Source organism: Pedobacter duraquae (genome assembly GCF_004362245.1).
GTDB classification, from domain to species: domain Bacteria; phylum Bacteroidota; class Bacteroidia; order Sphingobacteriales; family Sphingobacteriaceae; genus Pedobacter; species Pedobacter duraquae.
Window position 1 is genome coordinate 173,015 of sequence record NZ_SNWM01000005.1, and the last position, 57,671, is coordinate 230,685.

59 protein-coding genes (2 of these 59 running past the window's edge) are annotated in these 57,671 nt (G+C 42.0%); 38 read left to right on the forward strand and 21 right to left on the reverse strand.

All coding sequences use genetic code 11. The features are described 5' to 3' along the window. The 15 genes in view from nuoF to CLV32_RS18715 are tightly spaced (at most 47 nt apart) and all read left to right on the forward strand, a layout consistent with a single transcriptional unit that may run on beyond the window. A protein-coding gene (nuoF, locus tag CLV32_RS18645; protein ID WP_133558377.1) for an NADH-quinone oxidoreductase subunit NuoF crosses the window boundary here: on the forward strand, positions 1–845 show its 3' portion. The gene continues 514 nt to the left of window position 1, outside the view; 845 of the gene's 1,359 nt are visible here — the last part of the coding sequence; its start codon lies beyond the left edge, outside the window; its stop codon occupies positions 843–845. A gap of 27 nt (positions 846–872) precedes the next feature. Next, positions 873–1,877: a 2Fe-2S iron-sulfur cluster-binding protein gene (locus CLV32_RS18650; protein WP_133558379.1), complete on the forward strand. Its 1,005-nt coding sequence runs from the start codon at positions 873–875 to the stop codon at positions 1,875–1,877. Then, positions 1,877–2,914 carry an NADH-quinone oxidoreductase subunit NuoH gene (gene nuoH / locus CLV32_RS18655; RefSeq protein WP_133558381.1) on the forward strand — a complete coding sequence of 346 codons (1,038 nt, stop codon included), beginning with the start codon at positions 1,877–1,879 and terminating at the stop codon, positions 2,912–2,914. Before CLV32_RS18650 ends, nuoH begins: the two co-directional genes overlap by 1 nt. 33 nt (positions 2,915–2,947) lie before the next feature. After that, the gene (locus CLV32_RS18660; protein ID WP_133558383.1) at positions 2,948–3,448 is read left to right on the forward strand and encodes a NuoI/complex I 23 kDa subunit family protein; all 501 of its coding nucleotides are present in this window, start codon (positions 2,948–2,950) and stop codon (positions 3,446–3,448) included. A gap of 47 nt (positions 3,449–3,495) precedes the next feature. Continuing rightward, entirely contained in the window at positions 3,496–3,993 is a 498-nt protein-coding gene (locus CLV32_RS18665) for an NADH-quinone oxidoreductase subunit J family protein (RefSeq protein WP_133558385.1), read from the forward strand. Positions 3,994–4,001: 8 nt separating this feature from the next. Continuing rightward, positions 4,002–4,322 (forward strand): NADH-quinone oxidoreductase subunit NuoK, encoded by a 321-nt coding sequence (nuoK, locus tag CLV32_RS18670; protein WP_394346179.1) that lies wholly within the window; start codon positions 4,002–4,004, stop codon positions 4,320–4,322. A gap of 22 nt (positions 4,323–4,344) precedes the next feature. Continuing rightward, on the forward strand, positions 4,345–6,237 hold the full coding sequence (gene nuoL, locus CLV32_RS18675; RefSeq protein WP_133558693.1) for an NADH-quinone oxidoreductase subunit L: 1,893 nt from the start codon (positions 4,345–4,347) through the stop codon (positions 6,235–6,237). A gap of 20 nt (positions 6,238–6,257) precedes the next feature. Continuing rightward, positions 6,258–7,724 carry a complex I subunit 4 family protein gene (locus tag CLV32_RS18680; RefSeq protein ID WP_133558389.1) on the forward strand — a complete coding sequence of 489 codons (1,467 nt, stop codon included), beginning with the start codon at positions 6,258–6,260 and terminating at the stop codon, positions 7,722–7,724. A 4-nt stretch (positions 7,725–7,728) separates the two neighbouring features. After that, a complete protein-coding gene (locus tag CLV32_RS18685; protein WP_133558391.1) occupies positions 7,729–9,102 on the forward strand; it encodes an NADH-quinone oxidoreductase subunit N in 1,374 nt (457 codons plus the stop codon). Positions 9,103–9,147: 45 nt separating this feature from the next. After that, positions 9,148–9,819, forward strand: coding sequence for a DedA family protein (locus tag CLV32_RS18690; protein ID WP_133558393.1), 672 nt, complete (start codon positions 9,148–9,150; stop codon positions 9,817–9,819). Continuing rightward, positions 9,812–10,363 (forward strand): inorganic diphosphatase, encoded by a 552-nt coding sequence (locus CLV32_RS18695; protein WP_133558395.1) that lies wholly within the window; start codon positions 9,812–9,814, stop codon positions 10,361–10,363. The genes CLV32_RS18690 and CLV32_RS18695 overlap by 8 nt, the downstream gene beginning before the upstream one ends. Beyond that, positions 10,364–11,689: a hemolysin family protein gene (locus tag CLV32_RS18700; protein ID WP_133558397.1), complete on the forward strand. Its 1,326-nt coding sequence runs from the start codon at positions 10,364–10,366 to the stop codon at positions 11,687–11,689. An 11-nt stretch (positions 11,690–11,700) separates the two neighbouring features. Then, complete coding sequence (locus CLV32_RS18705) at positions 11,701–12,411, forward strand: 16S rRNA (uracil(1498)-N(3))-methyltransferase (RefSeq protein WP_133558399.1); 711 nt, start codon at positions 11,701–11,703, stop codon at positions 12,409–12,411. Next, positions 12,408–13,067, forward strand: a complete 660-nt coding sequence (locus tag CLV32_RS18710) for a DUF4159 domain-containing protein (protein WP_208111054.1) — start codon at positions 12,408–12,410, stop codon at positions 13,065–13,067. Before CLV32_RS18705 ends, CLV32_RS18710 begins: the two co-directional genes overlap by 4 nt. Before the next feature lie 2 nt (positions 13,068–13,069). Continuing rightward, positions 13,070–13,570, forward strand: a complete 501-nt coding sequence (locus CLV32_RS18715; protein ID WP_133558402.1) for a biotin/lipoyl-containing protein — start codon at positions 13,070–13,072, stop codon at positions 13,568–13,570. Positions 13,571–13,619: 49 nt separating this feature from the next. On the opposite strand, the gene CLV32_RS18720 is transcribed toward CLV32_RS18715, so the two are convergent. Further along, positions 13,620–15,227, reverse strand: a complete 1,608-nt coding sequence (locus CLV32_RS18720; RefSeq protein ID WP_133558404.1) for an SUMF1/EgtB/PvdO family nonheme iron enzyme — start codon at positions 15,225–15,227, stop codon at positions 13,620–13,622. A gap of 166 nt (positions 15,228–15,393) precedes the next feature. Between CLV32_RS18720 and porV the strand changes: the two genes are divergently transcribed. The 3 genes from porV to CLV32_RS18735 are packed head-to-tail and all read left to right on the forward strand — an operon-like array spanning position 15,394 to position 17,317. Then, complete coding sequence (gene porV, locus CLV32_RS18725; RefSeq protein ID WP_133558406.1) at positions 15,394–16,563, forward strand: type IX secretion system outer membrane channel protein PorV; 1,170 nt, start codon at positions 15,394–15,396, stop codon at positions 16,561–16,563. 10 nt (positions 16,564–16,573) lie between these two features. After that, positions 16,574–17,056 (forward strand): 2-C-methyl-D-erythritol 2,4-cyclodiphosphate synthase, encoded by a 483-nt coding sequence (ispF, locus tag CLV32_RS18730; RefSeq protein WP_133558408.1) that lies wholly within the window; start codon positions 16,574–16,576, stop codon positions 17,054–17,056. Positions 17,057–17,098: 42 nt separating this feature from the next. Further along, a complete protein-coding gene (locus CLV32_RS18735; protein WP_133558410.1) occupies positions 17,099–17,317 on the forward strand; it encodes a hypothetical protein in 219 nt (72 codons plus the stop codon). Between the two features lie 84 nt (positions 17,318–17,401). On the opposite strand, the gene CLV32_RS18740 is transcribed toward CLV32_RS18735, so the two are convergent. The 8 genes from CLV32_RS18740 to CLV32_RS18775 form a co-directional block, all read right to left on the reverse strand. Further along, positions 17,402–17,932: a YceI family protein gene (locus tag CLV32_RS18740; protein WP_133558412.1), complete on the reverse strand. Its 531-nt coding sequence runs from the start codon at positions 17,930–17,932 to the stop codon at positions 17,402–17,404. Between the two features lie 86 nt (positions 17,933–18,018). Next, positions 18,019–18,603, reverse strand: coding sequence for a Crp/Fnr family transcriptional regulator (locus tag CLV32_RS18745; RefSeq protein WP_133558414.1), 585 nt, complete (start codon positions 18,601–18,603; stop codon positions 18,019–18,021). A gap of 15 nt (positions 18,604–18,618) precedes the next feature. Continuing rightward, positions 18,619–18,777, reverse strand: coding sequence for a FeoB-associated Cys-rich membrane protein (locus tag CLV32_RS18750; RefSeq protein WP_133558416.1), 159 nt, complete (start codon positions 18,775–18,777; stop codon positions 18,619–18,621). Between the two features lie 49 nt (positions 18,778–18,826). Next, on the reverse strand, positions 18,827–20,014 hold the full coding sequence (locus CLV32_RS18755) for a hypothetical protein (RefSeq protein WP_133558418.1): 1,188 nt from the start codon (positions 20,012–20,014) through the stop codon (positions 18,827–18,829). Further along, positions 19,986–20,837 (reverse strand): type 1 glutamine amidotransferase, encoded by an 852-nt coding sequence (locus CLV32_RS18760; RefSeq protein ID WP_133558419.1) that lies wholly within the window; start codon positions 20,835–20,837, stop codon positions 19,986–19,988. Before CLV32_RS18760 ends, CLV32_RS18755 begins: the two co-directional genes overlap by 29 nt. 6 nt (positions 20,838–20,843) lie before the next feature. Then, the gene (locus CLV32_RS18765; RefSeq protein ID WP_133558422.1) at positions 20,844–21,947 is read right to left on the reverse strand and encodes a carboxylate-amine ligase; all 1,104 of its coding nucleotides are present in this window, start codon (positions 21,945–21,947) and stop codon (positions 20,844–20,846) included. Between the two features lie 18 nt (positions 21,948–21,965). Then, complete coding sequence (locus tag CLV32_RS18770; protein ID WP_133558423.1) at positions 21,966–23,069, reverse strand: ATP-grasp domain-containing protein; 1,104 nt, start codon at positions 23,067–23,069, stop codon at positions 21,966–21,968. A gap of 25 nt (positions 23,070–23,094) precedes the next feature. Next, positions 23,095–23,799: an esterase family protein gene (locus tag CLV32_RS18775; protein ID WP_133558425.1), complete on the reverse strand. Its 705-nt coding sequence runs from the start codon at positions 23,797–23,799 to the stop codon at positions 23,095–23,097. A 168-nt stretch (positions 23,800–23,967) separates the two neighbouring features. On the opposite strand from CLV32_RS18775, the gene CLV32_RS18780 reads away from it, so the two are divergent. The 3 genes from CLV32_RS18780 (at position 23,968) to CLV32_RS18790 (ending at position 27,668) form a co-directional block, all read left to right on the forward strand. After that, positions 23,968–24,789, forward strand: coding sequence for an alpha/beta hydrolase (locus tag CLV32_RS18780; protein WP_133558427.1), 822 nt, complete (start codon positions 23,968–23,970; stop codon positions 24,787–24,789). Positions 24,790–24,876: 87 nt separating this feature from the next. Next, complete coding sequence (typA, locus tag CLV32_RS18785) at positions 24,877–26,682, forward strand: translational GTPase TypA (RefSeq protein WP_133558429.1); 1,806 nt, start codon at positions 24,877–24,879, stop codon at positions 26,680–26,682. A 269-nt stretch (positions 26,683–26,951) separates the two neighbouring features. After that, a complete protein-coding gene (locus CLV32_RS18790) occupies positions 26,952–27,668 on the forward strand; it encodes a 3-ketoacyl-ACP reductase (protein WP_133558431.1) in 717 nt (238 codons plus the stop codon). A gap of 33 nt (positions 27,669–27,701) precedes the next feature. On the opposite strand, the gene CLV32_RS18795 is transcribed toward CLV32_RS18790, so the two are convergent. The 3 genes from CLV32_RS18795 to CLV32_RS18805 all read right to left on the reverse strand — a co-directional run bounded on the left by CLV32_RS18795 (position 27,702) and on the right by CLV32_RS18805 (position 30,423). After that, on the reverse strand, positions 27,702–28,265 hold the full coding sequence (locus tag CLV32_RS18795) for a type 1 glutamine amidotransferase domain-containing protein (protein ID WP_133558433.1): 564 nt from the start codon (positions 28,263–28,265) through the stop codon (positions 27,702–27,704). Between the two features lie 129 nt (positions 28,266–28,394). After that, entirely contained in the window at positions 28,395–29,144 is a 750-nt protein-coding gene (locus tag CLV32_RS18800) for a glycosyltransferase family 2 protein (protein WP_133558435.1), read from the reverse strand. Between the two features lie 7 nt (positions 29,145–29,151). Next, positions 29,152–30,423, reverse strand: a complete 1,272-nt coding sequence (locus CLV32_RS18805; RefSeq protein WP_133558437.1) for a glycosyltransferase — start codon at positions 30,421–30,423, stop codon at positions 29,152–29,154. 111 nt (positions 30,424–30,534) lie between these two features. Here CLV32_RS18805 and CLV32_RS18810 point away from each other — a divergent pair, with 111 nt between their 5' ends. Together CLV32_RS18810 and CLV32_RS18815 are read left to right on the forward strand one after the other, a co-directional pair. Further along, complete coding sequence (locus CLV32_RS18810) at positions 30,535–31,284, forward strand: class I SAM-dependent methyltransferase (RefSeq protein ID WP_133558439.1); 750 nt, start codon at positions 30,535–30,537, stop codon at positions 31,282–31,284. 1 nt (position 31,285) lies between these two features. After that, positions 31,286–32,824, forward strand: coding sequence for a rhomboid family intramembrane serine protease (locus CLV32_RS18815; protein WP_133558441.1), 1,539 nt, complete (start codon positions 31,286–31,288; stop codon positions 32,822–32,824). Here the strand turns inward: CLV32_RS18815 and CLV32_RS18820 are convergent, their stop codons facing one another. The 8 genes from CLV32_RS18820 to CLV32_RS18855 all read right to left on the reverse strand — a co-directional run bounded on the left by CLV32_RS18820 (position 32,825) and on the right by CLV32_RS18855 (position 39,552). Next, a complete protein-coding gene (locus CLV32_RS18820) occupies positions 32,825–33,724 on the reverse strand; it encodes a glycosyltransferase (RefSeq protein ID WP_133558443.1) in 900 nt (299 codons plus the stop codon). 2 nt (positions 33,725–33,726) lie between these two features. Further along, positions 33,727–34,488, reverse strand: a complete 762-nt coding sequence (locus CLV32_RS18825) for a class I SAM-dependent methyltransferase (RefSeq protein ID WP_133558445.1) — start codon at positions 34,486–34,488, stop codon at positions 33,727–33,729. Between the two features lie 9 nt (positions 34,489–34,497). Continuing rightward, positions 34,498–35,145, reverse strand: a complete 648-nt coding sequence (locus tag CLV32_RS18830) for an FkbM family methyltransferase (RefSeq protein ID WP_133558447.1) — start codon at positions 35,143–35,145, stop codon at positions 34,498–34,500. Next, positions 35,142–36,461: a flippase gene (locus CLV32_RS18835; protein ID WP_133558449.1), complete on the reverse strand. Its 1,320-nt coding sequence runs from the start codon at positions 36,459–36,461 to the stop codon at positions 35,142–35,144. The genes CLV32_RS18830 and CLV32_RS18835 overlap by 4 nt, the downstream gene beginning before the upstream one ends. Positions 36,462–36,540: 79 nt before the next feature. Beyond that, positions 36,541–37,053, reverse strand: coding sequence for a DinB family protein (locus CLV32_RS18840; protein WP_133558451.1), 513 nt, complete (start codon positions 37,051–37,053; stop codon positions 36,541–36,543). A 55-nt stretch (positions 37,054–37,108) separates the two neighbouring features. Beyond that, on the reverse strand, positions 37,109–37,798 hold the full coding sequence (locus CLV32_RS18845) for a YjjG family noncanonical pyrimidine nucleotidase (protein ID WP_133558453.1): 690 nt from the start codon (positions 37,796–37,798) through the stop codon (positions 37,109–37,111). 1 nt (position 37,799) lies between these two features. Further along, positions 37,800–38,444, reverse strand: a complete 645-nt coding sequence (gene upp / locus CLV32_RS18850) for a uracil phosphoribosyltransferase (RefSeq protein ID WP_133558455.1) — start codon at positions 38,442–38,444, stop codon at positions 37,800–37,802. Further along, positions 38,425–39,552 (reverse strand): DUF7033 domain-containing protein, encoded by a 1,128-nt coding sequence (locus tag CLV32_RS18855; RefSeq protein ID WP_133558458.1) that lies wholly within the window; start codon positions 39,550–39,552, stop codon positions 38,425–38,427. Before CLV32_RS18855 ends, upp begins: the two co-directional genes overlap by 20 nt. 100 nt (positions 39,553–39,652) lie before the next feature. On the opposite strand from CLV32_RS18855, the gene uvrB reads away from it, so the two are divergent. From uvrB to rfbA, 15 genes are all read left to right on the forward strand, one after another. Beyond that, on the forward strand, positions 39,653–41,689 hold the full coding sequence (gene uvrB / locus CLV32_RS18860; protein ID WP_133558460.1) for an excinuclease ABC subunit UvrB: 2,037 nt from the start codon (positions 39,653–39,655) through the stop codon (positions 41,687–41,689). Beyond that, a complete protein-coding gene (locus CLV32_RS18865; protein WP_133558462.1) occupies positions 41,689–41,886 on the forward strand; it encodes a YwbE family protein in 198 nt (65 codons plus the stop codon). The genes uvrB and CLV32_RS18865 overlap by 1 nt, the downstream gene beginning before the upstream one ends. A 66-nt stretch (positions 41,887–41,952) precedes the next feature. Beyond that, positions 41,953–42,207 carry a DUF4834 family protein gene (locus CLV32_RS18870; protein ID WP_133558464.1) on the forward strand — a complete coding sequence of 85 codons (255 nt, stop codon included), beginning with the start codon at positions 41,953–41,955 and terminating at the stop codon, positions 42,205–42,207. 82 nt (positions 42,208–42,289) lie between these two features. Further along, positions 42,290–44,770, forward strand: coding sequence for a hypothetical protein (locus tag CLV32_RS18875; RefSeq protein WP_133558466.1), 2,481 nt, complete (start codon positions 42,290–42,292; stop codon positions 44,768–44,770). A 208-nt stretch (positions 44,771–44,978) separates the two neighbouring features. Next, positions 44,979–45,836: a UDP-2,3-diacylglucosamine diphosphatase gene (locus CLV32_RS18880; protein ID WP_133558468.1), complete on the forward strand. Its 858-nt coding sequence runs from the start codon at positions 44,979–44,981 to the stop codon at positions 45,834–45,836. 29 nt (positions 45,837–45,865) lie between these two features. Continuing rightward, a complete protein-coding gene (locus CLV32_RS18885; protein ID WP_133558470.1) occupies positions 45,866–46,852 on the forward strand; it encodes a glycosyltransferase family protein in 987 nt (328 codons plus the stop codon). Positions 46,853–46,882: 30 nt separating this feature from the next. Continuing rightward, positions 46,883–47,863, forward strand: coding sequence for a DUF6427 family protein (locus CLV32_RS18890; RefSeq protein ID WP_133558472.1), 981 nt, complete (start codon positions 46,883–46,885; stop codon positions 47,861–47,863). A 55-nt stretch (positions 47,864–47,918) separates the two neighbouring features. Then, positions 47,919–48,671 (forward strand): type III pantothenate kinase, encoded by a 753-nt coding sequence (locus tag CLV32_RS18895; RefSeq protein WP_133558474.1) that lies wholly within the window; start codon positions 47,919–47,921, stop codon positions 48,669–48,671. Next, positions 48,643–49,980 (forward strand): porin family protein, encoded by a 1,338-nt coding sequence (locus CLV32_RS18900; protein WP_243732356.1) that lies wholly within the window; start codon positions 48,643–48,645, stop codon positions 49,978–49,980. The genes CLV32_RS18895 and CLV32_RS18900 overlap by 29 nt, the downstream gene beginning before the upstream one ends. After that, on the forward strand, positions 49,980–50,552 hold the full coding sequence (gene lptC, locus CLV32_RS18905) for an LPS export ABC transporter periplasmic protein LptC (protein WP_133558476.1): 573 nt from the start codon (positions 49,980–49,982) through the stop codon (positions 50,550–50,552). The genes CLV32_RS18900 and lptC overlap by 1 nt, the downstream gene beginning before the upstream one ends. 125 nt (positions 50,553–50,677) lie before the next feature. Next, positions 50,678–52,774 carry a peptidylprolyl isomerase gene (locus CLV32_RS18910; RefSeq protein WP_133558478.1) on the forward strand — a complete coding sequence of 699 codons (2,097 nt, stop codon included), beginning with the start codon at positions 50,678–50,680 and terminating at the stop codon, positions 52,772–52,774. A gap of 63 nt (positions 52,775–52,837) precedes the next feature. Next, positions 52,838–53,353: a DUF2480 family protein gene (locus CLV32_RS18915; RefSeq protein ID WP_133558480.1), complete on the forward strand. Its 516-nt coding sequence runs from the start codon at positions 52,838–52,840 to the stop codon at positions 53,351–53,353. Between the two features lie 31 nt (positions 53,354–53,384). Next, entirely contained in the window at positions 53,385–54,161 is a 777-nt protein-coding gene (locus CLV32_RS18920; RefSeq protein WP_133558482.1) for a DUF3108 domain-containing protein, read from the forward strand. Between the two features lies 1 nt (position 54,162). Next, a complete protein-coding gene (locus tag CLV32_RS18925; protein ID WP_133558484.1) occupies positions 54,163–54,750 on the forward strand; it encodes a DUF3109 family protein in 588 nt (195 codons plus the stop codon). 20 nt (positions 54,751–54,770) lie between these two features. Beyond that, the gene (rfbA, locus tag CLV32_RS18930) at positions 54,771–55,631 is read left to right on the forward strand and encodes a glucose-1-phosphate thymidylyltransferase RfbA (RefSeq protein ID WP_133558486.1); all 861 of its coding nucleotides are present in this window, start codon (positions 54,771–54,773) and stop codon (positions 55,629–55,631) included. A 66-nt stretch (positions 55,632–55,697) separates the two neighbouring features. On the opposite strand, the gene CLV32_RS18935 is transcribed toward rfbA, so the two are convergent. Continuing rightward, positions 55,698–57,671, reverse strand: the 3' portion of a protein-coding gene (locus CLV32_RS18935) for a M1 family metallopeptidase (RefSeq protein WP_133558488.1). Its footprint extends 396 nt past the window's final position; 1,974 of the gene's 2,370 nt are visible here — the last part of the coding sequence; its start codon lies off the right edge, out of view; it ends in the stop codon at positions 55,698–55,700.

A 57,671-nucleotide genomic window follows, 5' to 3' on the forward strand; every position in this document is an offset into this window, starting at 1 on the left:
AAGAAACAGCATTGCTGGAGTCTCTGGAAGGTAAACGTGGAAACCCAAGAATTAAACCACCATTCCCGGCGATCGCTGGATTATATGGTTGTCCAACAGTAGTAAACAATGTAGAATCTATAGCTGCCACTGTACCTATCATCAACGATGGGGGAGATGAGTATGCGAAAATCGGAATCGGCAGAAGTACTGGGACCAAACTGATTTCTGCTTCAGGAAATCTTGTAAAACCCGGAGTGTATGAAATTGAATTGGGACTTTCTGTAGAGGAATTCCTGTACTCTGATGAGTATTGTGGTGGAATTGCTAACGGAAAACGACTGAAGGCTACAGTAGCTGGTGGATCTTCTGTTCCTGTATTACCTGCAAATCTTTCATTGAAACTGGCCAATGGTGAGCCGAGATTGATGAGCTACGAATCGCTCTCTGAAGGTGGATTCGCTACTGGCACCATGATGGGCTCGGGTGGTTTTATCGCCTTCGATGAAGATCAATGTATCGTTAGGAACACCTGGAACTTCTCAAGATTCTATCACCACGAAAGTTGCGGACAGTGTTCTCCGTGCCGCGAAGGTACTGGATGGATGGAAAAGGTACTGCACAGACTAGAATATGGACATGGTAAAATGAGTGATATTGACCTGCTGGTTGATGTTTCTAAAAAAATAGAGGGTAACACCATTTGTCCTTTAGGAGATGCTGCTGCATGGCCTGTTGCCAGTGCAATCAGACATTTCAGGGATGAGTTTGAATGGCATGTAAAAGAGCCGGTTAAAGCACTGGAAACAAATTATGGCCTGGCAAATTATGCCGAGCCAATTAAAAAAGTAGAAGTTACTTCATAAATAAAACGGGAAAGGATATCATCAACAATGAGTGATAAAGTTAAGGTAACCATAGACGGGATTAGCATCGAAGTAGCACCCGGAACATCCATACTAAATGCTGCAAGGCAAATTGGGGGCGATATTGTCCCTCCTGCCATGTGTTATTATTCCAAGCTCGAAGGCAGTGGCGGTAAATGCCGTACCTGTATCGTAAAGGTTAGCAAAGGGTCTGAAAAGGATCCCAGACCTATGCCTAAACTGGTAGCATCCTGCCGTACAACAGTTATGGACGGGATGGAAGTGCAAAACATTACTTCTCCTGAAGTAATTGAAGCGCGTAGCGGTGTTGTCGAAATATTATTAATCAATCACCCACTAGATTGCCCGGTATGTGATCAAGCCGGTGAATGTGATTTGCAGAACCTGGGTTATGAACACGGATTGCAGAAAACAAGATATGAGTTTGAGCGTCGGACCTTTGAAAGGATCGACATCGGGGATAAGATTCAGCTGCACATGAACCGTTGTATTTTGTGTTACCGTTGTGTATTTACTGCAGATCAGATCACGAATAAACGCGTCCACGGTATCTTAAATCGTGGTGACCATTCGGAGATCTCTACTTACATTCAAACGGCTGTCGACAATGATTTCTCCGGAAACGTAATCGATGTGTGTCCGGTTGGTGCATTGACAGATAAAACTTTCAGGTTCAGAAACAGGGTTTGGTTTACTAAGCCTGTAGATGCACACAGAGATTGCCCTACCTGTTCTGGTAAAGTAACATTATGGTATAAAGGTGCGGATGTATTGCGTGTAACAGCCCGTAAGGATATATATGGTGAGGTAGAGGAGTTTATCTGCAATACCTGCCGTTTTGATAAGAAAAAAACAGAAGACTGGGTAATTGAGCACCCAACGCATATCAGTGATGCTTCAGTAATCTCTTCTAACCACTACGAAACAATGAAGCCGCTTCCAGTAATTCAGAACAATCCGAAATTACAGGCAGCGAATAAAGTAGAACTTGAAAAAACCAGTAAATTCTAATGGATATAACTTTTGTTTTAGAAAAATTTATACTCGTAGCAATCATCTTTGGCATAAGCCTGGTGATTGCGATGTACTCTACCTACGCCGAGCGTAAGGTTGCTGCGTTTTTGCAGGATAGGTTAGGTCCTGACAGAGCTGGCCCCGCAGGGATGTTCCAGCCTTTGGCAGATGGACTAAAGATGTTTATGAAGGAAGAGATTATTCCTACGAACTCAAATAAGTGGTTGTTTATGGTAGGCCCCGGACTGGCAATGCTTACGGCATGTATTGGCACCGCGGTTATTCCATGGGGTAGCCCAATTGTATTCGATGGCAGGATTATTCCTTTACAGGTAACTGATATCAACGTTGGTATCCTGTATATTTTTGGTGTTGTATCGCTGGGTGTATATGGCGTAATGATTGGTGGTTGGGCTTCCAATAACAAATATTCGTTATTGAGTGCAATCCGTGCAGCGTCACAGAATATCAGTTATGAGATTGCAATGGGATTATCTATTATCGCGCTGTTGCTTGTTACTGGTACCATGAGTTTAAAAGAAGTAGTTGAACAGCAACACGGCTGGCATTGGAATGTGTTATACCAGCCACTGGGTTTCATTATTTTTATTGTTTGCTCTTTTGCGGAAACCAACAGAGCACCTTTCGATTTGCCGGAATGCGAAACCGAGCTGATCGGTGGCTATCATACGGAATATTCGTCTATGAAATTAGGTTTTTACCTTTTTGCAGAGTATATCAACATGTTTGTGTCTTCTGCAGTAATGGCTGCACTGTATTTCGGTGGCTATAACTATCCGGGGATGGACTGGGTCCTTGTACACGCAGGAACTGTGATTGCGCCGTTAATCGGAGCAGGTGTTTTCTTTGCCAAGATATTTGCATTCATCTTTTTCTTTATGTGGGTTCGCTGGACGATTCCACGTTTTAGATACGATCAGCTGATGCACTTGGGCTGGAAAATGCTGACGCCACTAGCCATAGCTAATATTATTATCACAGGGATTGTGATAGCCTTAATTGAGAAGTTTTAACCATCCGCCATTGCGGAAATAACAGGAGGTTTAATGGAACCATTAACCAGTAAAAAGAAAGTATTAGAACAAAAGCCTTTAACGTTTGCAGAGCGCATGTATCTGCCGGCTATTACCAAAGGTTTGTCCATTACCATCAGTCACTTTTTCAAAAAAGAAGCAACGATAAGATATCCTGAAGTAGAAAGAGAGTTTTCTACCAACTTCAGGGGAATGCACTCTTTAAAGCGTGACGAAAATGGAAAAGAGAGATGCACGGCATGTGGCCTGTGTGCGCTTTCTTGTCCGGCAGAAGCAATCACCATGATCGCGGCAGAACGTAAGCCTGAAGAGAAAGACCTGTACCGCGAGGAGAAGTATGCGTCAGTATACGAGATCAATATGTTGCGTTGCATTTTCTGTGGATTGTGTGAAGAAGCCTGCCCTAAAGAAGCCATCTACCTGGACGGCCCTATTGTGCCTTCAGATTATCTGAGAAAAGATTTTATCTATGGTAAAGACAAACTGGTAGAAGCGCCTCTGGTGCAGAAATAATATTTTAATACATTTGCCGCTTTAACGGCTTTAAAACAAAAAAATCAATGGGTACATCAGTATTCTATATCGTAGCTGCACTCAGCGTATTCTTCTCACTCATGGTGATCTTTTCGAAGAATCCGGTGCACAGCGTACTTTATTTAATTGTTACTTTCTTCACGTTTACCGTGCATTATATCCTGTTAAACGCACAGTTTCTGGCTGTAGTTAACTTCATTGTATACATGGGCGCCATTATGGTATTATTTCTGTTCGTCCTGATGCTCCTGAACCTGAATAAGGATAATGAACCACTGAAATCTCCTTTGGTAAAAATACTCGGCATTATCGCCGGCTGCTGCCTGATTGTTACCCTGATCGGGTCGCTTAAAGCAACGGCGTTATCAAATCCATTGTTATTGCAAAATCCAAATCTCGGATTGATCAAAAATCTGGGTAAAGAATTATTTGGGCCGTTTATGTTGCCTTTTGAATTGTCATCTATCCTGTTGCTTACTGCAATGGTGGGGGCAGTATTGTTAACTAAAAAAGAAAAAGTATAGTGGAAAGCATGACACAAACCCTGCAGGGTGTTCCACTCAACCATTACATCTGGCTGAGTACAATCATTTTTACAATCGGTGTAATCGGTGTGCTGACCCGCAGAAATGCCATCGTAATTTTTATGTCGGTAGAGCTGATGCTCAATGCAGTCAACCTTTTGCTTACAGCTTTCTCTGTGCATAGTAATGATCCTTCGGGACAGGTTTTCGTATTCTTTATCATGGCACTAGCCGCTGCAGAGGTTGCAGTGGGTTTAAGTATCATCGTTATGGTATACCGAAATACCCAATCTACAGATATCAACGTATTGAATCGCCTTAAGTGGTAATATTTAGCATAGAATAATAATGATCATAGATTTAGTTTGGCTGGTTCCTTTAATTCCCCTTTTAGGTTTTATCATTAATGGCCTGGGGAGGAATACATTTTCTAAAAGCCTGATAGGTTTTATCGGCAGTGGGGTAATATTGATTTCCTTCCTCATCAGTGTCGCTATATTTTTTGCGCTGAACGGCAACCCTGTTCAATCACATGAGGTATTTTTGTTCGACTGGATCAGCGCTGGTCAGCTGCACATCCCACTATCTTTTCTGGTAGATCCATTGAGCAGTATCATGCTGCTGATCATTACTGGTGTAGGGTTTTTAATCCATATCTATTCTGCGGGATACATGCACGATGATGACGGCTTTGGTAAGTTTTTCAGCTACCTGAACTTATTTATTTTCTTCATGTTGCTGCTGGTATTAGGATCAAACTACATCGTTATGTTTATCGGCTGGGAAGGTGTCGGACTTTGTTCTTACCTGCTTATCGGTTTCTGGTTCACTAATGCCAGCTATGCTGCTGCAGCAAAGAAAGCATTCGTGATGAACCGTATCGGCGATCTGGGTTTCCTGATTGCTGTATTTCTGATCTTCACTACTTTCGGTAGCGTTGAGTTTGCTAAAGTATTTCCACAGGCTGCTACATTTATGCCTGGGCACCCAACAATTTTATTGATCACACTTTGCCTGTTCATAGGTGCTTGCGGTAAATCGGCACAGTTGCCTTTGTTCACCTGGCTGCCTGATGCGATGGCCGGACCAACGCCTGTATCAGCTTTGATCCACGCGGCAACCATGGTTACAGCTGGTATCTATATGATCGCACGTTCTAACGTGTTGTTCGACCTTGCTCCAGTTATTCAGCATTTGATTGCTATAGTAGGACTTGCTACGGCATTTTTAGGTGCGTTGATAGCCCTTACACAAACAGATATCAAAAAAGTACTTGCTTATTCGACAGTTTCACAACTCGGTTATATGTTCCTTGGCTTAGGCGTTGGCGCTTACGACGGTGCTTTTTTCCACGTCATTACCCACGCATTCTTTAAAGCTTTATTGTTCCTTGGCGCAGGATCTGTGATCCATGCCATGCACCATGAACAGGATATGCGACATATGGGTGGATTGAGAAAGAAACTTCCTGTGACTTTTATCACGATGCTGATCGGCACGCTTGCTATCGCGGGTCTGCCACCGTTTTCAGGTTTCTTCTCAAAAGATGAAATCCTGGCGCATGTATATGAGCATGATAAAGTGATGTGGGCGATAGGTGCCTTCACCTCGTTCCTGACCGCATTCTATATGTTCAGAATGCTGTTCCTTACTTTCTTTGGAAATTACCGCGGTACACACCATGCTGCAGAGAAAATCCATGAATCACCAAAATCTATGACGATTCCTTTGATCGTTCTTGCAGTTCTTTCTGCTATTGGCGGAATGATTGGGATTCCGGAAGTTTTGGGTGGGCATCACTGGTTGTCGCATTGGCTGTCGCCCGTGATTATGCACCATCCCGAAGCAGGAGATCACGGTACAGAACTTATGCTGATGGGTATTACCGTTGCCGGTGTTGTCGTATCTATTTTTATCGCTTACGCGAGATACATTAAACAGAATCATGTTCCTGTGGCCGACGAAGCAAAACGTCCGGCACTGGCCACCATTTCCTATCATAAATTTTATATAGATGAGATTTATGATACCGTCATTCGTAAACCGCTTGATGGTCTTTCAACCTTTTTCTACAAAATCGTAGATACTAAAATTATTGATGGTATCGTGAATGGATTAGGATGGACTACCAATGAGGCCAGTAAGGGCTTACGACTTGTGCAATCCGGCAATGTCGGATTCTACATCTTCATGATGGTAGTCGGCATTATTTCTATGTTATTGTATACTTATTTATCCATCTAAAAGAGCGTTCAGGAAAACTAATGGGACAACTTTTAATAATTCTTCTTTTCTTACCACTGGTTAGTGCCGTTATAACTGCATTTTCTGGTAGGTCTGCTAAGTACGTTGCTTTAATATCTGGTATCGCCTCTCTGGCTGTAGCGTTATTTGCAGTTGTTAATTTTACCGCCGACAGCAGTACGCAATTCGTTATTAATTATCCGTGGATAGCCACTTTTGGGATTAATTTCCATGCCGGTATTGATGGAATCAGCATGATCACCGTGTTGCTTACCAATTTACTGATTCCGATAATAATTTTGGCCAGCTTCAAACATCAGTATAAACAGGAGTCTGCATTCTTTGCGCTGATCCTGGCTATGCAAACAGGACTATTACTTGTCTTTACGGCAATGGATGCTTTCCTTTTCTATATCGGTTGGGAAGCCGCATTGATACCTGTATACTTTATCTGTGCAATTTGGGGAGGCAAAGACAGAATTAAGGTAAACATCAAGTTCTTTGTATATACCGTTGCGGGTTCATTGTTTATGTTATTGGGTATTATCTATCTGTATCTGCAAAATCCTGCACATAACTTTGATATCCAGGCATTATATAACCTAAGCCTGGATTCACAACAACAGGGATGGATCTTCTGGTCATTCTTTATTGCCTTTGCTATCAAAATGCCGATATTCCCTTTCCATACCTGGCAGCCGGATACCTATACTGAAGCTCCTGCAGCCGGAACAATGTTGCTTTCGGGGATCATGCTGAAAATGGGTATCTACGGGGTAATCCGTTGGTTATTGCCAATCGTTCCAGCCGGCGTGCAGCATTGGGGTGAAACAGCTATTATCCTTTCTATCATTGGTATCGTTTATGCTTCGTTAATAGCCTTTAAACAGCGCAATGCTAAAAGACTTGTTGCTTACTCGTCAATCGCCCACGTTGGGCTGATTTCAGCGGGCATATTTGCGTTAAACACACAAGGTATGCAAGGTGCAATGGTGCAGATGCTGAGTCACGGTATTAACGTTGTCGGGTTATTCTTTGTACTGGACATCATTAGCAGTCGTTTAAAAACAAATACTATTGAAGAGCTTGGTGGTATTGCAAAGGTAGCGCCACAACTGGCTATCGTATTCCTGATCATTTTATTGGGAACGGTAGCTTTGCCAGGCACCAACGGATTTATCGGTGAGTTCCTATTATTGATGGGGGTTTATCAATACGGGATCTGGGCGGCAGTAATTGCCGGTCTTACCATCATCTTCGGTGCAGTTTATATGCTGAGGATGTATCAGGGAATCATGCTGGGTAAAACTAACGACCTGACGATTGGTTTTACAGATATTCAGGGAACGGAAAAAATTACCTTGTATATCATTTGTGCACTTGTTATTATTTTGGGTGTATATCCAAAACCTATCCTGCATATATCAGAAGCCGCCGTGCAACATTTATTAGAACAGGTAAATCAAAAACTAATTTCGGTAAACTAGACAGATGAATATCATTATAACAATTACGGTTACAGCTTTAGTGGTGCTTTATGCAGGCTTGTTTAAAGCAAAAAAAGCTTTATTACCCTTAACCCTGCTTGGTTTAATTACCTCATTGGTTTTTGTAGGTACCTCATGGGATCAGAACACAGTTTCTTATAACATGATGCAGATGGACAACTATGCTTTGGCATTTTCTGGGCTTATCATCATCGGAACGATTTTCATTTTTCTCCTGACGCAGAACTATTTTGCTGAACATAGTGAGAATATAGCGGAGTATTTTACGTTGATTCTTTTCGCCCTGGCGGGGATGATCATTATGGTATCCTACCAGAACATGGCTATGCTGTTTATTGGTATCGAAATCATGTCTGTAAGTTTGTATATCCTTGCCGGCATCCGTAAAAGCAACTTCGCGTCTAACGAAGCGTCGCTAAAATACTTCCTGATGGGTGCATTCTCTACCGGCTTCCTTCTTTTTGGAATCACACTGGTTTATGGCGCAACAGGATCCTTTGATTTAACACATATTAACGAATATCTGGTTGGTAACTATAAGATCGTTTCTCCATTGTTCTACCCAGGTTTGATCTTGATCATGATCGGTATGTGTTTCAAGATTGGTGCAGCACCATTTCACTTCTGGACACCTGATGTATACGAAGGCGCGCCAAGCCTGATTACAGCATTCATGTCGACCGTAGTTAAAACTGCTGGTTTTGCAGCTTTTCTTAGGTTATTTGCCGGTACTTTCGCACCGCTACACGATTTCTGGCTTCCGCCATTGATGGTGATTGTATGTCTGACTTTATTGATCGGTAACGTCACTGCCTTGTTTCAAAAAAACTTTAAAAGAATGCTGGCTTATTCCAGTATCTCCCATGCAGGTTACCTGCTCTTCTCATTGATCACTTTATCGTCAAGATCGGCAAGTAACGTACTCGTATATGCCGCCGCTTATACCTTCGCCAGCATTATCGCCTTTGCGGCGCTGATTGTGGTTAAACAAAAAACCGGTAAAGATGATTTCGAAAGCTTTAACGGATTGGGTAAGAAGAATCCCTTCCTGGCCTTCGTATTGACAGTAGCCATGCTTTCTTTATCAGGTATTCCGCTTACAGCAGGCTTCATTGGAAAATACGTGATGTTTCTGAATGTAATGGGACAATACCAGATTTATCTGGTAGCGTTTGCCATTTTAAACGCACTTGTTGGCTTCTTCTATTACTTCAGGGTGATTGCCGCTATGTACTTTAAAGAAGGTTCTGAGCTTTCATTAACACTGCCGCTTCAGTACAAAATTGTATTGGTTTTTTCCTTGGTAATTACTGTTTTTCTGGGTGTTTTCCCGTCCGTAATTTTAAATCTGATATAAGGGGTTCTCTAGATAATTATTTGTAGTTTTACGAATAATCGAACTATGCACGATTTTTGGAACTCCATACAACACTATATAGCACCTGAAAAATTACTGAGAGAAGGTGGTTTTTATGTGGTGTTGTTTGTGATCTTTGCGGAGACGGGCTTGTTCTTTGGATTCTTCCTTCCGGGAGATTATCTGCTTTTCCTTGCCGGCATGTTTGTTGCAACTGGTAAATTGGATGTAAACCTCTTTGTATTGATTCTGGGTTTGGTAATTGCTGCAATTCTTGGTAATTTTACGGGGTATTGGTTTGGCAGAAAAACTGGCCCTGTTTTGTATCAACGCAAGGATACTTTCTTCTTCAAAAAGAAATATCTCAAGGCTGCAGAAGAATATTACAACAAGCAGGGTGCATTTGCGCTGATTATGGGTAGATTTGTACCGATAGTCAGGACTTTCGCTCCAATTTTTGCCGGAGTTGTTAAACTCGACTTTAAAAAATTTGCATTATATAATATTTTTGGAGCAATTCTATGGATTGCTTCTTTAACATTGCTCGGATTTTTTTTAGGCAGGAAATTTGAGAAAGAAATTAATCATTACCTACTTTATATAATATTAGGCTTTATCACTATAACTACGATTCCTGTACTCTATGCATTTCTGAGGAAAAGAACCACTAATTATGGGGATGATACAAAACAAACACTGAAAAATAAAAATGATTAAAGACGAACACCATCCGTGGCACAACGTTTCTCCAGGTAAAAACTTACCTGAGTCTGTAAATGCAATTATTGAAATCCCTAAGGGATCTAAAGCGAAGTACGAAATTGACAAAGATTCTAACCTGATTAAGTTAGACCGCGTACTCTTTTCTTCTGTAATGTACCCTGCTAACTACGGCTTTATCCCGCAAACTTATTGCGATGATAATGACCCTCTGGATATCCTGGTTTTATGTTCTGTTGACGTATATCCATTGTCACTTGTTGAAGCCAAAGTTATCGGCGTAATGCATATGGTGGATAACGGTGAGCAGGATGACAAAATCATCGCTGTAGCGAAAAACGATATGTCAGTAAACTATATCAACGACATCGAAGAATTACCTCCGCATACCATGAAAGAAATTGTACGTTTTTTCCAGGACTATAAAGCCCTTGAAGATAAAAACGTAACAATCGAGCACTTGCTTGGAAAACGTTATGCATACAAAGTTATTCAGGAAAGTATAGACCTTTACAACAGTACCTTTAGAGATCAATCTTAAATGGCCTTTCAGATATTCTTAACCTTTTTCTTGGTCGTCCTTAACGGCTTTTTCGTTGCAGCAGAGTTTGCAATTGTTAAAGTCAGAGCGTCGCAAATAGAAATTAAAGCTAAATCCGGTAATCGTGTAGCTAACATTGCCAAACACATTACCCTCCACCTCGATGGATACCTTGCTGCAACACAGCTAGGTATCACTCTTGCATCACTAGGACTAGGCTGGGTTGGAGAATCTGTAATGGAGCACCTGCTGCATAATCTCCTCACTTCCTTTGGATCAAGTCCTGAATTCGTAGATTCCTTCTCAAAAACGGCTTCTCCAATTATCGCCTTTTCATTCATTACCATTATGCATATTGTTTTTGGTGAGCTTGCTCCCAAATCAATTGCCATACAACGGCCGGTGGCGACGACATTATTCATCGCACTGCCCCTGCAGATTTTCTATGTGGTATTCCGCCCGTTTATCTGGTTGCTCAATGGTTTTGCAAATATCATCCTGAAGTTGTTTGGTATCTCTAATGTTGGTGGACATGAAGCTGTACATAGTACTGAAGAGCTTTATTACCTGCTGGACCAGGGAAAGGAAAGTGGTGCACTGGATACCAATGAGCATGAGCTGATCAGAAATGTTTTTGACTTCAATGAACGCGTGGTGAAAAACATCATGGTTCCGAGAACTAAGATCTCAGGCATCGAACTGGCTACCCCTAAGGAAGAAGTCATAGAGATGATTATTGCTGAAGGTTATTCAAGGATGCCGGTATATGATGATATTATCGATAAGATTATCGGTATAATCCACGCTAAAGACGTTTTGCCCTTATTGGCTAGTCATAAGGAGTGGACGCTGAATGATATCATCAGAAAGCCTTATTTCGTTCCGGAAACGAAGAAAATTAATGACTTGCTTAGCGAATTACAACAAAAACGAATTCAGATTGCGATTGTGATCGATGAATTTGGTGGTACAGCGGGTATGGTTACCCTGGAGGATATCGTGGAAGAGATTGTTGGTGAAATTCAGGACGAATACGATGAAGAAAAACCAACGGTAGAGAAAATATCTGATACCGAATTCGTAATCAACGCTTATGCAACGGTTTATGATGTTAATGAGCACCTGCCGCACGACTTGCCAGAGGATGAAGATTTTGATACCGTAGGCGGATTAGTGTCACATGCCTTTGGTAAAATACCAGAGGTTGGCGATAGTGAAGAGTGCTATGGTTACCTGTTCACTATTCTTAAGAAAACTGAACAGAATATAGAAACTATCAAGCTGGAACTGGTAATCCCGAAAGAGGACGCCGTAGACCTGCATTAAACTGATTGCCGATGCATGTTTTTTATACTCCTGATATCGAAGATGGTGCCGGTGCTTATGCACTAAACGAAGAAGAAAGTCGTCATTGCAGTAAAGTCCTTAGGTTGGGTATAGGCGATCAAGTATCATTGGTAGATGGCCGGGGCGGCCTGTATCAGGCAGAAATTGCATCAGAAACAAAACGGCAGGTAACGCTTAAGGTGATCAGCACAACGCTGGCTTATCAGAAGCGGAATCATCACCTGCACATCGCAGTTGCACCCACAAAAAATATTGAACGCCTGGAATGGTTCCTGGAAAAAGCTACAGAGATTGGTATAGATGAGATTACACCGATTATTTGCGCGCATTCGGAACGTAAAGTGATTAAGGAGGATCGATTGGTCAAAGTAATCACCGCCGCTGTTAAGCAGTCGCTTCAGGCTTACCATCCGCAATTAAATCCTGCTATCTCTTTTGCCGACTTCATCAGGAAGGAAAGCGGTGCACAAAAGATGATCGCGCATTGTATTGATGATACGAGTCGTACATACATCAGTGATATTGCACAACCACATGCTGCTTATCTTATTCTTATTGGTCCTGAAGGAGATTTCAGTCCTGCAGAAATCGATAGCGCTTTACAAAGTGGATTTAAACCATTAACTTTAGGAAATACAAGGTTAAGAACAGAAACGGCTGCCCTTGCCGCCTGTTTCGAGCTGAACTACTTAAACCGATGAAAATAAGAACAGGCGCAGTCTTTATATTAATCCTGTTCCTGCACTGTAGTTTTACGACGCCAACCTACAGGATGGCTAAATTAAAATATGGGGGAGGTGGCGATTGGTATGCTAACCGGACAGCCTTGCCTAACCTGATCGAATTCTGCAATAAAAATCTTAATACCAATTTCGCTGAAGAAGAAGCTACTGTAGAAGTAGGTAGTACCGAGCTTTTCAATTATCCGTTCGTTTACATGACCGGACATGGTAATGTGGTCTTCAGCGATTACGAAGCAGTTAATCTGAGGAAATATCTGAATGGGGGAGGTTTCCTCCATATAGACGACAACTATGGGTTGGATAAGTTCGTAAGAAAGGAAATGAAAAAGGTTTTCCCTGAACTTAGCTTTGTGGAACTACCAGTTAGCCACGCGCTCTACCACCAAAAATATCAGTTTCCCGGAGGTCTTCCAAAAATACATGAACATGATGGTCATCGTGCCCAGGGCTTTGGCCTTTTCTGGAAAGGTCGCCTGGTTTGTTTCTACACTTATGAAAGTGATTTAGGAAACGGTTGGGAAGACTATGGCACTTATCCTGCGGATAAGCAGGAAAGTCGTTTAAATGCGCTACAAATGGGCGCGAATTTGATTCAGTACGCATTAACTCAGTAAACATGTATACAGTAAAAGTTAACGAACAGTTCGAATATAAAATAGAAGATCAACAAGGGGTTATCTCAGTTAATGGTGATCCCGTAATTTTGGATATCGCAGCTGTTGCAGATGGGAAATTTCATGTTCTGCATGAAAACAAATCTTATAATGTAGAGCTTGTGGATGCTGATCCCTTAACTAAGCAACAAACAATTAAAGTAAATGGCACGCTGTATCATCTGGATATTGCTGATCAGTATGACAGTTTGTTGAAGCAACTTGGTATGGATGCCGCATTAGCAGCAAAAGTTCATGAGGTCAAAGCGCCGATGCCTGGGCTGGTGCTTAAAATCGTCGCGGCAGAAGGTGATGAAGTAAAGAAAGGTGACAACCTTATTATTCTTGAAGCTATGAAGATGGAGAATATGATTAAATCTCCTGCGGATGGAAAGATCAAGCATATCCCGGTAGCGCAGGGAGATAAAATAGAAAAAAACACCGTTCTTATACAGTTTCACTAGAAACAAAAAAGGAGCGATAAACGCTCCTTCTCAAATACCTATGTTTGTGTTAACTCTTTTTAGGGTTAAATGGTCTTGCTTTTTCAGCTTTAAACTGTGCCTTTCCTACAGAGCTAATCTCAGATGCGCCGAGCATAGTCATAGCACAACGGAAGCCGATATCGGCTGTAGCTTCGTCTTGGTTGAGGAAGCGTCTCGTTGCTGGATTCAACCAAAGTGCCTGGTCGTCCCAAGAACCACCCTTGTAAACTCTTGATTTATCGTTAACAAGTGTAGTCTCCCCATAAAGCTCACTTTGCTTGTCACGGTATCCACGCTGATCAGCATAGCTGTTTGACGCGGGTGTTGCCGGTGCTGGAGCCGCCGCTGCAGCTTGTTTTTCTGCCCAGGTCTGTTTTTTGCCAGATGTAGCGGCTACAAGAATTGGATTATTGTATTTGTCTTTAGCGATTTTTCCAGATGTTGGGTCAAGTGATTGTTTGTTTTGGTATAAGTTACCGCGATACGGGTTAAAAGCATCTGCTGCTTCAAACGTACCTTCGCGATATACATCAGATACCCATTCATTTACGTTTCCTGCCATGTTGTACAAACCGAAATCATTTGGCTGGTAAGAACGTACAGGTACTGTTAATCCACCCTTATCGTTTAATGTACCACCAACACCCATGTAATCACCCTTAGTACGTTTAAAGTTAGCTAAAATTAAGCCTCTGGTTGACTTCTTTGCTGAACTTAGACCTAATCCATTCCAAGGATATATTTTGTTGGTATTGACGTTCTCGTATTCAGTATTGCCAATCAGGCCAAGCGCGGCATATTCCCATTCAGCCTCAGTAGGCAAGCGGTAAGGTTGTTTCAATACTCCGTCCTCAAGTCTTACTGTACGTGTAGGAGTTGCTGCTCTTCCTTTTGCGCCTGCTGCTGGTGCAGCTGACGGACTCAAATCCCTTGGCGCATTTTTTCCCTTATCGTCATATTGACCATTCAGGTAAAGGTCAGTTGTAAATGGACCTGTTGGTTTTGCTGTAGGAGTTGCTCCAGCTTTACCTTTTTTAGCGGTACCGTTCAATTCAGCATAGCTAGTCATTTTACCCTGTGAACGCAATAAATTTTCATTCACCCTGTCCGTTCTGTAAACACAATATCTTTGCGCCTGTTCCCAGCTTACACCTACTACTGGATAATCCTGATATGCCGGGTGCCTCAGGTAGTTGTCTACGTAAGGTTCATTGTACGAAAGTGGCCTGCGCCATACCAGTGTGTCTGGAAGCTCATTGTAATAATATTCGTAGTCGGTAGGATAGGTGCTTTTGATCCAATCCAGATACTCAAGCCACTGAACATTGGATACTTCAGTTTCGTCCATGTAAAATGACGATACCGTTGTTTCCCGTTTGTGGTTGTAGTTGCCAAGTTCCTGGCCAGAAACTTCCTGGGCACTTCCACTCATCACGAAAACACCACCTTCAATTTCTACAAGACCCGGTCCCGGAGCACCTCTTCTATAATTATTGGCAACCTGAAAGCCACCAAATTCTTTTTTGTTATACTCCAGTCCGGTTTTTTCGGAGATGGAGGATTTCTTTGACTTACAGGAGATTATAGTAGCTATAACCATCAAAAGGCCAAATGGATATATGTATGCTTTTCTCATAGGATGCTTATCGGTATTACTCTAATAAGTAAAATTACGGAAAAAAAGGTTTATGCTCCAAAATATTGCCTATAAAAGTTTTAGCAGGGTTTAGCTTACAATTTCTTTGAAAAGTATCAGGACTATGCTAACTTGCAATAAAATCCTTTGATTTTTTTTATAGCGGATGAATTTGAAGTACTTTTTAAAGATTGCAGCGGGCGTTTTTTTATGCAACTTTTCATGGGCTGCGCACGCTCAGACTGTGCAGCCTGGTACTCAAACGAATGGCAGTGCCGCCAATAATGTGGTTACGGCTGTCCCTTTTTTGCTGATCACACCCGATGCACGTTCTGGTGGGATGGCTGAGACCGGTGTTGCCGTGCAACCCGATGTGAATTCCATGAGCATTAATCCGTCTAAACTCGCTTTTCTGGAAGCCCCATATGGATTTTCTGCATCCTACAGCCCCTGGTTAAAAAATCTCGTTCCTGATATAAACTTAGGTTATGTGAGTGGTTTCTATAAACTGGATAAAAGTAGCGTTATAGGTGGCTCCCTACGTTATTTCTCGCTGGGGAGGATCCAGTTTACCGATGCCAATCAACAGGATCTCGGAACGTACACACCTAGTGAGCTTGCTATAGATGCGACCTATGCCCGCAGGTTTGGCGATGAGTTTTCATTAGGTACTGCCGTAAGATACATCTACTCTAACCTCACGGCGGGGCAGTTTTCTGCAGGGCAGCAAACCAAAGCAGGTAAAGCACTCGCTGTGGATGTTTCCGCATATTACCGTAAGCCAACCTTTTTTCTGGGCTATGATGCGATAGTAGCCGCAGGGCTAAACATTTCTAATATTGGAACGAAAATGAGCTATGTGGATGCCGGAGATAAATACTTCCTGCCTACAAATATGAAACTCGGAGTGGCCTCAACTTTTATCATTGATGACTATAACGAATTTACACTGGCCTTAGACTTCAATAAATTGCTTGTGCCAACACAGCCGGTGTACGATACAAATGGAAATATTATGTCCGGTAAAGATCCGAACCGTTCTGTACCTGCAGGTATCTTTGGTTCTTTTAGCGACGCCCCGGGAGGGTTTAGCGAAGAATTGAAAGAGGTGACGGCTGGACTCGGATTAGAATACTGGTACCACAAACAGTTCGCTTTCCGTACCGGATATTTTTACGAGAGTCCGAAAAAAGGCGATAGGCGTTATCTGACGCTCGGTGCCGGATTAAAGTATAATCAATTTAATCTTGATGTAGCTTATTTACTCGCTAATGCACAGAAAAGTCCGTTAGCAAATACCTTAAGATTCAGTCTGCTGTTTAATTTCGGCAAATAAAAATATACGCATGAAAATCAAAGTAGGTTTCGGGTTTGATGTACATCAACTCAAAGATAACCATCCATTTATAGTTGGCGGCGTAGACCTCCAGCATCACAAAGGAGCCTTTGGGCATTCGGATGCTGATGTGCTCCTGCATGCCATTTGCGACGCGCTGTTAGGTGCAGCAAATCTCAGGGATATCGGTTTCCACTTCAAGAATACCGACCCGCGCTGGAAGGGTATTAGCAGCATTGTTATCCTTAAGGAAACGGTAAAACTGATCGCCGAAAAAGGCTGGTCTATTGGGAATATTGACGCCATGCTCTGCCTGGAAGCGCCAAAGATTAACCCTCATATTCCTGCCATGCAGCAGAATATTGCAGCCGCCATTGGTATGGATATTGAAGACATCAGTATCAAGGCAACTACCAACGAAACAATGGGTTTTATTGGCAGGGAAGAAGGCGTGGTAGCCTACGCAGTATGCCTGATCGAACGCCCCAGATAAAACAATTCCTTCTATTACTGGTTAGTAAAAGAAAAAGAAATTATGAAACACGTAATCAAAATGGGTTGTGCATTTTCTTTTGCAGCCCTCTTATTTAGTGCCTGTACCATGGGCGATAAGGGAAGTGAAAAGGTTCCCGATTCATTAAGCATTGATACCACCCAGCAATCGTCAATGTCCTCTGGAACGACAACGACAGGGATGGATTCTGCGGGTGCAGACAGTACCACTAAAGATTCTACAACAATGCAAAAAAAATAGTCATTTAACTCCCAGGTTGCCTAAACAAGCCTGGGAGTTAAACGACTATTTAAATAATCTCGAAACCCGAGGGTTCGGTTTATATTAAGCTTGTTTCACAAACTGTAACTCGCCAGCAACACGTACTTCATCGCTTAACATCACACCGCCTGTTTCAAGCGCTGCATTGTAAGTCAATCCGAAGTCGCCTCTTTTAAATTTGCCGCTCATCGTAAAACCTGCTTTTGTGTTTCCCCATGGATCTACAGCTGTTCCACCAAACTCAACATCCATCGTTACCGGTTTAGTAACGTCTTTGATGGTCAGGTTTCCGGTTAGTTTATAATCATCACCGTCTTTTATCAATGATGTAGATTCGAAGGTGATAGCCGGGAATTTTTCAGCATCGAAAAAGTCACCTGTTTTAAGGTGTCCATCTCTATCAGCATTTGATGTATCGATAGATGCTACCTCAGCCTTGAATGATGCTTTGGCGTCAGAGAAATCTTCTGTTTCAGTTTCCAGTTCAGCAGTAAAGCTTTTGAAGCTTCCTGTTACTGTAGTGATCATTAAGTGTTTTACTTTGAATTGTAGTTCGCTGTGTGTTGGATCTAATACCCATTTAGTAGTTGCCATATCTTTTATTTTTTTAGATTCGTTTGAATACAACAAATTTACGGCGGGATAGTTGGTCACACATTGATGTATGATAAGAAAAATTTCTAGCGGAAATGCTTGTTGGCAAGATCTTTACGTACGCGACTTAGAGATTCCGGCGTGATGCCAAGATAAGAAGCAATCATCCATTGCGGGACGCGCAGGGTGAGGTTTGGATATAGGCGTATAAAATCGAGATAGCGCTCTTCAGCGGTTGCGCTGAGCAGCATGTTAATCCGTTTCTGCATAAAGCGAATCGCATTATTCAGCATGGTATTATTAAGTTCGTTGAAGCCCGCTACATGTGTAGCGCCCACAGTGAAATAGTCTTTTGGAATGATAACAGCTTTAGTGGGTTCAATGGCGTCCACATAGAAGTCTGATGCCTGATTAAACATGCTGTTCCGTTCGGAAAGCCACCAGCCTTCAGGAGCAAATTGAATCACATGAGCTTTGCCTTTACTGTCAATAGAGTAACTCCGCATCAATCCATCCAAAACAAAATAAGTTTTTGATGATGTGTCGCCTGCAGATAATACCAATTCATTTTTCTCAAACGTTTTTACCTTAAGGTCTTTTGATATCAATTCAACCTGTTCGTCAGTAAGGGCTATTTTAGTTTTCAGGTAATTGGTAAACTGTTCAGGCATATGGGAGTCAGAAAGCTATTTTTGTTTGGGCTCTATAGCCGAGAAATCAACGCCACATTTGCAGTTCGACCCACATCCTCCTTGTTTTGGTGAGATAGAGCGATAGATCATGCGGCCAACGTACCATAAGGCGGCTACAAAAAGTGCAAACAAGATGATCGTTTGAATATCCATATACAAAGCTAATTATTCTTATGCAGATCAGGGTCTACAAATTGTCAATTTAGGGTTCCATTAAACCTACCGTCCCACCTACCCAGTCAAAGTCTTTGTTATAGCGTACGCCAATCATTTTCCCGCGACTAAGTCTTGCCAAGTTGATGCACAACCTGGGCTCCTGTCCGTCTGGCCAAAGGTACAACAACCGGATTTCGGCTTTAACACCGCCGCTTGGCGAAATTACAGCAGGTTCATACTGCACCTTTTTTTGGAGGATCCAATTTTCCGGGTCTTCAATTTTATCAATATCTGCCCGGCTCACATCGATGATCACACCCATTCCTGCGAAAGAAAACAACGGTTTCAATACATAGTCATGCAGGTTCTCCGGTAAGGTGTCGAGCGTATTCAAGAACCAGGTTTCAGGAACAAATTTACTTTTCAGAAACGGCATAGTATACTTGCTGATTCGGTAAAACCAATTGGGATGTGTTACCCATTCCACATCTAGTTCAGCCCGGGGGTCAAAACAATCCATAAAAATTTCTGGTTCTTCGGCTACTTCGTCAAAAATAAGCCGGTTGTAAATCCTTTTAAGGCGAACATTGACACCATTCTCCCTGTAAAAAAGTTGATCACCTTCCTTGAAAATATCTGTCAGGCTTAATATTTTGATCCCTAGCAGGTCTGCAGTAATGAAAAAGTCGATCGCTGTTTTCTGATGAATAGCGTCTAGGTCCATTAATGCCACTTCATGTGGCTGGTGTTTGCCAACAATGACCTCCCTGAGTAACTCGATATACGTATCGCGATCGAGGCCATTAAATAGTGGCGTAAGTGTTTGATCAAGCTCAAAACCTTTGATGTATTGTTCGGCCAGGTGTAATTGAAAACCATATAACGAAGGGAATCCCTGCAGCTCTATCAGCATTGGTACAAGCTGGCCTGCATCGTCTTTACAGATCCCAAAATCAAAGGCCAGGAAGTGGGGGTGGTCATTTTCGTTGGGCACTTCCCAGACAAGAGGTATCGCATCACGCGTTAAGGCTTTAAAAGCAGAATCTTTAATAAATTCAATAATCTCGTTGCCGGCTGTAACCAGCATTTCCTTTAAGTCCGCAGGAATAAAAATTGGCGTTTCCGCTACGCGGAAGGCAAGATCTGGGTACCCCTGACCTAATCCCGATAAAAATTGCTGATATTTTTCTTCAGAAAAATCTTTGTTAAACTGCTCCCTGTATTTTTTGATCATGATTTCTGATGGTCTGAATGGCTTCGTTTAAAAAGTTTGGCAAGATGATACTTTGTGTTAGCGTAATCCTGGCAGGATCATCCAGACTGTGCAGCATATCTTCGTACTTTTCTATCCCATGGTTATCAATAATGGCTGTTTTTTTCTCCTCCTGGAGTAGGTACATCTTCATGCCCACAGGATCTGCCTCGGGATGAAACTGCGTGCCGATGATTTCTTTAGAGAAACGGATCGCCATCATACAACGCTCAAGGTCTACATGTGGACGTTCTTTTTCCAGTGCGAGGATCGCCGCTCCCCTGGCCTTAAAAACGTCTTCATCAGGTTCTATAACCTGCCAATCTCTGCTATCTACAGAATAAAAAGGGTTTGTTAAACCGTAAAAAACTGATTCCTCTGCGCCAGCTTCTGTCAGCGTGATCGGAAAAATTCCAAAGGCGTTAGATTTTCTATTGGTTACCTTTCCTAATCCATATTTTAGGCAGGCGAGCTGGAACGAATGACAGATCAGAAAAGCGAATTTCTTCTCCGTTTCGTGCGTATCATTAAATGACTGTATTTGGTCCAGTAACGTGAAAAAATCATGCTCCCAGACGCTTCCATTGCCGTCGTATGGGCTGCCAGGCCCTCCTGATGAAATATAGATATGGTAATTCAAATCAGGTAAAGCTCCATGTTGTCTCAAATCAAATATGTCGAACTGCAGGTCAATATCCTGTTCGTCACGATACTTTTTTAAGATCTCCTGTATGCCGCGCATCCCCTGATTGGGCGCACCATTGTTCATGTCAATGACGGCCACCTTCACCTGATTTGAACCCATCCGATTTTATTTAGCTCCGATTAATGTTTGCGATGTAATGTAGTCTACAACGGATTCAAAGTTACCTGTTTGTCCATAAACCGCCAACTGCCTGTCGGCACCGGTACCCTGTTCGAGGATCTTGTGTACATATTCGATATCCTTCCTGCAGCCCAGTTCATCTACCACATCGTCTACAAAATCAAGTAATTCAAGTACAAGATTGCGGCAGTTTACTTCCATTTCCTTACCAAAATCAATCAGGTTGCCGTCTATACCATAACGCGCTGCGCGCCATTTGTTTTCATTGATCAATGCACGGGAGTAGCTGATAAACTTCATGTTTTTCAAACGGAGCTTATACAGCTTCGCACACAGGGCCTGAAAAAGTGCTGTAAAGGCCATTGTTTCATCAATGAGCATCGGACAATCACAGATCCTGAATTCTATAGTTTGGAAGAAGGGATGTACCCTGATGTCCCACCAGATCTTCTTTGCATTGTCAATACAATTCGTTTTAATCAGCAGCTTAACATAATTGTCGTAGTCTTCAATACTGTTGAAAATATCGGGAATCCCCGTTCTCGGGAATTTATCAAACACCTTTGTGCGGAAAGATTTATAGCCTGTGTTCCTCGATTCCCAGAAGGGGGAATTGGTAGATAGCGCAAATACATGGGGTAAAAAGTAGCGTACCTGATTGGCGATATGAATTGCCAGCTCGCGGGACTGAAAGCCAACATGAACATGCAGGCCAAAGATGAGGTTTGATCTCGCTGCTTCCTGAAGCTCATTGACAATTTCGCTATAGCGTGGGTGTTCCGTAATCAGTTGCTTTTCCCAATGTGAGAACGGATGGGTTCCGGCAGCACCGATGCGTAAACCCTGTTCGCCGGCAAGCTGTGATACCGTATACCTCAGCTGTGAGATCTCTGCACGTGCCTGCTCGGTGTTTCTGCAAATACCTGTGCCCACCTCAACTACTGCTTGATGCATCTCGGCTTTGACCTGATCTTTATGGATCTTTTGCGCAGCCTCCACGATCTTCTGATCGTGGGAAGTAAGCTCCCTTGTGATGGGATCCACCACCATGTATTCTTCCTCGATACCGAGTGTGAATTCGTTTTTCATACTATCCCCCCTAATCTATTATTTCTTTTTTGCCGGGCTGGCCTTTTTAGCCTTCGGAGCCGCCGCTGCCGGTTTTTTTGCTACGGGTGTCTTATTAGCGGCTGCTTTCTTAACAGCCGTTGCTGGTTTCTCGTCTGGTGTGGGTTGGATGGTGATTAATGCATTGTCCACTAGCGGAGCTCCCGAAGCCGCACTTTTCAGATACGTTCCCCAGGTAAGGTTATCCAGGCCATCTACCTGCTCACGTGCACGCTCAATAGCATAACGTGCAGATGTATCTACCACCCAATCAAAATTATCCTGACCAACGCTGGTTACTTCAGCATCAGGAGCCGGATTGCAGAAGTCAATCGCATACGGAATGCCATCTCGCACCGCAAATTCTACGGTATTAAAATCGTATCCCAGGTATTGATTAAGTGTAATTACGTAATCATGGATTGTGCTGAGTAGTTCATCACTAGACGGGCCATTTTCTACCACGTAACGCAGATGAAAAGGGTTCCTTGGTTCATACTGCATAATACGTACATATTTCCCGCCGATGCAATAACACCTGAAGTATTCATCAAATTCGATCTCCTCCTGTAGCATCATCACAGTCTGCTTAGTCTGACTATGTTTGTCGAAGAAATCCTCCCGATCATGCAATTTGTAGACCTCTTTCCAGCCACCGCCGTCAAACGGTTTCATGTAGGCAGGAAATCCAGTGTATTCAAATATCGCTTCCCAATCCATTGGATAGGCCAGGTTGCTGAATGAGGCATCTGAAGTATCGTCGGGGTGCTCTCTGGATGGGATCAGCGCTGTTTTAGGAACAGGAATACCCAACTTTACAGCCAGCGCGTTATTGAAGAACTTTTCATCCGCACTCCACCAGAAAGGGTTGTTAATCACAGCAGTGCCGGTAATCGCTGCATTTTTTAATGCCGCACGGTAAAAAGGAACATCCTGAGATATCCTGTCAACGATCACTGCATACCCCAGGGGTTCGGCCTGAAAAATTTTGTCGATGGAAACATATTCTGCCTGGAATTCATCGCCGGCAAGCTCATTTACCCGTTTTACGAAAGCCTCAGGAAATGATCTTTCTTTCCCAAATAAAATACCTATCTTCTTCATACTGTTCGATATAATTGTTTCTTTTTTAAAGTTGTCCTAAATAGTCTGGAAACATTTGCCGCCAGATCGGCCAGTCATGTTCTGCATTGGGTCTGATATCCAGCCAATGGTTGATTCCCTTGTTGTTCAGGATTGCAGAGAGCTGTTCGTTATAAGGTTTGCAGATATCTCTTTCCGCTGTTCCCAGAACAATACGCATATTCCAAAGATCTCCATTTGTTGCCGAGGGCAGGTAGTCTACAGGATTGTTATAATATACATCGTCATTATAAAATCCATCCAGCTGACCTTTGATGTCAAACGCGCCACTCATACTGAACATGTGGCTTACCAACCATGGGTAGCGGAAGGCGAAATTTGCGGCATGATATCCTCCAAAACTGCAGCCCGCGGTAATCACTTTACTAAAGCCGGTTTCATTTCTAGCCCTTGATACCACTTCTTCAAGTATCATCTTGTCGTACCACATGTGGTTTTTTACCCGGTCTGCAGGGTGGATATCTTTATTGTACCAGCTTTGCGCATCTATACCATCGGGGCAGTAGATTTTCACCTTACCACTATCAATGAAATGCTGCACAGCGTCAATAAGCTTAAAATCTTTGTTTTCGTAGTATTTACCTTTACTCGTTGGAAAGAGCAAAATCGGATATCCGCTATGCCCAAAAGTCAACATATCGATATCCTGATTAAGGTTGGGACTATACCACTTAATATATTCTTCCTGCATGGGCGTTAGTTTTGGTTTATAAGTTAGGAAAGAACCGGTTGATTAACAAAAAAATGCATTGATTGTTAACGAATTCTGATGATAAAGTAAAAAATCGATCTGATGGCTGGCAGTTTTACAGAGATTACTAACTTTGCAGCTCGATTTGTGAGAAAGATATTGTAGCTTATGTACACCCTTATGCCATTCCCTGAAGTCATTGTTCAGACCCATGTTCTGACATCAAGCTTTTTAAAGCGTGATGTGGAATTTAAGGTTTACATGCCCGAGCAGCTGCTGGGCAATGAGATTCTGAACCTCTTATTACTGAATGACGGGCAAGAATCCGATAACCTCGGACTTAAGGATACCTTGCAGGATATGTACGCCCAGGGAAAAATTGATCCGGTTGTTGCCGTGGCAATTACTGCGGGTATCGATCGGATTCAGGAGTACGGTGTTGCCGGCAATCCTGATTTTCTAAACCGTGGGTCCAAAGCGTCTGCCTATAGCTCATTTATCACGCAGGAACTGCTGCCTTTTCTGAAAAGTACAATTGGTTACCCGATTACGGGCAAGCGGGGCATAGCAGGTTTTTCGCTTGGGGGATTAAGTGCATTTGATATCGCCTGGAATAACGGAGATCAGTTTGATGTTACAGGCGTGTTTTCCGGCTCTTTCTGGTGGCGTAAAAAAGACCTTAAGGATGGTTATAGTGATCATGACCGCATTATGCATCAGGTTATCCGTGATAGTGTTATAAAACCAGCTGTCAGATTTTGGCTGATGACAGGTACGGATGATGAGCAGGCCGACCGGAACCGCAACTTTATCATTGACTCTATTGATGATACTGTGGATATCATTAAAGAACTTATGGCAAAGGGTTACCAACGCCCTGAAGACATTGGATACTATGAAATGGTAGGTGGAACACACCACATCAGCACTTGGGCAAAGGCATTCCCTGCATTCCTGTGCTGGGCATTCGCCAGAAAAATTTACAGTTAAACAGCATTTCAATTATTATATCCCTTACTAATAGGCTGATATATCGATTTAAAAGCTTATCTTTGCGCCAAAATACAGGCGCATTTTATGCAAAAAATTAGAAACATAGCTATTATAGCACACGTTGACCACGGTAAAACTACATTGGTTGACAAGATTTTACACACTTGTTCTATTTTTCGTGACAACGAGCAGACAGGTGATTTGATACTTGATAATAACGACCTGGAGCGTGAGCGTGGAATTACCATCGTTTCAAAAAACGTTTCTGTTAGGTATAAAGATTATAAAATTAACATCATCGATACTCCTGGTCACGCCGATTTCGGTGGTGAGGTTGAGCGCGTATTGAAAATGGCTGATGGTGTTTTGTTGTTATGTGATGCTTTTGAAGGTGCAATGCCTCAAACACGTTTCGTAACTCAGAAAGCTTTGGCTTTAGGTTTGAAACCTATCGTTGTTGTAAACAAGGTAGATAAAGAAAACTGTCGCCCGGAAGAAGTGTATGAGCAAATCTTTGAATTGTTCTTCAACTTAGAGGCAACAGAAGATCAGCTTGATTTCCCGGTAATCTACGGTTCTTCTAAACAAGGCTGGATGAGTACTGACTGGACCAAGCCAACTACTGATATCTTCCCATTGTTGGATGCTGTTATTGATAACATCCAGGCTCCGCCAATGTTGGAAGGTACTTTGCAAATGCAAATTACTTCTCTTGATTACTCTTCTTTCGTTGGTCGTATTGCCGTTGGACGTGTTCACCGCGGTGTGATTAAAGAAAACCAGCCAGTTACGTTGATTAAACGTGATGGTAAAATGGTTAAATCGAGAGTAAAAGAACTATATACTTTTGAAGGTTTAGGTAAGATTCGTACTACTGAAGTTAAATCTGGTGATATTTGCGCTGTTGTAGGTATCGATGGTTTCGATATCGGTGATACCATTGCTGATTTTGATGCACCGGAACAATTGCCGGTAATCAAAATTGATGAGCCTACAATGAACATGTTGTTCACCATCAATAACTCTCCTTTCTTCGGTAAAGAAGGTAAATTTGTTACCTCACAACGTATTAAAGAGCGGTTATACAAAGAGATGGAGAAAAATCTTGCCCTTAAAGTGGTTGAGACCGAATCTCCTGATTCTTACCTGGTATATGGAAGGGGTATTCTCCATTTATCAGTATTAATTGAGACTATGCGTCGCGAAGGTTATGAGATCCAGGTTGGACAGCCACAGGTTATCATCAAAGAAATTGATGGTAAGAAATGTGAGCCGGTTGAGACTTTGATCGTTGACGTACCTGGAGAAGTTGCTGGTAAAGTAATTGAGCTTGTTACGCAACGTAAAGGTGAATTGCTGATCATGGAGCCAAAAGGTGATCTACAACATTTAGAGTTTGAAATCCCTGCACGTGGTATCATTGGTCTGAGAAATAACGTGCTTACTGCTACAGGTGGTGAAGCAATTATGGCTCACCGTTTCAAAGCTTACGAGCCTTGGAAAGGTACTATCCCTGGAAGATTGAACGGTGTACTTGTTTCTATGGAAAAAGGTAACACTACCGCTTATTCTATCGATAAACTACAAGATCGCGGACGTTTCTTCGTTGATCCGGGAGTTGATGTATATGAAGGTCAGATTATGGGTGAGCATATCCGTGATAACGACTTAGTCGTAAACATCGTTAAAGGTAAAGCATTAACCAACATGCGCGCTTCTGGAACGGATGATAATACACGTATTGCACCTGCCATTAAATTCTCTTTAGAGGAAGCAATGGAATATATCCAGGCTGATGAGTATATCGAAATTACTCCGGTAAGCATGCGTTTGCGTAAAATCTACCTGACGGAAAATGAGCGTAAAATCAATGCTAAAAAATTCCAATAGGTAATAAATAACTGACTGAGAACCGGTTTATCCGGAGCTCAAAATTAAGGGCTGTGTCATTCATGATGCAGCCCTTTTTTGTTACAGATTATGAATATGAATAACCTTTTCTGACAGATTAATAACAGGTTATTAAATCGGAGAATACAGGGGTTTATCCCTGCTATGTCCCTGTTATCCCCCTGTTATCTGCCTGTTTTGCCCCTGTATAGAGCGATTTAGCGCAAACATTTTTTATTCATTATCTTTGCACTGTTAACAAGTATATTATGGAATCTATACAGGGTAAGAATGCACTGATTACGGGTGCAGGTAAAGGAATAGGAAGAGCAGTTGCTATTGCGCTTGCGCAAGAAGGCGTGAACCTCGGTTTAATTGCCAGAACACAGTCGGACCTCGAGACATTGGCAGCAGAGGTAAAACAATATCATATCAAAACCGCGATTGCTGTAGTTGATATCTCAGACATGGAAGCAGTTAATTCGGCAGTCGCAGCTATTAGCGCCGAACTTGGACCTATTGATATTCTGATTAACAATGCCGGTATTGCATCTTTTGGGAAGTTTATGGAGCTGGAGCCCGCAAGATGGGAAGAAATAGTTCGGGTAAATGTTTTTGGAGCATATTATACGACCAGGGCAGTTTTGCCAGCGATGATAGAAAAACAAGCCGGAGACATCATCAATATCTCTTCAACTGCAGGTAAAAATGGTGCTGCGGTGACCAGTGCATACAGCGCATCTAAATTTGCATTGATTGGACTTTCAGAATCACTGATGCAGGAGGTGCGTAAACATAATATCAGAGTGAGTACATTGACACCGAGTACGGTTGCCAGTGATCTTTCTAAAGAGCTGAACTTGACGGACGGGAATCCTGAAAAGGTGATGCAACCTGAGGATCTTGCAGAACTTATTATCGCACAGCTGAAGTTAAACCGCAGAGTATTTTTGAAAGAAGCAGGCCTTTGGTCTACAAATCCATAAAAAAATAAGGGCTCAATTTTGAGCCCTTATTTTTTACGCATGCTGGCCTTCGTGGATGCCTTCGGCGTACTCTTCAACAATCTTGTCGTTGAACGCAGGCAGATCATCAGGACTGCGACTGGTTACCAATCCCTGGTCTACTACAACCTCTTCGTCAAACCATTCCGCACCTGCATTGATCAGATCAATTTTAATTGGCTTGGTAGAAGTAAGCTTACGGCCGTTTACTACTTCTGCAGTGATCAGGATCTGTGGTGCATGACATATTGCAGCTACCGGTTTACCAGCTGCAAAAAAGTCTTTTACAAACTGAATAGCCTTTTCGCTTTGTCGTACCTTATCTGGATTGAGCACACCACCGGGTAACAATAATCCATGGTAGTCTTCAGCCTTGACTTCATCTATCAGCTTATCAACAGGAACCTCTATTGTCCATTCATGGTCGCCCTTCATCGCTTGTATAGTCCCTGATTTAGAGGATATGATGTGCACTGTTGCACCTTCTTCTTTTAGCCTTTGCACAGGACTTGTCAACTCTGTTTCTTCAAAACCATTTTCTGCCACAACGGCTATGTTCTTATTGCTTAATCTTCCCATTTTGTTAAAATTAATTGATTAAATGTTTCTGGGTTCTCCAGAACTGTATGATAAGTACAGCTTACATTAGATTTTGTTTGTCAATTTTTTAAATGGGGCACTTGCTGATATAGTATTTTTTGGCAAAACTTAATCGTTTGTCCGTCGGTGCCGAATGAAGTAGGTGGCGAGATTAAGTGCAATTACGGCATGGTTGAGCAGGTTGGGCAGAAAGCCATAATGGTGGTTGAATATCTTAAACCGCTCTTTAAGACTATCCATGTGCTTTTGTTTTGAGACACCACCTACCAAATATTTTGCAACATATTGATGAGTGTTCACGATATGTTTTGCTTTTTTTGCTGCGTTGATGATCCAGTCGATATCTGCACTATACCGGTAGTTAAGGTTGTAGGGGCTGGTAATGCTACGCTTAATATAAATGGCCTGGTGACTGATGCTCATGCCATACTGGAAGCTTTTCCAGCTGAATTTTTGCGGGGCCTGATGCCTTCGCTGACCCAGGCTTACCCATGCTTCGGAATACATTTCCGTTTCGCCATAATAAATATCAGCACCTTCGGCTGTGGCAAATACTTTGGTCACAGTATCATTTGCGTAAATCTCATCCCCGGAGTTCATAAACAATACGTAATCGCCTGTTGCCAGTGCAAGCCCCTTGTTCATGGCATCATAAATTCCTTTGTCGGACTCAGAAAGTAAAACGCTAAACCGATTTTCATAACGTTTTAACAGGTCGACCGTGCCGTCTGATGATCCGCCATCGATCAGGATATACTCCACGTTCGTATACGTTTGATTAAGCACTGATAATACGGTGCGTTCAATGTCTTTAACATTATTGTAAACGATCGTGATAACGCTTAATCTTGCTGACATATCCTAATTAACGGGGTTGTAAATCTAATAAAGTCTTATATAACTTGATGTGTTGCTCTGCTATTACCTGTTCGGAAAATTGAGTTAATATTGTTCTTCTGGCTTCTTTTTGAATATCAGGTGCATTTTCATCATGGTATAACCACTCAATGCCTGTTGCCAGGTCTTCCGCATCTTCATATTCTGCCAGATAACCGTTTTCCAGATGTTTCACCATGTCTGGAATTCCGCCGGTTTTAAAGGCCACCACCGGTGTTGCGCAAGAGAGGCTCTCCATCACTGTATTGGGCAGATTGTCTTCCAGAGACGGCGTTATAAACACGTCGGCAGCTGAATAACACTTTGCGAGATGATCATCATTGCTTATTGTTCCCAAAAATGTCGTTTTGAAAGGAAACTCAGGCATGTCGGCGTTGTCTTTGTTGCCAAAGATGATAAGTTCGATTTTATCTTTATCGATACCCGGGCGACTTGCCAGGTCATTTAGTGCTGCGATGAGATATGGCGTGCCTTTGTGTTTGTCATTTTTAGAAGGCATAAATCCACTCATCAAAACAAACTGACCGGGAGCGATCTTAAGTATTTTCTTGGCTTCCGACTTTACATACGGCTTGAATACGTTGGTTTCGATTGTATTTGGTATTACCGTTACCTCACGGAATCCCATTAGGCTACTAAACTTCACTGATTTTGACATCCAGTTGCTGGGCGCTACAATATGGCAGTTCAGTTCGTTATATGCTTCTTTTTTGCGTTTCCAGGTTTTGCGGGAAATGTCGTCTTTCGAACTGTTTTTTAACAGTGGGCAAAAGCCGCATTCTTTATGAAAATTCTCGCAGGCATAACGCACATGGCAGCCGCCGGTAAAAGCATTGCTGTCATGAAATGTCCAAACAATGGGTTTCTCCAGCTCATCAAGTTCAGCAAGGAATTTAGGACTGAGAAATCCGTGATTTATCCAATGGAGATGGATGACGTCTGCTTCTTTTACTGCCGGGTGTTTGATAACAGACTGGCCAAACCATTGCAACGAAAAGGGCGTTTTTACAGCTTTAACAAACGCTTTTGCCAGATAACGCTCGGCCATGATATTGAATACAGCTTTTGCTTTCTGGAAGGGTGATTTACTGAATGTACCCGTAGCCGTACTTTCGGAAAACTGAAAGTATACCATCACTTTTGATTCTGCGCCGGCAGCATTCAGTGCATGGTTTAGACGTAGGCAGGCTCTGCCGGCCCCGCCATTACCTTCATATGTATTTAAGTGAACTACTTTCAATGTATCAAAATTACAGATTATTGTTAGCCTTATTAAATTCTTATGTATTTTCGTTCCCTCAGGAGGATGCAATTTAAGCGAATGCCCTGAAATAACAGTGTTTTTAAAAATATGGGTAATCTATTAACGGACAGGCAATTTTGGGTAAATTATTGGGAACGGAAGACTGGCTTGTCTGTCAATATCCCTCCAAACTACCTTTTTCATGATCAGCTTTCGCGGATTATAAAAAACAGAAATGTCAAAACAGCCATAGAATTGGGTGGATTTCCTGGATATTACGCCGTGTTTTTAAAGAAGTATCTGAAAATTGACGTTACGTTACTTGATTATTTTGTGCATCAGCCTATCACTGATGAATTGCTGCAAACGAATGGCCTGCAGAGCAAGGATATTAAGATCATAGAAACTGATCTTTTTAGCTATCAGCCAGAACAGAAATACGACCTGGTACTTTCCTGCGGACTAATTGAGCATTTTAATGATACCGCCGACATCATCAACAGGCATATCTCTTTCCTTAAGCCCGGGGGCACGTTATTTATCACGTTGCCCAATTTTAAAGCAGTTAATGGCTGGTTCCAGGAAAACTTTGACAGGGAGAATTATGATAAGCATAATATTGATTGCATGGACCCCGGATTGCTGGCAGATATTTGCCGTAAAGCTGGTCTTGAGGTGAAGCAATCGACCTACTTTGGAAATTTCAGCGTCTGGCTGGAAGACGAAAGTAAAAAGCCTGCTGCTTTACGGCTATTTAAAAAAATTGTTTGGGTAGCTGGAAAGATGTTTACAAAGATAGTCCCTTTCAATTCGAAGCAACTATCTCCATATATTATTGTTGAGGCTGTAAAATCCTGATATGGGGCTGCGCTGGGGATACTCGCCGAAACTGGAACAGTTTATTCCGCTGGGAGAGTTTCCGGCCGACCGTTATCTTATTATCGCGCGTCAGGCCATTGAAAACCTGGGTTGGAAGCTAAGCCATATCTCAGCGTCCGGAATTATTGCCTACACTGGATTATCATTGCAGTCGTATAGCGAAGAGATTTCTATTCGGATTCAGTTCAACTTTGCAGTGTTCAAAAGCGAATGCGTGGGTATTCAACTGTTATTTACTGATTATGGCAAGAACGAGCGCAATGCAGCACAATTTTTCCATGAATTTGAATATGTAGAATATCATCTTAACGAGGTGTGGGAGCAGCAACTTGAAGCATTCAGGTTACTTAAAGAACATGCAGATGATACTTATTTCGAACGTTCCCCGTTGGCTGTCAAAAATAAGATCAGAAACATTTTTTATTTGTTTTACCCGCGTAAAGGATACATCATAACGCCCCTTCTTATCGATTTTTGCATCTTGACTTTCTTTGTCAGTATGGCTGTGTTATCTTATTTTTTTCTTAAAAATCAGCGCCTCAGTATTCCACATGGACGAGGTTATATTACAGGCGACTACGCGCTCGGAAAGATAGGCGTAAGCTCGAGGCCATTTCTTGCAAAAGGGCAATGGTGGCGTTTGTTCAGCTACCAATTTCTTCATCTTTCAATTTCTCATCTGTTTTTTAATATGTATGCGCTTGTGTATATCGGACTGATGGTAGAGCCCAGGTTAGGTACGCTGAAAATAATTACTATATTCCTGCTCAGCGGCGTGTGTGGTGGGATATTAAGTGCGGCATTTCATCCGGTACAAGCTGTTGCAGGTGCTTCAGGATCCATTATGGGCATGTTCGGAGCTTTTATAGCCCTATTGCTCCTGAAGCCATATGAGCAAAATGCCAATCGGGCATTGTTAATCAGTACAAGCATCGTTGTCGCATACATGCTCTTGCTGAATGGTGCGGGAACAAAAAAGGTAGATCAGGCTGCGCATTTTGGCGGGGCAATTGCGGGTTTTGTGCTGGCTTATGCCGGCTGCAGGTCTGTGTGGTTCGGTCGCAAGATAAGTTTCATAGCAAGGTATGGTATAGCACTGAGCCTGCTGGCTGTAATACTGACCAGCTCTTTTGTACTAATGCCCAAAGACCAATCTAAGGAATTCGAAAAACTACAGCGTATGTACTTTAACAATTCTGCTGTGTTCAATAAGGTGTACCAGATGCCCTCATCAACACCGAAAGTGAGACGGTTGACAATTGTTTCTGCCGGGGTAGACAGCTGGTCGGCAAACAAGAAAATAGCTTTGAAAATGGATTCACTTAATCTTGATAAGCGTTCGGAGATGATTGTGGACTATGATAAGCGTATTGCCGAACAGGGCTATGTGTTGGCCAAACTCATGTATGCACATACAGTATCCGGAGATGATAGCAGACTGCCTGAAATCAGAAAACGTGCAACGGCTTTGAATTCGCTGGTTACAGAACTACATGTTAAAATGGCTGAAGCTAAGTAACTAGTTCATTTTCTCCTTTACAAAGCGTAGGATACGTTGCCACAACGTTCCTTTTCTATTGGTAAGGAAATGCTTTATTTGCTCGTACGCATGTCTGTTTTCCTTGATTTCAGAAGGGAATTCCTTAATTGGCTTCGGATTGATAATCACGTTATAAATATCGTTGATTCCAGAATGTACGCCGCTGCCATCATGGCCAATATTGTTGATCAGCGACTGCGATGGATTTAACGTAAGACCACCCTTTAAAAATATGGAGGCATACCAACGGATTGCCCAGGAGTTATTTTTGCCCTTTTTGAAATCCTGCATCTGTTTCCAGAAATTCATGTGGTGTTCGATGCTGAACTCATTTCTTTTCTGAGCATCAAACTGCTGGATTAGGATGTCAATATCAGGTTCGAAATGAGCCCATGCGCTTTCCCAGGTAGCCCAACCCCAGCTGGTTGCTGCACGATAAAAGAAACTGTCGGGCAAGGTTGAATCCTGAAGCGGATACATGTAGGCGCCGATATGCATCACCTTTTCTTCCTGCTCATATCTTGTTAAAGCCTCATTGAAATAGGTCAGTGTGTGTGGTGAACAAATCAAGTCGTCTTCAAACACAATAACGCGATGGTAGTCTTTAACCAGTTTTGTTACGCCTGCGATTACTGAGTTTGCCAGCCCCAGATTCTGTTTACTGTTGATGATTTCTACAGACTTAAACCCCTCGATGTCTTTTAATAATTCGCGTACTTCAGCAACGTTTTCTTCATCTGCCGGTGTTTTAGGGCCATCGGAAAAGACGAACAGGCGACTTTCAGCGGCGAGCTCATTCTGCTGCAAAAATTTTAGCGTCCGCTCTGTATGTTGCGGTCTGTTATATACAAAAAGGGCGATAGGGGCGAAACGTTGCATTGTTAAAATATTTGCAGATCCTGACTGGACCTTTTAGTCAGAACGGTATAAGCATTAGCAAATTGTTCCTTTCTTTTGTTTCCCAGGATCTGACTTAATGTTTGTTTAACCCGGTATTCCATTTCAATCTTAAACTGGCGAAGCAATGTCTTTTTGCGCTTCATATTTTTGAATTGATTGAATCTTATGGCTTCGGTTCCTGTTAAGGATGTTTTATCTGCTATAATCTCCATCCCCTCACTTTGCAAAAGGAATCTGAGCGACGTTGGCGTGTACATATTAATATGTCCGTAATCCAGGAAATGCTTCATACGCTTGTCAACACCAAAGCGATAGTCGAGGGGGACTTCAATCACAATGTTTTTCGCGACCCTTTTAAGCTCTCGAAGTAAAATTCTTTCATGTTCAACGTGTTCCAGTACATGCGCAAGGATAACAAGGTCGAAACTCTGATCCGGATAAGGAATTTTATATCCGTCAAAACTGTTCACTTCTTTAAGTTTATTCAGGTTTCTGGATTCGATAACTTTAACCCCGGATTCTGAAATTTCCAATGCATACAGTTCTTTTCCGAAATTCCATTCTTCTAGAAAATGTAGAATACTGCCATCTCCCGCACCTACTTCCAGGATTTTATCCGGACTTATATCCTTGCAAACATCAACTATATTCTGTGCTTTGGCTTTTGCACCCAGCATTCTCCAGGCAACATCATTTTGCTCATAGAACTGGTCGTAAGCAGATTTTACATTTGTACTGAGCATGTTGATCTATTATATTCCGAGACAATTGTCTGGTTTGTAAAACACTGATGTTGATTTTAAATAGAAGAGACCCGGGGAAATACCACTGAAAGATAACTCTTTGAAGCCTTGTTTGCTCAGGAACACACGGGCGTCGTTATAGAATTCGCGTTCGGAATCATCCAGTACCACAACGCCTTTATCCGTTAACGCGTCCACACTGTGGATACAGCAATTGATCCGGTCTCTGCCATCTACGATAATAATATCATATTTAGCACCAGTCAATACTGCTTTCCTTGCATATTCACCATCTTTCTCAAGTTTTGTAAACAGCATTTCTGCATTTGCCGGCTTGGTATCTACGATTTTATTGTACCAATCCTGATCGTGTTCTACGGATACTACTTTTTCCACTCTTTTTGCGTAAAAGATAGTAGAACTTCCCGATCCATATTCGAAGATGCTAAGTTCTTTTGTCAACCTTCCCTTGATGAAATCAATAAAAGAATACGTTACCCAGGGGAGGGCTTCGCCATTTGCGTCTACCGCCTGTTTGTTATCAAATGCTTTAAACCATCCAATATTGGCAAGGTACCCTTTATGTCCGTATGATAGCAGTGCGTTCAGCCGGTCAGGCTTAGCAATCAGTGTAATTAATGCTTTAAGTTTACTCAACGTTTTAAGATTTTTTGGAAAATGCTGACCAAAAATAATGATTTTAACATCATTATACCTTGTTGCCGCGTTTTGGGGATAAATAAAAGATAAAATGCGCTAACAAAGCAGGCGATTAGGGTAGCTATAGACGCGCCCACTCCACCATATTGAGGAATAAGCCAGAGATTGAGGAGGATATTGACGAGGGCACCTAAAGCCGTTCGCTGGAAGGATATACTGGTAAAACCTTCGGCGAGCAAAAATTGTGAACTTGCACTGCCGAGAAAAACAAAGATGCCTGACCAGATATGGATAGATAACATTGCACCTGCTCCATTGTATTTATTCTGATAGATAAGGTGGATAATATCAGCGCCGAAAAAGCTGATGAAAATTGCTACAGGAAGACTGATGAGCACAAGCAGGTCGTATAAGTTGCCAAGCCGCTTGAAATACCTGGGAAGGTCTGTTTTGCGCGCATGGATAATGGCAGGAAATACAGAAGTCACAATGGCAACGGGAATAAAATACCAGGCTTCACTTAGCTTTGCTGCCGCAGAATAAATACCCACTTCTTCACTTCCAACGGGTTTGAGCATCACCTGGTCTATTTTCATGTAAATAGAAACCATCACTGCAGAGAGAATCAGTGGGAATGACTTCTGAAGCAATCCTTTTGCCCGCGTTTTGCTGAAAGTCCAGGTGAAGAGCTGGAGTCCTCTCTTTTTATACATTAAAGTTAGGCCAACAGCTAATAAAATGCTGTCTAACGTTAAGGCGAATGCAAAATAAATTACAGGCAAGGCCAGCACAACCAGGATTACTTTTACGCCTGCCGAGATGATGATGCAGATGTTTTGCACCTGTACGACATATTTTGAGGCTACCTGCGACTGGAAGTAGGAGTCGATTACGTTAAAACTTTTGAAGAAGGAGGCGAAGGCAAGGATGAGCACCACCCAGGTTAGTGGATTGCCTGGTTTATCAGAATAATGATGAAAAAACAGATAGATCAGTACGGTAAGCGGAATGAGCAGTGCATTTACGCTAAGGCGTAGCAATAAGGATGTGCCCAAAATTTCGTCTCTCTTTTCGGGCTCACTGATCAATTCCCTGATGATAAAGCTATCAAGTCCAAGTGCACCAACTGCAGCAACAATAGTGGTAAAAGCATCAGCGAAGCTCAGGTCGCCAAAAGAATAGGGACCCAGGTAACGTGCAGTTAAAAAGCCTACCACCATGCTCAGAATTTTGCCGAACATGAGCCAGCCAGTATTTTTTACATACTTACCAAAAGCTTCCTCGTCAAAACCTTTAATGCCTGGAATTTTCATGAATTAAATTTGTCCTTTTAGTTTCTGATCACGCGCAACACTGTAAAACAATATTGCGAGATACCGCAAAGATGTAAAATTAAAAGGTCTTCTCAATCCGCTTTATCTGTTTGAGGTGATGGTTTAGGTGAATCTCTATGAATCTAAGCCATTGTGGGGCGTTGAGGTATCCCAGTCGCGGATGCCGGGTTTTTAAACTTTGGTCTGCATGAGCAATATTGGGCATATGCCTGTCCAGCTCTGTCAGAAACTGATCAATAAAATTATTGGCCTCGATCTTAGAGATAGACTGAACCCGCGGCTCCATTTTTTTAGGTACTTTATACCTTGCAGCGGGAGGGAAGGCGCCGTACAATAGAATGAGTTTCACCAGGAAGTGTGTCGGCCTTTTCTCCCCTTTACCATTATAGCTGTTTTCGAGTGCCATCAGAGAGAGGAGGCTGGCGTCCCAGATATGCGAGTATACCTGACTATAAGACCAGCCACCGATTGAAGGTGTTTGTTGAAACACTGCATCAGGTATCGTGCTTAATTTAGCGCGATATGCTTCAGCAATATGTTTCAGGGATCGGTTAAGGCGTTCTGGACTCATTCGACAGTGTTAAGTGTGTTTGATATACGTGTAAACGGGAATCATAGTTCTTTGTTTAAAATTGCTCCATGAGTTCCTGTAAATGAAAAATCTGGCGAGGTACATCGGCGGGTTTTTCCAGGCGTAGCGGATTAAAAAATATGGCTTCCATTCCGAAATTCTGTGCGCCATAGATATCTGCCTCCAGGCTGTCACCAATCATGATGCTTTCTGCAATGTTTGCTTTTGCTTTATCCAGGGCATGCTTGAAAATTTTCTGGTCAGGTTTATTTACGCCTACATCTTCAGAAATAATTACGTTCTCGAAATAAGGATTCAGTGCACACAGTTCCATCTTGGTGAGTGTCGTTTCTTTAAAACCATTGGAAATGATGTGTAACGTATATTTCTTGCTCAGGTAGTCGAGTACCTCGAGAGCGCCTTCAAAAAGATTCCGTTTAGTTGGGCTGATCGCCACATAGTCTTCTTCAAACTGATGCGGTACGTGGTCAGGGTGCAGGCCGAGTTGCAGGAATGTTTTGTGGAACCTTTCTGCGCGCAGTGTCTCTTTGGTGATTTTCCCCAAATGGTAGGCTGCCCATAAAGCATGGTTATTTGCTGTGTAGGTTTCTATAAAGGCTGGCGCCGATGTTAAACCCAGTTCTTGGAGTTTATAGGCGGTGTATAGCTCTGTTAGTGTTTCTGCTGCATTTTTATCGAAATCCCAGATCGTATGGTCCAGGTCAAAAAAGATATGTTTAGTCATGTTATATTTTTACTCCGTAGGCAAGATCTCCGGCGTCCCCTAATCCGGGTACGATGTACGATTTGCTGGTCATTTCTTCGTCGATAGCGCCAACCCAGATTTTGGCTTTAGGCAAATTTGCCTGTACATGTTTAATGCCTTCGGTACTAGCGATGACGGCTACGATATGAAGTTCTTTAATTTTATATTTTGCGAGTAGCTCTTTGCAGCACAGCACCATGCTCAGGCCTGTGGCGAGCATTGGATCACTGATAATTACAGTTTTACCCGTAAGGTCGGGAGTCGAGATATATTCAATCTCGATCACGAAATCTCCACTTTTGTGTGTTTTGCGGTATGCTGTGATGAATGTGGATTCGGCTTTGTCGAATACACTTAACATGCCTGCATGCAAGGGCAGGCCGGCTCTGAGTATTGTTGCCAGCACAGGCTGGTTGCTAAGTTGCTTTGTATTTGCAATACCAAGCGGGGTTTGGGTTTCGTTATCGGAATACGGTAGTTCCTTACTGATCTCGTACGCAAAAAAGGCGCCTACCCGTTCCAGGTTGGTGCGGAATCTCAGTGCATCTTTCTGAATATTGATATCACGGAGTTCCGAGATAAAAACATTGGCAATTGAATTGGTCTTACTGAGGTTGAAAATCATATGTCGGAGTTAAAAAATTAGCTAACATGTCGTGGTAAAGTTTTCTCACCGTCTTACCTTTCTCGCCAGGGGCGAAATGGTTCTGATGCCAGACCATATAATAGTGACCTTCCAGGAGTTTAACGGTATCCAGGATATCCTTCCATTTATGTAATACCTCTTTGGCGTGGATATTTTTTTCAGGCAGACTGAGGTCGTTGATCACAACGGGATGAACGAGGAGATGCGTGGTTTTTTCCAGTTGCAGGTCATACCAAAAGAAGGGGGTGCATGTTCCTGCTCTAAATCCAGGTGTCTTGGTGTAGCCCATTCTGTAGTCTTTGGTGACTTCATACTTAAGTAATTTCAGATAGCTGGCCGGCAGACTTATCTGCCCGTAACATTCTTCTGCTCCGCTGCTTGTTGTTTTGTAGAAAAAGCGACTTTTCTCAGCATACGGTTTTTCCATTTTATCTATCGCTGCCTGGATTTCCGCAAGTTGGGCTTCCTCCGTGAGGCTGGTTCTAAAAAGACCGGTTACCTTTTTTATTATGGCCGCTGCACCATTTCTAAATCCCGATCCTGTAGTACCGCAGTCAGGGTACATACATACCAACGATTGAAAATGGAAGGTCTTTTTAAAAAAGAGGATATTGGGATAACGTTTGATGATAATGTTTTTTATGATCAGCGCCCAAGCATCTACCACAGGGATTTCTAACAATTTAAGCTTATTCTGAAGACTTAACCTTACCGGGAAGCAGCCATCCGGATCTGGCGTATGTGGTAAATACTCTTCATACCGGGTAACAAAATAAAACGCTGCGGCGAATACGTCGAAAGGTAAGGTACTGTCTGCAACGGCAAAGGGAACGATCGTATCACCGAAGGCCGTCGTTTTAATTGTAGGTCTGGCAATCTTGTGCTCGAGTAGTAAATCTGCATTCTTAAAGAATATCTCATTACCCACAGGGCGGTTGGCATAGCTTATTTTCGGGATGTCTGATGCCTGGAATTCAGCCAGTACGGAGGTGAATCCGATCTGGGTTTGCAGGACTTCTGTGAAGATAAAGTTGAAGATGTACTTTATCCTTGGTGTAAGTATGGGCACATAAACCAATAACTTCATCCTATAAAATTAGGATATAATCAGCATATTTCAATACATCAATATTGCTTATCTTTGAATTTCAGGGAAACTATTCCGGAGATAGATTGTAAAAGAAGCTATGAAATTCCAAATTGTATCCGACTACAAACCGACAGGTGATCAGCCAAACGCGATCAGCCAATTGGTTGAGGGTGTAAATAATAACGAGAACTATCAAACCCTTCTGGGAGTAACAGGTTCGGGGAAAACATTTACCGTGGCAAATGTGATTGAGCAGACGCAAAAGCCGACTTTGATTTTGAGTCATAATAAAACACTTGCGGCACAGTTGTATGGCGAATTCAAGAATTTCTTTCCTGATAACGCAGTAAACTATTTCGTTTCCTATTACGACTATTATCAGCCTGAGGCATATATGCCGAGCAGCAATACATATATAGAAAAGGATTTAAGCATCAATGAAGAAATCGAAAAGCTGCGGTTGAGAACTACATCGGCGCTCATGTCGGGACGAAGGGACGTTATTGTTGTTTCCTCCATTTCCTGTATCTATGGTATGGGTAATCCCGAAGATTTTTCAAAATCGGTATTCCGCTTTGCAGTAGGTACCCGTATTTCCAGGAACTCTTTTTTACATAGTCTGGTAGAGATTTTATATGCACGGACGATTAACGATTTTAAGCGTGGAACATTCCGGGTTAAGGGAGACACTGTTGATGTATTTCCTGCATACCTGGATAATGCATACCGAATTTCATTTTTCGGCGATGATGTTGAAGAGCTGAGTGTTATTGACCCTGTGACGGGAAAGACAATTGAGAAGTTAGAAGATATGGCGATTTACCCGGCCAATCTTTTTGTTACACCAAAGGAGCGGTTTAATTCTTCTATCTGGGGTATCCAGGAAGAACTTGAAATACGGAAAAATCAATTAATCGGCGATAGGCAATTGCTGGAAGCTAAGCGGCTTGAAGAGCGGGTTAACTTTGATATAGAGATGATGAAGGAACTGGGCTACTGCTCAGGAATTGAGAATTATTCGAGGTTTTTTGACGGCAGACAACCGGGGATGCGTCCTTTCTGTTTGCTTGATTACTTTCCCGATGATTACCTGATGGTGATTGATGAGAGCCATGTTACGGTACCTCAGATCCGGGCTATGTATGGTGGAGACAGGTCAAGAAAGATGTCGCTGGTAGAGTATGGGTTCCGCCTGCCTTCAGCACTTGATAACAGGCCGTTGAATTTTGATGAATTTGAAAGGCTTGCACCGCAAACGATCTATGTAAGTGCTACTCCCGCAGACTACGAATTGGAAAAGTCGGATGGTATTGTAGTGGAGCAGGTAATCCGGCCAACGGGTTTGCTGGACCCACTTATTGAGGTGCGTCCTGCTATTAATCAGGTTGATGATTTGCTGGACGAGATTGACAAAACCATTAAGATGGGGGACCGCGTTCTTGTTACTACGCTGACAAAAAGGATGGCTGAAGAGCTGACCAAGTATATGGACCGGTTGAATATCAAGGTTCGTTATATCCACTCTGAGGTTAAGACGCTGGAACGGGTAGAGATCCTGAGAGATTTACGACTTGGCGTATTTGACGTTTTGATTGGAATCAACTTATTGAGAGAAGGGCTGGATTTGCCGGAAGTATCATTAGTAGCCATTTTGGACGCTGATAAAGAGGGTTTTTTGCGGTCTGAGCGTTCATTGATTCAAACAATCGGGCGTGCGGCGAGGAATGATCGCGGGCGAGTGATCATGTATGGTGACAGCATTACGGATTCTATGGAGAAAACGATAGATGAAACCAACCGGAGACGCGAGCGGCAAATTGCCTACAACACGGAACATGGTATTGTTCCGAAAACAGTTGGAAAGAGTCGGGAGGCCATTCTGGAGCAAACCTCGGTACTGGATTTCTCTGCAAATGCGGCTCATGCCAAAGCTTATGTAGAGTTTAATGAAGTCAGCGCAGCGGCAGATCCAATTGTGCAGTATATGACACAGGCAGAGATGCAGAAATCTATTGATAAGACACGTAAGGACATGGCCAAGGCCGCGAAGGATATGGACTTCCTGATGGCTGCGCGACTGCGCGATGAAATGTTTGCGATGGAAAAAATATTTGAAGAAAGATTTGCTAAATAATGGACGGAAAGAACAGAAAAGACATTTACCCGGGTTTGGAGGTAGACATTATATTGAAAAAGGACCAACGCAGCGGCGCATTGACAAGAGGTGTTGTTGCTAACCTGCTGACTTCGGCAGCATACCATTCGAGAGGGATTAAAGTTAGACTGGAAGACGGTCAGGTAGGACGTGTTGCTGTAATCCCATTGCAATAATCTTTCGTACATTGTAATAATCAGATTCAGAATCCGTCTATATTTGTAAACTGAACTAAAAAAAATATGGGTTTTATTAAATTTCTATTTTTCACAATATTGATCCTTTGGATCATCCGTGTAATTATCAAGCTGGTATTTCCACTAGTTTTAAGAAGTCTTTTCGGTAAAATGCAGCAACAGGCTGCAGGTGCTGCGCCACAGCAAGATAACAGAAGGAAACCTGAAGGTTCTATCAGTATTGATTATATGCCTCCTAAGCAAAAAAAAGGCAATGCTGATAAGCTCGGCGATTTCGTTGATTATGAAGAAGTAAAATAATATATTTTTAAATTCTTCTTTATTAGGCGCTTATTTCCTTCCTTTTTATATTTTTGGGGTTGTTAAAATTAAACAACCCTTAATGAATACTTGGTTTACTAGAAATGGTCTTCATCTGGCCATCATTGGATTTTTCGTAGTTATCTGTTTCGCATACTTCAGTCCTGTTTTGCAGGGCAAAGGGCCGGCGCAAAGTGATGTTTTGCAAGCTAAGGCGATGCAGAAGGAAATCATGGATTATAAGGCAAAGGATGGCAAAGGACCCCTTTGGACGAATCAGATGTTTGGCGGTATGCCGGCGTATCAGATTTGGGTGCAATATCCAATGAACGGTGCTTCTTATGTGATTTCTTTGATTACCACGGTTTTGCCTGATCCGGTGGATGTAGTGCTGCTTTACCTTTTAGGTGCTTACCTATTATTCTGCGTACTTAAGATCAATCCATATCTTGCTGCGGCGGGTGCTATAGCCTTTGCTTTCACCTCTTATAATTTTATTATTATCGCAGCCGGACATAGCAATAAGGCACTTGCCATTGCATTTATTGCCCCTATTTTTGCCAGTGTGATTATGACCCTCAGAGGGAAATATTGGATTGGTGGCAGTTTGACGGCCCTATTTCTGGCGCTGGAGATCCGTGCAAATCATATCCAGATGACCTATTACCTGTTTATCGCATTGCTGATTTATATTGGTATCGAGTTATATCATGCATTTAAAGAAAAAAAGATTGCTCCTTTTGGTAAAGCATTAAGCTTCCTGGCCATAGGAACAGTGCTAGCTGTAATGGTTAATGCGGGTACGCTCTGGACAACCTACGAATATGGTAAAGAATCCAACAGAGGTAAATCGAATCTGACTACCGATAAAACTGAAGAGAAGAATGGCCTTTCCAAGGAATATGCTTATGGCTGGAGCCAGGGTGTTGGAGAGAGTTTTACTTTTCTCATTCCAAACCTGTATGGTGGCGCAACAAGCATTGATGCATTGGTAAAACCAACAAGTCATGTTTACAAGACGCTCGAAGGTGTTGTAGGTGGAGACCCTACTCAGGCGATCCAGCAGTTGGCAGGACAATTTGGTGTTCAGCAATATTGGGGTGAAAAACCGGGTACTTCGGGGCCTTTCTATTTTGGAGCCATTATCTGCTTCCTGTTTGTCTTTGGTTTGCTCGTAGTGCGCAACCGCTTAAAATGGTGGATCCTTGGAACTACCATCCTCTTTATGCTACTTTCTTTTGGAAAGAACTTCCCACTGGTATCAGATTTGTTCTTCAGTTATTTCCCATTATACAATAAATTCAGAGCGGTAGAATCTATCGTTGCCCTTGTCGGTTTACTAGTTCCAATACTTGCTTTCCTGGCAATCAAAGAACTTCAGGATGGCAGATACGATCAAAAGGAAATGGTTAAAAAGCTGGCAATAGCTGCAGGTATCACTGGTGGTTTCTCTTTGCTGGTTGCGATTATGCCAACAGTATTTTTTAGTTTTACGAATTCCACACACCCACAAATGGTTCAGGCGCTTACACAAGCATTGAACAATAACGTTGGCGTGGCACAAAGCCTGGCTAATGCTTTGATCTCAGATCGTGTTGATCTGGCCCGTGCAGATGCACTGCGCTCCTTCCTGTTCATTGCTATTGCATTTGCTTTAGTGTGGGCTTATCTGACTAAGAAGATGGGTATGCAACTTGCATTTATTCTTCTTGGTTTAGCCGTTTTAATTGATATGTGGCAGGTAGATCGTCGTTATTTAAATAACTCGAACTTTGCAAATAAGAAGGATTTAGCAAACCATTTCCAGCCACGTGATGTGGATACATTTATTATGGCCGATAAAGATCCTGATTTCAGGGTGTTCGACTTATCAGTATCTACGTTTTCTGACGCCAGTGCTTCACAGTTTCATAAAACTGTAGGCGGTTATCATGCTGCTAAATTAAAGCGTTTCCAGGAACTTATTGATGCACAGTTTTCAAAAAGCATCAATCAGGATGTTCTGGATATGCTCAATACTAAATATATTATTACCCAGGATCAGCAAACAGGAGCTTACAAAATGCAGCGTAACCCAACCGCGGCAGGTAATGCATGGATTGTACAGAGTGTACAATTTGCTAAAGACGCTGATGAAGAGATGAAGGCGATCAGTAGCTTTGATCCTAAGAAGGAAGCAATCGTGGATGAGCAGTACAAAGGCTTGATGGATCTTAAGAAAGTTGGCCCGGGTGGACCAACAGCAATGATTAAGTTGGATAGTTATCATCCTGATCATCTGGAATATTCTTACAGTACGCCAAATGATGTTGTTGCTGTATTCTCAGAGATTTATTATAATAAAGGCTGGAAGATGTATGTGGATAATGTAGAAAAGCCTTATTTCAGGGCCGACTATGTATTGCGTGCAGCACAGTTGCCGGCCGGAAACCATAAGGTTGACTTTAAGTTTGAGCCAACTTCTTACTATGCGGGAGAGAAAATCTCACTTGCCGGATCGATCCTGCTCGTTGCAGCACTCGGATTCTCGTTTTGGGATGACAAAAAGAAAAAGCAAAAATAAAAACTATAGTGCTTAGCGATATCGCCGGATACATTTTAAGTGTATCCGGTTTTTTTATGCATAAACATCACGGTTTCTTAATGGCTTGTTAACCTGTGTATTGCAAATTTGCAATGTAAACTGTCCCTTATGCAGGAAATCATAGTTGTTGTAGCCGTACTCGCCCTTTTGGCTTTCTTTTTTAGCCCGTACGATTTAAAGATGGATGATGATGACGTCTAAACGAGAAATAGATATTGCCGTAATTTCAGATGTCCATCTGGGCACTTACGGTTGTCGATCCAAAGAGCTGCTCAAATACTTGAAGAGTATTAAACCAAAGAAATTGATCTTAAATGGGGATATCATAGATATCTGGCAGTTTAGCAAACGTTATTGGCCCGAAAGCCATATGAAAGTGGTACGTAAGCTCATGAAATTTGTGATGGAAGGCGTTCCTGTATATTATCTGACGGGAAATCACGACGAACTACTGCGAAAATTTGCTGATATGGAAATGGGCGCTTTCCATTTGCAAAATAAGCTTGTTTTGGAAATTGACGGCAAGAAGGCCTGGTTTTTCCACGGCGATATTTTTGACGTGACCATGCAGCATTCCAAATGGTTGGCAAAACTGGGCGCTGTAGGTTATGATACGCTGATTTTGATTAACAGTTTTGTGAACTGGATGCTGAACCTGGTAGGTAAGGAAAAAATGAGCTTCTCACAGAAAGTAAAGGCAAGCTTCAAGGATGCAGTAAAGTTTATCAATAGCTTCGAAACAACGGCCGCAGAGCTTGCTGCTGAGAAAGGCTATGAATATGTTGTCTGCGGACATATCCATCATCCGGAAATGCGGAGTATTCCCACCGAGCATGGAGCTGTAACTTACCTGAACAGTGGAGATTGGATTGAGAATTTGACAGCACTTGAATATGTAAATGGAGCCTGGACGATCTACAAATATGAAGATCGTAATTTTGAGTCTGATGTAGAAGAAGATGGAATTCTTTCCGATAGTGAAGACTTAGGAAGTAAGCTTGACGTTAATGCGCTGTTGCAAAAGATTAAGTTAGAAATTGTCTAAGCACTAAAATTTACAGATATTCGGTGCGGATGAAAATATTGTATGCTATTCAGGGAACAGGTAACGGGCACATTAGTCGCGCCCGCGAGATTGTCCCCCTGCTCCAGCAACACGGTGAAGTTGATCTGTTGGTAAGCGGTACGCAGGCCGATGTTCAGCTGACCCAGGAGGTCAAGTACAAATTGCACGGCTTCAGTTTTATTTTTGGAAAAAAGGGTGGCGTAGATCATTACGCAACCTGGAAGTCCATGAATTTACCGCGTTTTATGAAAGACACGCGAAATATTCCTTTAGAGGACTATAATCTTATCTTAAATGACTTTGAACCTGTAACGGCCTGGGCATGTAAAATGCGCGGCATAGAGAGTGTAGGCTTAAGTCACCAGGCTTCCTTTCAATCGAAAAAAGTTCCTAAGCCAAAGAGTATCGATTGGGCGCAACTTGTGATGCGGTATTATGCACCAGCAACACATTATGTAGGATTTCATTTTGATAAATACGACGATTTTATTTATACGCCTGTAATCCGCTCTGAGATCAGGGGGTTGATTCCTTCGGATCATGGACACTATACGGTTTATTTACCGGCCATAGACGATCAATGGCTGACACCCGTACTGAAACAGATTTCAGAGGTTAGATGGGAAGTGTTTTCTAAACATTGCAGAATTCCATATGCTGATGGAAATGTTTCTGTGAGACCCGTTAACAACGAAGGCTTTAACCAGAGTATGGCAAGTTGTACCGGTTTATTAACCGGGGGTGGCTTTGAGGGGCCTGCTGAAGCACTTTTTCTGGGTAAAAAGCTATTGGTTGTACCGATGAAATTTCAATATGAACAGCAATGTAATGCATACGCGCTTAAGCAGTTTGGATTGCCAGTAATTTGGGGTAGTAATAAAAATTGGTTGCCCGTGATCAAGAAGTGGGTTGCAGAAACGCAGGAACACCAATTTAGTTTCCCCGACGAAACAGCGGCTGTAATTGATAAAGTTGTGCAACAGTTTGCAAGATAAATTTCTTTACTTTGCCTTTCGTAAAAAGGTATGATCAATCAGTTTAGAACTTCAAATCCAATCAACGCAGTATACCTGTTTGCCTACACCTTTTTTATGCGGATCGCTATTTTTGCGGAGTTGCCTTCAAAATTGAACTTTGAGTTCCTGGAACCCTATACCAGATTTTTCATTCAGATTCCTATTGGAAACGATCTATCGCCAACGACAAATATCGTTTTAGCGGCGCTTATCGTTTATTTGCAGGCGATACTTTTTAATCTCGTTATCAACAATCATAACTTGCTGAGTAAACCGGGTTATTTACCTGCCTTGTTTTATATCACGGGATCCAGCTTATTTATGCCGTTCTTAATTCTAAGTCCCGCACTCGTATGTAATTTTCTGCTGATCTGGGTAATGGACAAGCTGATGAAGATTGGTAAATCTCAGAATGCAATTATGTTGATGTTTGATGTGGGGATGATTATTGCTGCGGGCACATTGATCTATTTCCCATTCATTGTGATGCTGGTGATGATCTGGCTGTCTTTGTTGCTGTATCGCTCTTTTAGCTGGAGGGAATGGGTGTCGGGTCTTGTAGGGTTTGTTACCATCTTTTTGTTTTTAGGCGTTTTTTATTATTGGAACGACAGTTTAGGGAGTTTTTACAGGATCTGGTTGCCGCTGGCAAACAAGTTTCCTTCGGCCTTTAAAATTCATTATAATGATTATCTGGTACTTGTTCCTGTTGCTTTGATTATGGTATTGGCAATGATACAATTGCGGGAGAATTTCTTCAGGAGTTTCATCAGCACACGGAAAGCATTTCAGATGTTATTTTTTATGTTTCTCTGTGCCGTAGTCAGTTTTTATACCAAGCCTAATTTCAGGCTTTATCATTTCCTGTTGTGCGTACCACCCGGTGCAGTATTACTTGCTTACTATTTTTCGAATGCCACAAAACGGTGGTTTTATGAAAGTCTCTTTCTAATATTGGTAGTTGCGACCCAGTACTTTTTATTCGTTTAACCTTTTTTAACAAATGGGAGGCTTGAAACTTGCTAAAGATTAATAGCTTTGTGGCATGAAGCTCGGAGTCAATCTGGTGATCGATGTCGGTAATTCGAACAGTAAAATAGCTATTTTTCAAGGTAGGGAGCTGGTTTTTTACGAGATTGTTGAACGTACGGATGCCGTTTTTCTTAAAGAGTTGATTGGTCGCTTTGGTGTAGATTGTTCGATTTTGTCGACCGTAAGAGAAGAAGATAAAACGATTTTAGAGATTTTAAAATCTGAGACCTGTTACGTAGCGTTTTCAACAGAGAAAAATACCGGAATACTCAACAATTACCTGAGTAAGGCTACTTTGGGGCTTGATAGATGGGCCAACGTAATTGCTGCCCATCGGTTATATCCTCAAGAAGACTGCCTGATTATTGACGCAGGCACCTGTATAACCTATGATTTACTGCAGCGTGATTCTAGCTATGACGGTGGAAGTATCAGTCCGGGAATACGGATGCGGTTCAAAGCACTGAATCACTATACTGGGAAACTTCCCTTGGTGGATTGGGATGAGCAAAGAGAAATTCCTGAAGGAAGAGATACTACAAGTGCCATACTTTCCGGAGTTTTACAGGGTATTATGAATGAAATTGAGGGCTTTATAGCCAGTCAAAATAAAATAAATCAGGGATTGAAGGTTTTAATAACAGGTGGTGATGCGCCGTTTTTGTGGAAGCAATTAAAAAACAGCATCTTTGCGCCTCAAATTATTAACGATCCCTACTTGGTACTAAAAGGATTAAATGAAGTCATTGCTTTTGAATATGTTTAAAAAGATCAATTATATAGCTGCAGTTCTGGTTTTGCTGGGTGGCAATGCTGCATTAGCACAGGTTACAACGCAATCGCCTTATTCGAGGTATGGTGTTGGAAATCTTAAAAGTCTGAATTTGCCTCAGTTTAAAGCGATGGGTGGAATTTCCAGTGGGGTCTGGAAACCGGACGGCTATAGTTATATCAATATGCAAAACCCGGCATCATATGCTGGAATACAGTATACCTCCATAGATATTGGCGCAAGTGGTTCAATCAGCAATCTGAGGAGAAATGGAGCAAGTGAAAGTAGTTTTAATGCTACATTGAGTCACGTTGCGCTAGCTTTTCCAGTTACACCACGTTCAGCTTTAAGTTTCGGTGTGTTGCCATATTCGGAGTTGGGTTATCAATTTTCAAACTCTGCGACACTTTCAAGCCCTGGGAACAGCGCTTCTCAGGCGGTAAATTATATTTATGGCGGAGAAGGTGGATTGACTAAGGCCTATTTTGGATATGGTCGTCAGTTTGGAGATCATTTTAGGTTGGGTGCAAACGTGGATTATATATTTGGGAATATGTTACAAACTCGTTCTACAGAGTTTGTTGACCAGACGAATGTACTAAACTCGAGATTTCAGACAAAAAATAGTGTGGGTGGAATAGGATTTTCTTATGGCGCACAGTATCACATAGACCTTGACGCAAAAACATCATTGAATTTTGGTTACTCAGGATCATCATCATCGAACATCAATTCAAGAAGGACATTTGTTGTAACACAATATTTGAAAGATGCTACTACTGGGAATGAAAACGGCGCTTTAGACACGCTTCAAATTACACAGGATGCTAAAAGTAGTTTGAAGTTGCCATTGGTACATAATTTCGGGTTCACAGTTGAGAAGTTTGGAAGGTGGATGATCGGTGCTGATTATCGCATGGGTAAATGGGCGAACTTTATGATTGATGGACAGAACCAAGGTCTGCAAAATACATATGGTATGTCTGTTGGTGGACAAATCACGCCTGACGCAGGATCAATCAGCAGTTATTTCAACCGTGTTGACTACCGTTTGGGCTTCACTTATGATAAGACTTATGTGCGTATCAATGATCAGGACATCAAACAGATGGCTGTTACTTTTGGATTTGGATTCCCGCTTGCAAGTACACCCAGCAGACTGGCTTTTTATAAAATTAATTTTACAACTGAGCTAGGTAAGCGTGGTACAATGACCAACAACCTGCTTCAGGAGAATTATATCAACTTGCATTTAGGCTTCACCATGAATGATAAGTGGTTCAGAAGGTTTAGATTTGATTAATGAAATACAGAAGGTTTCTACTTTTTTCACTTGCTATTGTTCAAATGCAGCTCTTGCTGAGCTCCTGTGGCGATGATGATCTGAAAAAAGTAGCTACTATTTCTGATAAAAAGGTAGCGATTACATCAAATCGGTCTTACGGTGTAGATGTTATCTACAGTGACTCAGCAAAGGTAAAAGCCAGGGGATTTGCCCCAATCCTCGATAAGGTTACGCCGACAGACGGGGCGCATTACCAGGAGATGCCTAAGGGTGTTAAAATAACCTTTTATGATAAACTAATGCATAAAGATGGTACAATTACCTCCGATTATGCGATTATGAAGGAAACTGAACAGATTACGATTTTCAAAAAAAACGTGGTTGTGGTGAATGTAAACCTTACTTTCAATACAGAGGAATTGATTTGGGATGAAAATAAGCACTCTTTCTTTTCTCCTAAAGGAGTCATCACAAAACCTGATGGTACGGTGATCAATGCAGTCAATTTTAGGGCACCTGAAGACTTCAGTACGGTTGACTTTGAGAACGCATTTGGCGAAACTTATATTAAGGGCGATTTAACACAATAAGCTTTCATTTCAGTTGGCTTATGCGCTAATTTTGAATTACTTATTCAAAAGAAATTTATTGTTTTCTTTTTTTGACAAAAGTTGTATCTTGCGCCCTCTTAAAAAAAATTATAAATAAAAGGTATATGGGATTAATGACATTTTTGCGTAACCGTGCGGGCTATATCCTGATTGGAGCCATAGGTTTTGCAATTGTTGCATTTTTATTGGGTGATGCAATCAAGGTAGGGAAACCTTTCTGGGCAGATTCTCAGCGTGTGGTTGGATCCGTAGATGGTGAAGATATTAGCATTGAAGATTTTGGAAAAAAAGTAGAACAAAGCGAAGCGCAGTTCAAACAACAATATGGCGGTTCTGCAAATCCACAGATGCAGGCTATGGCTGTTGACAATGTATGGCAGGGTGAAGTTGCTTCTATCTTGTTGAATAAGGAATACAGTCGCCTTGGATTAAGTATTTCTGGCGATGAGTTATTTGACTTGTATCAGGGAAAAAAACCAAGTCCACTGATTGTTCAGTATTTTGGTAATCCACAAACTGGTGAAGTAGACCGCAACGCGGTTATCGGATCTTTGAAACAGGCTGAAAAAACACCAGAACTGAAAGCACAATGGGCTTTGTTGGAAAATGAAGTTGAGAAACAAGCTTTACAACAAAAATATGCGAACCTGATCAAGAGTTCGGTATACGTTACTTCTCTGGAAGCTAACGACGAATATGTAAATAGAAACAAACTTGCGAACTTTGACTATGTAAGCCTTGATTATGCTTCTATAGCAGACGCTTCAGTAAAACTTTCTGAGTCTGATTATTCAGATTATTATAACGCAAATAAAAAACGCTTTGATAATCCTGCTGAAACACGCAGCTTTGATTACGTTTCATTTAACGTAGCACCAACAGCGGCAGATTCTGCTGTAGTAAAAGCACAGATTGAAAAATTAGCTGGAGAATTCAGGGTAGCGAAAAGTGACTCTTTGTTTGCGGCAATCAATTCGGACGTTAAAGTTCCTTATACGTATTTGACTAAAGGTAAACTTGACCCGGCTGTTGATTCAGCAATTTTTGCTTTACCTGCTGGAAGTTTTTACGGACCAAAATTCTCAGGAAGTTCTTACAAATTAGCTAAGGTAGTTGATTCCCGTTTTTCTCCTGATTCGGTTAAAGCAAGTCATATTTTATTAGATCCGGCAAAACTTGGTGGCGTTGATAAGGCTGTTAAAATGGCTGATTCATTAAAAGGATTGATTCAAAAGGGTGGTAACTTTGCTGCTTTAGCTGCGCAATACAGCGTTGATGGGTCGAAAGATAAAGGTGGTGAGCTTGGTACATTTGCTCGCGGACAAATGGTGCCTGCATTTGAGGATGCAGCATTCAACGGTCAGGCAGGTGATCTTAAAGTTGTTACGTCTCAGTTCGGAGTACACCTGATCAAAATCGAAAAGCAGATTGGTTCATCAAAAGTTGTTAAACTGGCTTACATTGAGAAAAACCTTGCAGCAAGCAGCAAGACTAAAGATGCGGCTTATAAGAAAGCAACGAGCTTCCTAAACGAAGTGAAAGGGAACGATTTTACTAAACTAGCACAGAAAAACGGCTACACAGTTGCTGTTGCAGATAAAATCACAGCAAGTCAGGGATATGCTCCTGGACTTGATAACCCACGTCCTTTGATTAAAGATGCTTATGCAGCTGACAAAGGAGATGTATTAGGCCAGGTATATCAGATGGACAACGCGTATGTTGTTGCGCGTTTAACAGACATCAGGCCAAAAGGATTACTTCCACTGGAATCTGTTAAAAAGGAAATTGAACCAATGGTTCGCAACGCTGTTAAAGCGAAAATGTTAACTGAGAAATTGGATGCTGCTGTGAAAGGTGCTTCAAATATCAACCAGGTAGCACAGAAAGTTGGTAAACAGGTTACTCCTATCCAAAACATTGTATTCGCTAATCCAATTGTTCCGGGAGCTGCACAGGAAAACAAATTGGTAGGAACAGTTTTCGGGTCTCCGGTTGGTAAATTGTCTGCGCCAGTAGATGGTGAGCGTGGTGTTTATGTGTTTACTGTTACAGGCTTCAGTGCTCCTGCGCCTTTGGCAAATACGTTTAAACAAAAAGAAGGAATGGCAGCGGGCATTGCACAGCGTGCATTAGGTCAGGCATTCCAGACCTTACAGGATAAAAGCAAGATAAAAGACAATAGGGTGAAATTCTATTAATCTATTTTTGTGTAAATTTGTAACCGGAAGCATTCCTGCTTCCGGTTTTTTTATTTTACAGCAATGGAAATTCAGGAAAATTTTGTCAATAAAGTAGCCGCCAGCGGCTTGATTACGCTCAATCTGGAAGAGTACCTTCATAAAGGAGAACGTGTTGTATACGATATTAAAGACAACCTCTTTCATGGGTTAATGCTTAGGGAAAAGGATTTCAGGGAATTTATTAAGACGCACGATTGGACAGCGTATCAGGATAAGAATGTTTCGGTGATTTGCTCAGCTGACGCTATTGTGCCTACCTGGGCTTATATGCTGTTGGCAACGAAGCTGAGTCCATATGCAAATGAAGTGGTTTTTGGTGATTTGGCGGCGCTGGAGGCCGTTTTGTTCACAAAGTCACTGGCTAAGATAGACCTTAATTCATTCGCTAATGAACGTGTTGTGGTTAAGGGCTGTGGTGATGTTGATGTTCCTGTTTCTGCTTATGTAGAGATTACTAATTTGCTGAGCCCGGTTGTTAAAAGCATTATGTACGGAGAGCCTTGCTCGACCGTCCCGGTCTATAAACGAAAGGATTAGGAATTTGGACAGCTTTTTGCTTACTTAGGTTATGAGATATGTAGTAATAGTTCTTCTTGGATTTCTGATAACCGGACGTGGCTTTGCACAAGAGCTGCCCTTAAAAAAAGAGCCTGTTTTTCAGGCAGGGGAAGTGTTGAAATACAAATTGCGGTATGGTTTTATTACTGCTGCGGAGGGTACGTTGAAAGTACTGAACTCTGATCTTAAATTTGATAATAAGCCTACGTATAAATTGGTTGTTGATGCGCAGACCTCAGGTACTTTTGATATTTTTTATAAGGTTAGGGATCATTACGATTCTTATATCGACAAGACTGATCTGACACCATATTTCTATCAGGAAAATGTACGAGAAGGGGGATACAAACGGGAAGATAAGGCGCGGTTTACTCAGGATGGGAAGAAGGTAGTTTCCAACCGTGGCACGTTTACTACACCAACTACACAAACGTTTGACTTGGTCTCTGCTTACTATTTTTCCAGAAGTCTCGACATTTCTAAGTTAAAGATTGGCGATAAGTTTAAGTTGAACTATTTTCTTGGAGACGGGATCAAACAACTCGAAATCGAGTTCACAGGTCGCGAGACAGTAAAAAGTAAAATAGGGAATGTGAAATGTCTGCGTTTTAGCCCATCTATTGAGCCAGGACGGATCTTTAAAAAGGATAGCAGACTTTATCTGTGGATTACTGATGATGGCAACAGAGTGCCTGTAAAGGCACAGGTAGAAATCCTTGTTGGCGCAGTAACGATGGAAATTAAATCGGCAGAAGGACTTAAATATCCAATTGCTTTAGAAAAATAATATGATTGAAGTTCAAAATACATTGGTGCATGAAGATGTGATCAGTGAAAACTTTGTGTGTAACCTGAATAAGTGTAAGGGTATTTGTTGTGTAGAAGGAGATTCTGGTGCACCATTGGATCATGCTGAAAAAGCTATCCTGGCGGATATTTATCCAAAGATAAAACACCTGCTGGCACCAAAGGGTATTGCAGCTATTGAGGCTTATGGTACTTCTGTAGTGGATGAGGATGGAGACCTTACAACCACGTGTGTGGACGGGAATAAAGAATGCGCTTACGTAACCTTCGAAAATGGAATCACGAAGTGTGCTATTGAAAAAGGCTATGAGCAGGGAATAGTTGATTGGCAAAAACCTATTTCATGTCACTTATATCCAATCAGAATCACCCAATACCCTGAATTTGACGTGCTGAATTATGACCGTTGGAGTATTTGTAAAGATGCCTGCACTTTTGGACGAGAACTAAAGGTTCCTGTTTATCAGTTTTTGAAAGGGCCCCTTATTAGAAAATATGGTGCAGAATGGTACTCGGAGCTCGAAAAAAGTGTATCTTCAAGCCGCGATGATGCTTCATCATCAATTTAAAAACTTAGACCCTAAATACATTGAAAGGAATAATTTTAGCAGGCGGTAGCGGTACAAGATTGCACCCCTTAACTTTGGTGATGAGCAAGCAGATGATGCCTGTTTATGATAAACCAATGATCTATTATCCGTTGTCAACTTTAATGTTGGCGGGTATTCATGAGATTTTGATTATTTCGACTCCTCACGATTTGCCAAACTTCGAAAAATTGCTTGGTGATGGATCTGCACTTGGCTGTAAGTTTTCTTATGCTGTTCAGGCGGAGCCTAACGGACTTGCACAGGCTTTTGTAATTGGTGCGGACTTTATTGGAACTGATAAGGTTGCTTTGGTTCTTGGAGATAATATTTTTTATGGTGATGGCATGGCTAAGTTGCTTCAGGCAAGTTCCGATCCCATAGGGGGCGTGGTATTTGCCTATAGGGTGTCTGATCCTGAGCGTTACGGTGTAGTCGAATTCGATGCTGATAAGAATGCAGTTTCTATAGAAGAGAAACCAATGGAGCCTAAATCTGATTATGCAGTTCCAGGATTATATTTCTACGATAACAGTGTTGTTGAGATTGCTAAAAATATCAAGCCGTCGCCGAGAGGTGAATATGAAATTACTGACGTGAATAAAGTTTACCTGGAACAAGGTAAATTGAAAGTTGGCGTGTTAAGTCGTGGAACAGCATGGCTTGATACAGGGACGTTTGCATCATTAATGCAGGCTGGACAGTTCGTTCAGGTGATTGAGGAGCGTCAGGGCCTTAAAATTGGCTGTATTGAGGAAGTAGCTTATCGCATGGGATACATTGATAAAGATCAACTGATTAAAATAGCAACGCCACTTGTTAAAAGTGGGTATGGTGCTTATTTGCTGAAGATTGTTAAATAGATAGTTTTCATTTATAAACAAAAAATGCCAGGCAATTTGCCTGGCATTTTTTGTTTGCTGCTGTTGTTATTTATCCAATGATCTTTGCATTGGGTTGGTGCCTACCGACTGGCCTCTTGCCGCAGTAGCTCCCTTTTGTTTAAATATTTGGAACTTTGATGCTTTTTCTTTGATGCCCCAGGTATTGTTACTCTCGTCGATATCGGCAGTTTCGCGCATTGGGTCAATTTGGATCGAAGCTACTTCTTTGTCTTCAACATAGAACTTAGAAGTTTTTAATTCATTCAATCTCCAGATCTGCGCAGGAATCTTATCTACTTTCTTAGTTCCATCTTTATAAGTGAATTCAACGATGATTGGCATAATCAATCCGCCTTTGTTACTGAACGAAAGCTCATAGAAATATTTGCCAGCATACTTAGCCTGCTCTTCAGTGCTTAAAAGTTCAATTTGTCTGCCAAACTCTTGTTTACCTAAATTGGTACTGTCGGCTTTGGCTAAACCGCGGTCATACTTCCAGTAGAAATCTCTCGCATTTTGGTCTTTATCTGTGTAGAAGACGATACGCTTGTCTTCACGGTTCAATTTCTTGGAAATGTCTTCGAAGGCATTGACAGCAGGTTTGTCCATTCTTGCATTTACCATTCTTGTAGCCGGAATTTTGCCATCAAAATCAGGTCTGGCAAACTTCACAGAATCCAGAGCGATATCACAGGCATCAGTTCCATAGAACCAGCCTCTCCAGAACCAATCAAGGTCTTCGCCGCTTGCATCTTCCATTGTCCTGAACAGATCTGCAGGTGTTGGGTGCTTAAATGCCCAGCGTCTGGCATATTCTTTAAAGGCATAGTCGAACAGCTCTCTGCCCATGATCGTTTCTCTAAGGATATTAAGCGCAGTTGCAGGTTTAGAATAGGCATTTGGCCCAAAACGAACGATGTTCTCAGAGTTCGTCATTACTGGCTCCAATTGATCTTTAGGGAGCTTCATATAGTCTATGATTGTGTATGCCGGACCTTTCTTACTTGGGAATTTATTGTCCCATAGCTCTTCAGTCAGGTATTCTACGAAAGAGTTTAGACCTTCATCCATCCAGGTCCATTGACGTTCGTCACTGTTCACGATCATTGGGAAGAAGTTGTGTCCAACCTCATGGATAATCACACCCAACATGCCATTTTTAGAAGTTTCGCTATAGGTTCCATCTTTCTCTGTTCTGCCATAGTTGAAGCAGATCATTGGATATTCCATTCCATTTGCCGCTTCAACACTTTGTGCAACGGGGTACGGATATGGGAAAGTGAAGTCAGAATACGTTTTTACAGTATGTGCTACTGCTCTGGTGGAAAATTTACTGTACAGTCCGTACGCTTCTTTACCGTAGAAGCTCATACACATCACATTTTTACCAGAAATGGGTTGCGCCATGGCGTCCCACACAAATTTACGTGAAGAAGTCCATGCAAAATCACGTACGTTATTTGCCTGGAAAACCCATGTTTTAGTCTGTGTAGATTTTTTTGTCTCTGCAACTTTAGCTTCTGCAAGCGTTACAATTTCTACCGGAGCCGTTGCAACTTTTGCTTTCTGCCATCTGGCAAGTTGTGCAGGCGATAATACGGCGCTGTAGTTAATACATTCTCCGGTTCCACCAACAACATGGTCAGCAGGAGCGGTGATTTGTACTTTGAAATTTCCGAAAGTCAAAGCGAATTCACCACGGCCAGTAAACTGATGGTTTTGCCATCCCTGAAAATCACTGTATACACACAGTCTTGGATACCATTGTGCCATGGTGAAGAGGTGATTCCCGTCTTCCGGGAAGAATTCGTAACCACCACGACCGCCTTGAGCGATACGGTCACCAATTTTGTAGTTCCAATTTACCTTAAACACGAATTGCTGTCCTGATTTTAAAGGAACCGGCATTTCCACACGCATCATGGTTTTGTTGATGGTGTATTTTAGGTTTTTGCCCAGTGCGTCAGTAAGGCCGATAACATTCACACCATAGCCATTGTCAGCACCATTATCCGCAGA

Coding starts and splice junctions, on each gene's coding strand:
- CLV32_RS18650 (WP_133558379.1), top strand. CDS start 873: ATGAGTGATAAAGTTAAGGTAACCATAGACGGGATTAGCATCGAAGTA.
- nuoH (WP_133558381.1), top strand. CDS start 1,877: ATGGATATAACTTTTGTTTTAGAAAAATTTATACTCGTAGCAATCATC.
- CLV32_RS18660 (WP_133558383.1), top strand. CDS start 2,948: ATGGAACCATTAACCAGTAAAAAGAAAGTATTAGAACAAAAGCCTTTA.
- CLV32_RS18665 (WP_133558385.1), top strand. CDS start 3,496: ATGGGTACATCAGTATTCTATATCGTAGCTGCACTCAGCGTATTCTTC.
- nuoK (WP_394346179.1), top strand. CDS start 4,002: ATGACACAAACCCTGCAGGGTGTTCCACTCAACCATTACATCTGGCTG.
- CLV32_RS18680 (WP_133558389.1), top strand. CDS start 6,258: ATGGGACAACTTTTAATAATTCTTCTTTTCTTACCACTGGTTAGTGCC.
- CLV32_RS18685 (WP_133558391.1), top strand. CDS start 7,729: ATGAATATCATTATAACAATTACGGTTACAGCTTTAGTGGTGCTTTAT.
- CLV32_RS18690 (WP_133558393.1), top strand. CDS start 9,148: ATGCACGATTTTTGGAACTCCATACAACACTATATAGCACCTGAAAAA.
- CLV32_RS18695 (WP_133558395.1), top strand. CDS start 9,812: ATGATTAAAGACGAACACCATCCGTGGCACAACGTTTCTCCAGGTAAA.
- CLV32_RS18700 (WP_133558397.1), top strand. CDS start 10,364: ATGGCCTTTCAGATATTCTTAACCTTTTTCTTGGTCGTCCTTAACGGC.
- CLV32_RS18705 (WP_133558399.1), top strand. CDS start 11,701: ATGCATGTTTTTTATACTCCTGATATCGAAGATGGTGCCGGTGCTTAT.
- CLV32_RS18710 (WP_208111054.1), top strand. CDS start 12,408: ATGAAAATAAGAACAGGCGCAGTCTTTATATTAATCCTGTTCCTGCAC.
- CLV32_RS18715 (WP_133558402.1), top strand. CDS start 13,070: ATGTATACAGTAAAAGTTAACGAACAGTTCGAATATAAAATAGAAGAT.
- CLV32_RS18720 (WP_133558404.1), bottom strand. CDS start 15,227: ATGAGAAAAGCATACATATATCCATTTGGCCTTTTGATGGTTATAGCT.
- porV (WP_133558406.1), top strand. CDS start 15,394: ATGAATTTGAAGTACTTTTTAAAGATTGCAGCGGGCGTTTTTTTATGC.
- ispF (WP_133558408.1), top strand. CDS start 16,574: ATGAAAATCAAAGTAGGTTTCGGGTTTGATGTACATCAACTCAAAGAT.
- CLV32_RS18735 (WP_133558410.1), top strand. CDS start 17,099: ATGAAACACGTAATCAAAATGGGTTGTGCATTTTCTTTTGCAGCCCTC.
- CLV32_RS18740 (WP_133558412.1), bottom strand. CDS start 17,932: ATGGCAACTACTAAATGGGTATTAGATCCAACACACAGCGAACTACAA.
- CLV32_RS18745 (WP_133558414.1), bottom strand. CDS start 18,603: ATGCCTGAACAGTTTACCAATTACCTGAAAACTAAAATAGCCCTTACT.
- CLV32_RS18750 (WP_133558416.1), bottom strand. CDS start 18,777: ATGGATATTCAAACGATCATCTTGTTTGCACTTTTTGTAGCCGCCTTA.
- CLV32_RS18755 (WP_133558418.1), bottom strand. CDS start 20,014: ATGATCAAAAAATACAGGGAGCAGTTTAACAAAGATTTTTCTGAAGAA.
- CLV32_RS18760 (WP_133558419.1), bottom strand. CDS start 20,837: ATGGGTTCAAATCAGGTGAAGGTGGCCGTCATTGACATGAACAATGGT.
- CLV32_RS18765 (WP_133558422.1), bottom strand. CDS start 21,947: ATGAAAAACGAATTCACACTCGGTATCGAGGAAGAATACATGGTGGTG.
- CLV32_RS18770 (WP_133558423.1), bottom strand. CDS start 23,069: ATGAAGAAGATAGGTATTTTATTTGGGAAAGAAAGATCATTTCCTGAG.
- CLV32_RS18775 (WP_133558425.1), bottom strand. CDS start 23,799: ATGCAGGAAGAATATATTAAGTGGTATAGTCCCAACCTTAATCAGGAT.
- CLV32_RS18780 (WP_133558427.1), top strand. CDS start 23,968: ATGTACACCCTTATGCCATTCCCTGAAGTCATTGTTCAGACCCATGTT.
- typA (WP_133558429.1), top strand. CDS start 24,877: ATGCAAAAAATTAGAAACATAGCTATTATAGCACACGTTGACCACGGT.
- CLV32_RS18790 (WP_133558431.1), top strand. CDS start 26,952: ATGGAATCTATACAGGGTAAGAATGCACTGATTACGGGTGCAGGTAAA.
- CLV32_RS18795 (WP_133558433.1), bottom strand. CDS start 28,265: ATGGGAAGATTAAGCAATAAGAACATAGCCGTTGTGGCAGAAAATGGT.
- CLV32_RS18800 (WP_133558435.1), bottom strand. CDS start 29,144: ATGTCAGCAAGATTAAGCGTTATCACGATCGTTTACAATAATGTTAAA.
- CLV32_RS18810 (WP_133558439.1), top strand. CDS start 30,535: ATGGGTAATCTATTAACGGACAGGCAATTTTGGGTAAATTATTGGGAA.
- CLV32_RS18815 (WP_133558441.1), top strand. CDS start 31,286: ATGGGGCTGCGCTGGGGATACTCGCCGAAACTGGAACAGTTTATTCCG.
- CLV32_RS18820 (WP_133558443.1), bottom strand. CDS start 33,724: ATGCAACGTTTCGCCCCTATCGCCCTTTTTGTATATAACAGACCGCAA.
- CLV32_RS18825 (WP_133558445.1), bottom strand. CDS start 34,488: ATGCTCAGTACAAATGTAAAATCTGCTTACGACCAGTTCTATGAGCAA.
- CLV32_RS18835 (WP_133558449.1), bottom strand. CDS start 36,461: ATGAAAATTCCAGGCATTAAAGGTTTTGACGAGGAAGCTTTTGGTAAG.
- CLV32_RS18840 (WP_133558451.1), bottom strand. CDS start 37,053: ATGAGTCCAGAACGCCTTAACCGATCCCTGAAACATATTGCTGAAGCA.
- CLV32_RS18845 (WP_133558453.1), bottom strand. CDS start 37,798: ATGACTAAACATATCTTTTTTGACCTGGACCATACGATCTGGGATTTC.
- upp (WP_133558455.1), bottom strand. CDS start 38,444: ATGATTTTCAACCTCAGTAAGACCAATTCAATTGCCAATGTTTTTATC.
- CLV32_RS18855 (WP_133558458.1), bottom strand. CDS start 39,552: ATGAAGTTATTGGTTTATGTGCCCATACTTACACCAAGGATAAAGTAC.
- uvrB (WP_133558460.1), top strand. CDS start 39,653: ATGAAATTCCAAATTGTATCCGACTACAAACCGACAGGTGATCAGCCA.
- CLV32_RS18865 (WP_133558462.1), top strand. CDS start 41,689: ATGGACGGAAAGAACAGAAAAGACATTTACCCGGGTTTGGAGGTAGAC.
- CLV32_RS18870 (WP_133558464.1), top strand. CDS start 41,953: ATGGGTTTTATTAAATTTCTATTTTTCACAATATTGATCCTTTGGATC.
- CLV32_RS18875 (WP_133558466.1), top strand. CDS start 42,290: ATGAATACTTGGTTTACTAGAAATGGTCTTCATCTGGCCATCATTGGA.
- CLV32_RS18880 (WP_133558468.1), top strand. CDS start 44,979: ATGATGACGTCTAAACGAGAAATAGATATTGCCGTAATTTCAGATGTC.
- CLV32_RS18885 (WP_133558470.1), top strand. CDS start 45,866: ATGAAAATATTGTATGCTATTCAGGGAACAGGTAACGGGCACATTAGT.
- CLV32_RS18890 (WP_133558472.1), top strand. CDS start 46,883: ATGATCAATCAGTTTAGAACTTCAAATCCAATCAACGCAGTATACCTG.
- CLV32_RS18895 (WP_133558474.1), top strand. CDS start 47,919: ATGAAGCTCGGAGTCAATCTGGTGATCGATGTCGGTAATTCGAACAGT.
- CLV32_RS18900 (WP_243732356.1), top strand. CDS start 48,643: ATGAAGTCATTGCTTTTGAATATGTTTAAAAAGATCAATTATATAGCT.
- lptC (WP_133558476.1), top strand. CDS start 49,980: ATGAAATACAGAAGGTTTCTACTTTTTTCACTTGCTATTGTTCAAATG.
- CLV32_RS18910 (WP_133558478.1), top strand. CDS start 50,678: ATGGGATTAATGACATTTTTGCGTAACCGTGCGGGCTATATCCTGATT.
- CLV32_RS18915 (WP_133558480.1), top strand. CDS start 52,838: ATGGAAATTCAGGAAAATTTTGTCAATAAAGTAGCCGCCAGCGGCTTG.
- CLV32_RS18920 (WP_133558482.1), top strand. CDS start 53,385: ATGAGATATGTAGTAATAGTTCTTCTTGGATTTCTGATAACCGGACGT.
- CLV32_RS18925 (WP_133558484.1), top strand. CDS start 54,163: ATGATTGAAGTTCAAAATACATTGGTGCATGAAGATGTGATCAGTGAA.